46 protein-coding genes, 2 tRNA genes and 1 pseudogene (2 of these 49 running past the window's edge) are annotated in these 57,671 nt (G+C 70.1%); 10 read left to right on the top strand and 39 right to left on the bottom strand.

The genetic code is table 11. The annotated features are described in order from the left end of the window. The 6 genes from UA74_RS08360 to UA74_RS08335 all read right to left on the bottom strand — a co-directional run. A protein-coding gene (locus tag UA74_RS08360; RefSeq protein WP_075739756.1) for a histidine phosphatase family protein crosses the window boundary here: on the bottom strand, nt 1–64 show its 5' end (the start). 551 nt of this gene lie to the left of the window's left edge; only the first 64 of its 615 coding nucleotides appear in the window; the start codon lies at nt 62–64; its stop codon lies beyond the left edge, outside the window. Continuing rightward, nucleotides 61–492 (bottom strand): ribosome silencing factor, encoded by a 432-nt coding sequence (gene rsfS, locus UA74_RS08355; protein WP_075739755.1) that lies wholly within the window; start codon nt 490–492, stop codon nt 61–63. The genes UA74_RS08360 and rsfS overlap by 4 nt, the downstream gene beginning before the upstream one ends. Before the next feature lie 131 nt (nt 493–623). Then, nucleotides 624–1,247: a nicotinate-nucleotide adenylyltransferase gene (gene nadD / locus UA74_RS08350; protein WP_257787503.1), complete on the bottom strand. Its 624-nt coding sequence runs from the start codon at nt 1,245–1,247 to the stop codon at nt 624–626. Nucleotides 1,248–1,296: 49 nt separating this feature from the next. Continuing rightward, a complete protein-coding gene (locus UA74_RS08345) occupies nt 1,297–1,521 on the bottom strand; it encodes a ferredoxin (RefSeq protein ID WP_075739754.1) in 225 nt (74 codons plus the stop codon). A 13-nt stretch (nt 1,522–1,534) separates the two neighbouring features. Then, entirely contained in the window at nt 1,535–2,689 is a 1,155-nt protein-coding gene (locus tag UA74_RS08340; RefSeq protein ID WP_198042966.1) for a cytochrome P450, read from the bottom strand. 162 nt (nt 2,690–2,851) lie between these two features. Next, nucleotides 2,852–4,291 (bottom strand): glutamate-5-semialdehyde dehydrogenase, encoded by a 1,440-nt coding sequence (locus tag UA74_RS08335; RefSeq protein WP_232237675.1) that lies wholly within the window; start codon nt 4,289–4,291, stop codon nt 2,852–2,854. A gap of 81 nt (nt 4,292–4,372) precedes the next feature. On the opposite strand from UA74_RS08335, the gene UA74_RS08330 reads away from it, so the two are divergent. Then, a complete protein-coding gene (locus tag UA74_RS08330; protein WP_449688197.1) occupies nt 4,373–6,496 on the top strand; it encodes a RecQ family ATP-dependent DNA helicase in 2,124 nt (707 codons plus the stop codon). Between the two features lie 165 nt (nt 6,497–6,661). Here the strand turns inward: UA74_RS08330 and UA74_RS08325 are convergent, their stop codons facing one another. The 11 genes from UA74_RS08325 to UA74_RS33400 form a co-directional block, all read right to left on the bottom strand. Then, on the bottom strand, nt 6,662–8,380 hold the full coding sequence (locus UA74_RS08325) for a DUF7937 domain-containing protein (protein WP_075739753.1): 1,719 nt from the start codon (nt 8,378–8,380) through the stop codon (nt 6,662–6,664). A gap of 384 nt (nt 8,381–8,764) precedes the next feature. Next, on the bottom strand, nt 8,765–9,895 hold the full coding sequence (gene proB / locus UA74_RS08320; RefSeq protein WP_198042965.1) for a glutamate 5-kinase: 1,131 nt from the start codon (nt 9,893–9,895) through the stop codon (nt 8,765–8,767). Further along, nucleotides 9,892–11,334, bottom strand: coding sequence for a GTPase ObgE (gene obgE, locus UA74_RS08315; RefSeq protein ID WP_075739752.1), 1,443 nt, complete (start codon nt 11,332–11,334; stop codon nt 9,892–9,894). The genes proB and obgE overlap by 4 nt, the downstream gene beginning before the upstream one ends. A 129-nt stretch (nt 11,335–11,463) precedes the next feature. Continuing rightward, on the bottom strand, nt 11,464–11,721 hold the full coding sequence (gene rpmA / locus UA74_RS08310; protein ID WP_075739751.1) for a 50S ribosomal protein L27: 258 nt from the start codon (nt 11,719–11,721) through the stop codon (nt 11,464–11,466). Nucleotides 11,722–11,735: 14 nt separating this feature from the next. Beyond that, on the bottom strand, nt 11,736–12,047 hold the full coding sequence (gene rplU / locus UA74_RS08305) for a 50S ribosomal protein L21 (RefSeq protein WP_075739750.1): 312 nt from the start codon (nt 12,045–12,047) through the stop codon (nt 11,736–11,738). Nucleotides 12,048–12,190: 143 nt separating this feature from the next. Next, the gene (locus UA74_RS08300; RefSeq protein ID WP_075739749.1) at nt 12,191–13,600 is read right to left on the bottom strand and encodes a hypothetical protein; all 1,410 of its coding nucleotides are present in this window, start codon (nt 13,598–13,600) and stop codon (nt 12,191–12,193) included. Next, nucleotides 13,587–16,031 (bottom strand): ABC transporter permease subunit, encoded by a 2,445-nt coding sequence (locus tag UA74_RS08295; RefSeq protein ID WP_157434061.1) that lies wholly within the window; start codon nt 16,029–16,031, stop codon nt 13,587–13,589. Before UA74_RS08295 ends, UA74_RS08300 begins: the two co-directional genes overlap by 14 nt. Nucleotides 16,032–16,034: 3 nt before the next feature. Then, on the bottom strand, nt 16,035–17,363 hold the full coding sequence (locus UA74_RS08290; protein WP_075739747.1) for an ABC transporter substrate-binding protein: 1,329 nt from the start codon (nt 17,361–17,363) through the stop codon (nt 16,035–16,037). Continuing rightward, the gene (locus UA74_RS08285; protein WP_075739746.1) at nt 17,360–18,028 is read right to left on the bottom strand and encodes a P-loop NTPase family protein; all 669 of its coding nucleotides are present in this window, start codon (nt 18,026–18,028) and stop codon (nt 17,360–17,362) included. Before UA74_RS08285 ends, UA74_RS08290 begins: the two co-directional genes overlap by 4 nt. 748 nt (nt 18,029–18,776) lie before the next feature. Beyond that, complete coding sequence (locus UA74_RS08280; protein ID WP_075739745.1) at nt 18,777–21,632, bottom strand: translation initiation factor IF-2 N-terminal domain-containing protein; 2,856 nt, start codon at nt 21,630–21,632, stop codon at nt 18,777–18,779. Nucleotides 21,633–21,832: 200 nt separating this feature from the next. Further along, nucleotides 21,833–22,969: a TIGR03936 family radical SAM-associated protein gene (locus UA74_RS33400; protein WP_261340763.1), complete on the bottom strand. Its 1,137-nt coding sequence runs from the start codon at nt 22,967–22,969 to the stop codon at nt 21,833–21,835. 262 nt (nt 22,970–23,231) lie between these two features. Here UA74_RS33400 and UA74_RS08265 point away from each other — a divergent pair, with 262 nt between their 5' ends. Continuing rightward, a complete protein-coding gene (locus UA74_RS08265; protein ID WP_075764168.1) occupies nt 23,232–24,671 on the top strand; it encodes a S8 family peptidase in 1,440 nt (479 codons plus the stop codon). Nucleotides 24,672–24,890: 219 nt separating this feature from the next. On the opposite strand, the gene idi is transcribed toward UA74_RS08265, so the two are convergent. The 9 genes from idi to UA74_RS08220 form a co-directional block, all read right to left on the bottom strand. Continuing rightward, nucleotides 24,891–25,460 carry an isopentenyl-diphosphate Delta-isomerase gene (gene idi / locus UA74_RS08260; RefSeq protein WP_075764166.1) on the bottom strand — a complete coding sequence of 190 codons (570 nt, stop codon included), beginning with the start codon at nt 25,458–25,460 and terminating at the stop codon, nt 24,891–24,893. Between the two features lie 189 nt (nt 25,461–25,649). Continuing rightward, a complete protein-coding gene (locus UA74_RS08255; protein WP_075764163.1) occupies nt 25,650–27,617 on the bottom strand; it encodes a TIGR03960 family B12-binding radical SAM protein in 1,968 nt (655 codons plus the stop codon). Between the two features lie 203 nt (nt 27,618–27,820). Next, nucleotides 27,821–28,675 (bottom strand): ABC transporter permease, encoded by an 855-nt coding sequence (locus UA74_RS08250; protein WP_075739741.1) that lies wholly within the window; start codon nt 28,673–28,675, stop codon nt 27,821–27,823. A gap of 2 nt (nt 28,676–28,677) precedes the next feature. Then, on the bottom strand, nt 28,678–29,514 hold the full coding sequence (locus tag UA74_RS08245) for an ABC transporter permease (RefSeq protein ID WP_075764161.1): 837 nt from the start codon (nt 29,512–29,514) through the stop codon (nt 28,678–28,680). 2 nt (nt 29,515–29,516) lie between these two features. After that, nucleotides 29,517–30,443, bottom strand: a complete 927-nt coding sequence (locus tag UA74_RS08240) for an ABC transporter ATP-binding protein (protein ID WP_075743549.1) — start codon at nt 30,441–30,443, stop codon at nt 29,517–29,519. Between the two features lie 218 nt (nt 30,444–30,661). Then, the gene (gene ndk, locus UA74_RS08235; protein ID WP_075739739.1) at nt 30,662–31,072 is read right to left on the bottom strand and encodes a nucleoside-diphosphate kinase; all 411 of its coding nucleotides are present in this window, start codon (nt 31,070–31,072) and stop codon (nt 30,662–30,664) included. A gap of 112 nt (nt 31,073–31,184) precedes the next feature. Beyond that, a complete protein-coding gene (locus UA74_RS08230) occupies nt 31,185–31,673 on the bottom strand; it encodes a DUF4233 domain-containing protein (RefSeq protein WP_083683021.1) in 489 nt (162 codons plus the stop codon). Further along, nucleotides 31,670–33,037 carry a bifunctional tetrahydrofolate synthase/dihydrofolate synthase gene (gene folC, locus UA74_RS08225; RefSeq protein ID WP_075739738.1) on the bottom strand — a complete coding sequence of 456 codons (1,368 nt, stop codon included), beginning with the start codon at nt 33,035–33,037 and terminating at the stop codon, nt 31,670–31,672. Before folC ends, UA74_RS08230 begins: the two co-directional genes overlap by 4 nt. Further along, nucleotides 33,034–35,682: a valine--tRNA ligase gene (locus UA74_RS08220; RefSeq protein WP_075764159.1), complete on the bottom strand. Its 2,649-nt coding sequence runs from the start codon at nt 35,680–35,682 to the stop codon at nt 33,034–33,036. Before UA74_RS08220 ends, folC begins: the two co-directional genes overlap by 4 nt. Nucleotides 35,683–35,881: 199 nt before the next feature. On the opposite strand from UA74_RS08220, the gene UA74_RS08215 reads away from it, so the two are divergent. Beyond that, a complete protein-coding gene (locus UA74_RS08215; protein WP_157442192.1) occupies nt 35,882–36,877 on the top strand; it encodes a hypothetical protein in 996 nt (331 codons plus the stop codon). Nucleotides 36,878–37,060: 183 nt separating this feature from the next. Next, nucleotides 37,061–39,376, top strand: a complete 2,316-nt coding sequence (locus UA74_RS08210; RefSeq protein ID WP_075764155.1) for an FdhF/YdeP family oxidoreductase — start codon at nt 37,061–37,063, stop codon at nt 39,374–39,376. Nucleotides 39,377–39,444: 68 nt separating this feature from the next. Here UA74_RS08210 and UA74_RS32725 read toward each other — a convergent pair whose 3' ends face one another. Continuing rightward, entirely contained in the window at nt 39,445–39,591 is a 147-nt protein-coding gene (locus tag UA74_RS32725; protein ID WP_198043200.1) for an MFS transporter small subunit, read from the bottom strand. Continuing rightward, a complete protein-coding gene (locus tag UA74_RS08205; protein ID WP_075766045.1) occupies nt 39,588–41,009 on the bottom strand; it encodes an OFA family MFS transporter in 1,422 nt (473 codons plus the stop codon). The genes UA74_RS32725 and UA74_RS08205 overlap by 4 nt, the downstream gene beginning before the upstream one ends. 422 nt (nt 41,010–41,431) lie before the next feature. On the opposite strand from UA74_RS08205, the gene fdhD reads away from it, so the two are divergent. Continuing rightward, on the top strand, nt 41,432–42,310 hold the full coding sequence (gene fdhD / locus UA74_RS08200; protein WP_075764153.1) for a formate dehydrogenase accessory sulfurtransferase FdhD: 879 nt from the start codon (nt 41,432–41,434) through the stop codon (nt 42,308–42,310). Between the two features lie 112 nt (nt 42,311–42,422). After that, the gene (locus UA74_RS08195) at nt 42,423–43,331 is read left to right on the top strand and encodes an alpha/beta hydrolase (protein WP_075739732.1); all 909 of its coding nucleotides are present in this window, start codon (nt 42,423–42,425) and stop codon (nt 43,329–43,331) included. Between the two features lie 124 nt (nt 43,332–43,455). Here the strand turns inward: UA74_RS08195 and UA74_RS08190 are convergent, their stop codons facing one another. From UA74_RS08190 to UA74_RS08160, 7 genes are all read right to left on the bottom strand, one after another. Then, on the bottom strand, nt 43,456–44,061 hold the full coding sequence (locus UA74_RS08190) for an RBBP9/YdeN family alpha/beta hydrolase (protein WP_075743547.1): 606 nt from the start codon (nt 44,059–44,061) through the stop codon (nt 43,456–43,458). A 378-nt stretch (nt 44,062–44,439) separates the two neighbouring features. Continuing rightward, complete coding sequence (locus UA74_RS08185; protein ID WP_232237817.1) at nt 44,440–45,726, bottom strand: acyl-CoA thioesterase/bile acid-CoA:amino acid N-acyltransferase family protein; 1,287 nt, start codon at nt 45,724–45,726, stop codon at nt 44,440–44,442. Between the two features lie 369 nt (nt 45,727–46,095). Beyond that, nucleotides 46,096–47,376, bottom strand: a complete 1,281-nt coding sequence (clpX, locus tag UA74_RS08180; protein ID WP_075739730.1) for an ATP-dependent Clp protease ATP-binding subunit ClpX — start codon at nt 47,374–47,376, stop codon at nt 46,096–46,098. A 157-nt stretch (nt 47,377–47,533) separates the two neighbouring features. Next, complete coding sequence (locus UA74_RS08175) at nt 47,534–48,160, bottom strand: ATP-dependent Clp protease proteolytic subunit (RefSeq protein WP_075739729.1); 627 nt, start codon at nt 48,158–48,160, stop codon at nt 47,534–47,536. A 46-nt stretch (nt 48,161–48,206) separates the two neighbouring features. Then, nucleotides 48,207–48,806 carry an ATP-dependent Clp protease proteolytic subunit gene (locus tag UA74_RS08170; RefSeq protein ID WP_075739728.1) on the bottom strand — a complete coding sequence of 200 codons (600 nt, stop codon included), beginning with the start codon at nt 48,804–48,806 and terminating at the stop codon, nt 48,207–48,209. Nucleotides 48,807–48,994: 188 nt separating this feature from the next. Beyond that, entirely contained in the window at nt 48,995–50,428 is a 1,434-nt protein-coding gene (gene tig, locus UA74_RS08165; protein WP_075764149.1) for a trigger factor, read from the bottom strand. A gap of 427 nt (nt 50,429–50,855) precedes the next feature. Next, a tRNA-Pro gene (locus tag UA74_RS08160) sits at nt 50,856–50,932 on the bottom strand. A gap of 135 nt (nt 50,933–51,067) precedes the next feature. On the opposite strand from UA74_RS08160, the gene UA74_RS08155 reads away from it, so the two are divergent. Beyond that, nucleotides 51,068–51,138: transfer RNA gene (locus tag UA74_RS08155), tRNA-Gly, on the top strand. On the opposite strand, the pseudogene UA74_RS08150 reads toward UA74_RS08155, so the two are convergent. From UA74_RS08150 to UA74_RS08140, 3 genes and pseudogenes are all read right to left on the bottom strand, one after another. Beyond that, nucleotides 51,110–51,529 (bottom strand): annotated as a pseudogene (locus tag UA74_RS08150) (tyrosine-type recombinase/integrase); the annotation flags it as partial. The gene UA74_RS08155 and the pseudogene UA74_RS08150 sit on opposite strands and share 29 nt — an antisense overlap. A gap of 870 nt (nt 51,530–52,399) precedes the next feature. Further along, the gene (locus UA74_RS08145; RefSeq protein WP_449688580.1) at nt 52,400–53,179 is read right to left on the bottom strand and encodes a YqeB family protein; all 780 of its coding nucleotides are present in this window, start codon (nt 53,177–53,179) and stop codon (nt 52,400–52,402) included. Nucleotides 53,180–53,205: 26 nt separating this feature from the next. After that, nucleotides 53,206–54,210: a hypothetical protein gene (locus UA74_RS08140; RefSeq protein ID WP_075739725.1), complete on the bottom strand. Its 1,005-nt coding sequence runs from the start codon at nt 54,208–54,210 to the stop codon at nt 53,206–53,208. 47 nt (nt 54,211–54,257) lie between these two features. Here UA74_RS08140 and UA74_RS08135 point away from each other — a divergent pair, with 47 nt between their 5' ends. Further along, the gene (locus UA74_RS08135) at nt 54,258–54,881 is read left to right on the top strand and encodes a TetR/AcrR family transcriptional regulator (RefSeq protein WP_075743546.1); all 624 of its coding nucleotides are present in this window, start codon (nt 54,258–54,260) and stop codon (nt 54,879–54,881) included. Between the two features lie 474 nt (nt 54,882–55,355). Here UA74_RS08135 and UA74_RS08130 read toward each other — a convergent pair whose 3' ends face one another. Beyond that, nucleotides 55,356–56,153 (bottom strand): peptidoglycan recognition protein family protein, encoded by a 798-nt coding sequence (locus UA74_RS08130; protein WP_075739724.1) that lies wholly within the window; start codon nt 56,151–56,153, stop codon nt 55,356–55,358. A 2-nt stretch (nt 56,154–56,155) separates the two neighbouring features. Between UA74_RS08130 and UA74_RS08125 the strand changes: the two genes are divergently transcribed. Beyond that, nucleotides 56,156–56,338, top strand: a complete 183-nt coding sequence (locus tag UA74_RS08125; RefSeq protein ID WP_075739723.1) for a hypothetical protein — start codon at nt 56,156–56,158, stop codon at nt 56,336–56,338. Between the two features lie 460 nt (nt 56,339–56,798). Beyond that, on the top strand, nt 56,799–57,671 hold the beginning of the coding sequence (locus UA74_RS08120) for a phosphoketolase family protein (RefSeq protein WP_075739722.1). The gene runs 1,527 nt beyond the window's last position; the window shows 873 of its 2,400 coding nt (coding positions 1–873); the start codon lies at nt 56,799–56,801; its stop codon lies beyond the right edge, outside the window.

The raw sequence follows: 57,671 nt of genomic DNA, 5'->3' as shown, positions 1-57,671 counted from the left end.
GCCTGCCCGTGGCGTTGTGGTCCGTCTCGCCGTGCCGCCAGAGCACTAGTCGCGACAGGCTCACGCCTGGTCGTCCCCGACGCTGGCCGCCGCATCGGCGTCCTGAGCCCCCGAGCCGGCCGTGTCACCCGGATCACCGCCGTCGAACGGCACCCGAGGACAGTCCTTCCACAACCGCTCCAGCCCGTAGAAGGCACGTTCCTCGGCGTGCTGGACGTGCACGACGACGTCGATGAAGTCCAGCAGCACCCAGCGTCCCTCGCGGGCGCCCTCCCGGCGCACCGGCTTGACGCCTACGGCCCGCAGCTTCTCCTCGATGCCGTCGACGATGGCCGACACCTGGCGCTCGTTGGGGGCCGAGGCGATCACGAAACAATCGGTGATGACAAGCTGATCGGACACGTCCAGCACCACGATCTCGTGGGCCTTCTTGTCCGCCGCCGCACGGGCGGCGACGAGCGCCGTCTCCCGCGCCTCGTCGGTCGCAACCACAGTTCTCCCTCCGTGGCGGGCACACTCGTCGCCCGCTCGAATGCCTGAGCGTACCGGTGCGGCACGGCACGTCGACGCGCCGAGAAACACGGACGACACGGCCCGGCCGTCCACGACGCGCGACGGCGGTCTCAGCCCTGGTACAGGCTCCGTTTGGAGATGTACTGGACGACTCCGTCGGGCACCAGGTACCAGACCGGCATCCCCCCGGCCACCCGTGTGCGGCAGTCGGTGGAGGAGATCGCCATCGCGGGAACCTCGATCAGGGTGACCGAGCCCGCAGGCAGGTGGTGGTCCACCAGCTGGTAGCCGGGTCTGGTGACGCCGACGAAGTGAGCGAGGGCGAACAGCTCCTCGACCCGACGCCACGACAGGATCTGCTCCAGGGCGTCGGCACCGGTGATGAAGAAGAGATCGGCGTCCGGGAGGGCTCGCTGGAGGTCCTTGAGCGTGTCCACGGTGAAGGTCGGGCCGCTGCGATCGATGTCGACGCGGCTGACCGAGAAACGAGGATTCGAGGCGGTCGCGATGACCGTCATCAGATAGCGGTCCTCGGCGGCGCTGATCGTCTGGTCGTCCTTCTGCCACGGCCTGCCGGTGGGAACGAACACCACCTCGTCCAGCTCGAAACGAGCCTGCACCTCGCTGGCGACCACGAGGTGACCGTGGTGGATCGGGTCGAAGGTGCCGCCCATCACACCGACGCGTCGACGCGCAGGACGTGCTGCCGAGCTCACCGCCGTCGTTTCGGCCACGAGCGGGCAGCTTACCCGTCGGTCTGACAGGCGGCGGCCGACCCGAGACTCAGTCCGTCGGTGCGAGGACCTTCCCGCCCACCGCCTCACGCACGAGGATCGCCTCGACGGGGCAGCTCTCCGCCGCGTCGATCACCTCGTCGTGGGCGTCGATCTCCTCGGCGACGGCACTGGCCGCAGCACCGTCGAGCCGGAAGTGGTCCGGCGCGGTGCCCGTGCACATCCCCGAACCGACGCACGCACCCTGATTGACGTCGATCTTCCAGCGACCCATGACGTGATCCTCCCTACCAACCGACCGGCAGGCTGCGAAGCCCCCGGACCAGCATCCCGCTCTTCCATTCGAGAGCATCCTCCTCGACGCCGAGTCGCAGTCCCGGAAGCCTCCGGAGCAACGTCTCCAACGCGACCTGAAGCTCCATTCTCGCCAACTGCGCACCGATGCAGTGATGACTCCCGTGCCCGAATCCCAGATGAGGGTTGTGCTTACGGCCAGGATCGATCTCACTCGCCCCGCAGAAGACCTCCTCGTCCATGTTCGCCGAGGCCAGCGACACCACGACGGGATCGCCCGCGCGGATCACGACATCGCCGAGGCGGACGTCCTCCAGTGCGTAGCGTGCGGCGAGGACGGTGGTCAACGGTACGGATCGCATCAGCTCCTCCACCGTGGATTCGAGGAGATCCGGGGCGGCACGCACTCGATCGATCAGCCTGGGCGTCGTGAGCAGCACGTAGACGAAATTGGGGATCTGAGTGGCGATCGTCTCATGGCCTGCGGTGAGGATGGCGCCAGCCAGCAGCACCATCTCGTCGTCGGTGAGTCGGTCCTCCCCGTCCCTGGCCAGCACCATCGCGCCGAGCAGGTCGTCGGTCGGCTCGCGACGACGACGCGCGACCAGCTCGGTCAGATAGTCGTGCATGGCGAGCCGCTGCCGCCCGACCTCCTCGGGGGACGCCCCTGTCGTGGACAGGATCACCTCGGCCCAGGACCGCAGCCGACCCCGGTCCTCCGGCGGCACGCCCATCAACTCGCAGATCACGGCGATCGGGAACGGCAGGGCGAAGTGCTCGACCAGATCGACCGGCGGATCGTGTCGCACCAGATCCTCGACGAGCCGCTGCGCCGTCTCCCGTGTCTTCAGGCGCAACTCCTCCACCCGCCTGGCGGTGAGCGCCTTGGCCGCCAGACCGCGCAGGCGGGTGTGGTGCGGCGGATCCATCGTCGTGATGCCGACGTTGTGCTGATGCCTGCCGAGCCTCGGCTCGTCACGGTCCACCGACGCGGCGCGGCTGAACCGGGGATCGGCCAGCACCACCCTCGCGTACTCGAACCGGGTCACCAACCAGCCGTCCTCGCCGAAGGGCAGGCTCACTCGGCACACGGACTCGGTCGCGCGCAGCTCCGAGTAGAGCGGGTCGAGCATCAGTCGTTCACTCATCTCGAAGGGGTAAGACCTGACCTCGTGGGGGATCGTCACTCGCTGCTTTCCTCACTCACGGTGTCTGCCAACCACATGACAGCACCGAAAGTAAGCAGGTGACTACCTTGGGTCAATACACCCTTTCGTGAGGCCCCGCGCCCGCCTGCCCGGCGGCGGCCGTCACGACCTGGGTCGGACCTGCCCGTCCCCCCAGACGACCCATTTCGTCGACGTCAGCTCTGGAAGCCCCATCGGGCCCCTGGCGTGCAGCTTCTGCGTGGAGATGCCGATCTCGGCTCCCATGCCCAGCTCCGCGCCGTCGGTGAACCCGGTGGAGGCATTCACCACGACGGCGGCGGCGTCGACCCTGGCGACGAATCGACGGGCCGCGCGAAGGTCACTGGTGACGATGGCCTCGGTATGACCCGACCCGTGCCGCGCGATGTGCTCGACCGCCTCGTCCAGCGAGTCGACCACCTTCACCGCGAGATCCATCGAGAGGTACTCGGTGTCCCAGTCCTCCTCCGTGGCGGGCACCGACTCCGAGAGCAGTGCGGCCGAGGACTCGTCGGCGTGCACCACGACCTCGGCAGCACGCAGTTTCGACCCCATCATCGGCAGGAAGTCCTCGGCGACGGCCCGGTGCACCAGCAGTGTCTCGGCCGCGTTGCAGACGCTGGGACGCCGGGTCTTGGAGTTCAGCACGATGCGAACGGCCTGGTCGAGTTCGGCGGAGGAGTCCACGTAGACGTGGCAGTTGCCGATCCCGGTCTCGACGGTGGGCACGGTGGCCTGCTCGACCACTGCGGCGATGAGGCCCGCTCCGCCCCTCGGGATGACCAGGTCGACCAGGCCCCGCGCGGTGATCAGGTGGCGGACGGAGGCCCGGTCGTGGCACGGCAGGAGCTGGACGGCGTCCGCAGGCAGCCCGGCGGCGACCAGCACGTCACGCAGGATCGCGACGAGCGCGGTGTTGGATCGCTCCGCCGAGGAGGACCCGCGCAGCAGGACCGCGTTGCCCGATTTCAGGGACAGCCCGGCGGCGTCGACCGTCACGTTCGGCCTGCCCTCGTAGACCATGCCCAACACGCCGAGCGGAACCCGCAGCTGACGCAGCTCCAGCCCGTTGGGCAGCACACTGCCGCGCACCACCTCGCCCACCGGGTCGGGCAGCTCGGCGATGTCCCGCAGCCCCTGTGCGACCGCCGCCACGCGCTCTTCGGTCAGGGTCAGCCGGTCCACGAGGTTCGCGGGCATGTCGTTCTCGCGGGCGGCCGTCCGATCGGCCTCGTTCGCGGCGAGGATCTCCGGGGTCCGATCCAGCAAGGCCTGCGCCATCGCCACGAGGGCCGCGTCCTTCTCGGCACTCGTCACAAGCCCCGTGTCGGCGGCGGCCGCCCTGGCCCGGCGGGCCGCGTCGAGGACCTCGGCACGAAGGGCCGCATCGGCGTCGGCAGGCGAGGCGGGCGGGGCCTCCGCAGGACTGGTCCCCGGCTGCCCTGCGGCGGAGGCGGCCTCGGCACCGGCGTTCGCGGTGGTGTCCTCGGCGGCAGCCGCAGCAGCGTCGACAGCGTCCTTCTCGGAGAACCGCTCTGCCTCACCCATCGTCGTGCTGGTCATCTGCCCAGCGTAGAGCCTCGTCGGCACGGGCATCGAGCGACTTCTCGACGCCCGGTGGAGGGCCCGGCCGCGCTCTGCGGTATGCCTGACACCGTGGACGAGCAGGGTTTGCGAGAACTGGCCGAGGAGCGGTTGCGCGCGTTGGCGGGCCCGCAGGCACGTTTGCGAGAAGACCAGTGGGCCGCGATCAGTGCCCTGGTGGTGGACCGCCGACGGGCGCTCGTCGTGCAACGGACCGGCTGGGGCAAGTCGGCCGTCTACTTCGTGGCGACGGCGCTGCTCCGTGAACTGGGCGAAGGCCCCACGATCATCGTCTCGCCACTGCTGGCGCTGATGCGCAACCAGGTGGAGGCGGCGGCCCGTGCGGGCGTGCACGCGGCGACGATCAACTCGGCCAACGTCACCGAGTGGGAGGCGGTGCAGGACTCGGTGGCCGCAGGCGAGGTCGACGTGCTGCTGGTCAGCCCGGAACGGCTGAACAACCCCGACTTCCGAGACACCGTGCTGCCCGCCCTGACCGAGAGCGCCGGGCTGCTGGTGGTCGACGAGGCCCACTGCGTCTCCGACTGGGGACACGACTTCCGACCCGACTACCGCAGGCTGCGAACCCTGCTCACGGAACTCCCGGAGGGGGTTCCGGTGCTGGCCACGACGGCGACGGCCAACGACCGGGTCGTTCACGACGTCACCGAGCAGCTCGGACTCGGGCAGGCCGAGGCGCAGACCCTGGTGCTGCGCGGACCGCTGGACCGCGAGAGCCTGCACCTCGGGGTGCTGCGGCTGCCGACCGCCGAGGCCCGGCTCGCCTGGCTCGCCGAGAACCTGCCGCGGCTCACCGGCTCGGGCATCGTCTACACGCTGACCGTCGCCACCGCGGGCGAAGTGGCCGCCTACCTACGGGAACGCGGGCACGAGGTCGTCGCCTACACCGGTCGCACCGAACCGGCGGAGCGGGAGCAGATCGAGGCGGACCTGCTGGCCAACCGGGTCAAGGCGGTGATCGCCACCTCCGCGCTGGGCATGGGCTTCGACAAGTCCGATCTCGGGTTCGTCCTGCACCTGGGCGCGCCCGCCTCCCCCATCTCCTACTACCAGCAGATCGGTCGGGCCGGGCGTGGCGTGGCCCGCGCGGACGTGCTGTTGCTGCCGGGTCGGGAGGACGCCGAGATCTGGCGGTACTTCGCCTCCCTGGCCTTCCCCCCGGAGGCGGTCGTCACACAGGTGCTCGCCGTGCTGAACGCCTCGGACCGACCGTTGTCGACCTCGGCGCTGGAGCCCAGGGTCGAACTGTCCAGGAATCGGCTGGAGGTCGTGCTCAAGGTCCTCGACGTCGACGGCGCGGTGCGTCGGGTGCGCGGCGGCTGGGAGGGCACCGGGGAGACGTGGACCTACGACGCCACGCGGTATCAGCGGATCGAGCAGGCCAGGCAGTCCGAGCAGCACGCCATGCTCGCCTACCTCGACTCGACCGGCTGCCGGATGGAGTTCCTCCGCACCCAGCTCGACGACCCGGCTGCGGCGTCCTGCGGGCGGTGCGACAACTGCACCGGCCGACGCTGGTCCGACGAGGTGTCCGCCGCCGAGCAGGCCGCGGCCGGTGAGCGACTGCGCAGGCCCGGTGTGGAGATCGGCACGCGCAGACAGTGGCCCACCGGAATGGCGTCATTGGGAATCGAGGCGACCGGCCGGATCGACGCGGGCGAGTCGGCGGCGGAGGGAAGAGCGCTGGGCAGGCTCACCGACATCGGGTGGGGCGGCAGGCTGCGCGAGCTGCTGGCCCCCGACGCCCGTGACGATCAACCGGTGCCTGCGGACGTCGTCACGGCCTGTGTCTCGGTGCTGGCGGCCTGGGACTGGGCACGGCGCCCGGTCGGAATCGTCGCCGTGGGCTCCCGGACGCGGACCCGACTGATCCGCAGCCTCGCCGAGCGCATCGGTGCGCTGGGCAGGCTTCCCGTCCTCGGCGAGATCGCCGTGGTCGGTGAGGCGCCGCGCCGAGCGAACAGTGCGCAGCGGGTCGCCGGGCTGTGGGAGTCCTTCGCCGTGCGGGAGCCGCTGGTGAGCAGACTCGCCGAGATCGACGGACCGGTGCTGCTGATCGACGACCGGGTGGACACCGGCTGGACCATGACGATCACCGCGAGGCTGCTCCGCCAGGCGGGCGTGCCGGCCGTCCTGCCCTTCGCCCTCGCCGTCACCAGCTGACACCGACCGTCTCGCCACGGGTGGCCGTCCGCGTCGACGCACGCGGCGCGGACCGAGACCGCCCGACCCGACTTCGGCTCGGGCGGCGCGGCGCACAGAAGAGCAGCGCTCCCGATCAGCCCGGCGAGGGTCGCGTGACGGCTCGCCCGACCGAGCGAGCCCGCATCAGCCAGGGTCGGCGGACGCCGTCCCAGGGCCGGCGTCCCCGCCCGGCGAGCCGGAGTCGGCAGGCGGCACCTCCGCGGCAGGAATCGGCGACTCGACCCGAGGCGACTCCGGCTGAGCGTGTGCTACCCGGGACAGGACGACCGGAGACGGCTCGTCCTCGGCCTGCTCAGCACGCACCGGCGCGTCCTGCGACGCCTCGGAAGGGCCGGTCGTCGGGCCGAGTGCCTGATCAGCGCCGGACACCGACTGCGGTCCGCCAGTCGGACTCGACACCGCAGAGGCGGGCCGAGACGCCACGTCGACGTGACGGACGAGCTCCGCAGGCACGCCCTGCGGCGACGAGTCGTCGGCACCGATGAGGTACGGGGGTCGGGGAGCCTGCGCACCCGCAGGCCGGCTGCCCGTCAGCGGGCGGCCGAACACCTGGATCGGCCCGGTCTGCGGTGCGGCCGGTCCCTCGGCGGCCGGGGTGACCTGCTCATGGGGCGCCACGGGCGGGCCTGCGGCCGGAAGCGTGCCGAGCCGCCACCGTAGCGACCAGGTGGGAACGAGCGAGGCGATCACGACCGACGGCAGTGCGAAGCTCACCGCGAACGACATCGGGTCGGTGGCAGGCTCGCCGAGGACGGTGGACCACACGACGAGGTCGACCAGCCCGAACAGCAGGAACACCGTCGCGGCGATCAGGGCGGTGCGCCTGCCACGTCGAGGATCGCGTCGCAGGACGGCATGGGCGGTCAGCGACCCGACGACCAGTGCCACCGCCAGGATCAAGGTCATCACCTGTGCGCCGCGCTGCGTCGCGACGTTGAGGAACATGATGAGCCCGTAGATGAAACCGGCCACGCTGGTGACCGCGATCAGCTCCAGCGCTCGCACGACCGCACCCACCCGCTGCACGTTGCGCGGCGACTGGTTCATCGTGCGGACCACCCCTGGTGCAGCGGCCAGCGCGGCGGCGGCAGGCCAGAAGACCAGGCCGCTCAACGGACGGTAGATCGACTCGACGGCCGGGGCGAACACCATCACCGCCGTCACCGCCGCACCGAGCCACAACACGATGCGCCGCCAGCCGAGATCGCCCATCACCAGCCCGACGAACGGAGGCACGGTGAACACGATCATGGTCAGCAGCAGCGACGCGAGGCCGGTCAACGCCGTCGTCGGCACGCCGCTCGCCACGTCGATCAGCCCCAGGACGGTGCTCAACAGCAGGCACAGGACGGTCAGCGTCGCGACGCCGACCGAGGCGATCCGCCAGGCCTCGTCCAGACCACGCGGGACCCTGGGCAGCTCCGCGACGCGAGGGGCGGCGGCGAGCAGCACGCCTGCCAGGCCGATGCCCAGGCCGGAGCCGAAGCCGCCTGCCGTGTCGACGCCGAGGACCAGTCCCTCCACCGAGGCGAGCGTCTCCGGGGTCTCGCCCATCACGATGTCGAGGACCAGCGTCGTGATGACGACGGCCACATACGGCAGGACGAAGGACGCCCGCAGCAGCCAGGCCCGCAACAGGTCGGCCCGCCCGGACAGCGCCCCGGATCGGAGGATGTACGGCACGGTCAGACAGAGCAGCGCGAGGATCGAGGTCAGCACCACGTCGATCCGGTCGGCAGCCAGGCCATGACCGTCCCACGGCAGGGCCAGCGACACGAGGATGAGCACCAGTGCGACGCCGTCCCGGACCCGGTCCGACACCGGAATGCGCGGATAGGGCATGGGTGGCGCGGCAGACCGGACGTGACCACCGGACGCGAAGCCCGGCGGCGCGTCGCCGCGTAGTGGACCTCCCGCTACCGGCGGGATCAGCCCGCCGTGGCGTGCCGCACCGCAGTCGGCACAGCGACTCCCGCTCGAAAGGGTGCGCCCACAACCGTCACACACGTTCACCGGTACCCCTCGTCCGCTCGATCATCGAGCGCCGGTCTGCCCCGCGAACCCCCACGCGAGTCGATCGACGTGTCGTCCGCCGACACGCTCAGTCACCGGACGACACCCATTCTGGCCGTACCGTGCGATCGACTTCCCGCCGGGATCACCCAGTGCACCGCCGCACAGCCCGCGCGGCCCGGTCCGGGCACTGAAGCCTGCGAACGCGCCGGATCAGCTCACGACGACGAGATCGTCGGCATGCACGACCTCGCGGCGGAACTCGGCGGGGAGCTCATGGGAGGACCGGCCGATCAGCTCCGGCAGTTCGGCTGCGTCGTAGGCGACGACCCCTCTGGCCACGACGCGCTCCGTGCCGTCGACCAGCTCCACGACGTCGCCGGCGTGGAAGTCGCTCGTCGTCCCGGTGATCCCCGCAGCCAGCAGCGACCGCCTGCGCTGCGTGACGGCCTGGACCGCGCCGTCGTCCAGTCTGATCCGGCCGGTCGCGCTCGCGGCGTGACCGAGCCAAAACCGGCGGGCGGACAGCCGGGCGCCCGTGACGCCGAAGGCGGTACCCACGTCGGCGGGGCCCAGAGCCCGCACCGCGTCGTCGGCGCCCGCGAGCAGGACCGGGATGCCCGCCGAGGACGCCATGCGCGCTGCGGCGAGTTTAGAGGCCATCCCGCCGGTGCCCAGCCCGTCGGCCCGCCCGTCTCCCGCCCGGACCTCGGCCAGGTCGCCCGCGCCCTCGACCTCGGTGATCCGCCGGGCCCCGCCGTGCCGAGGATCGCCGTCGTACAACGCGTCCACGTCGGAGAGCAGGACCAGTGCGTCGGCGCCGACGAGGTGCGCCGCCAGGGCGGCCAGTCGATCGTTGTCACCGAAGCGGATCTCATCGGTGGCGACGGTGTCGTTCTCGTTGACGACCGGCACCACCCCGAGCGCGAGCAGCCGTTCGAAGGTGCGCTGGGCGTTGCGGTAGTGCGCCCGGCGGACGACGTCGTCGGCGGTCAACAACACCTGGCCGACCACCCGCTGATGACGACCGAAGGACGTGGCGTAGGCGTGTGCCAGCGCGAGCTGACCCACGCCTGCGGCGGCCTGCTGCGTCGCCAGGTCACGAGGACGGCGGGCCAACGCCAGCGGCGCCAGCCCGGCGGCGATCGCGCCGGACGAGACCAGTACGAGCTGACCGCCGCGCGCGCATCGCCCCGCGACGGCGTCCACCAGCGCGTCCAGCCTCGCCGTGTCCAGCCCGCCCGAGGCGGTGGTCAGCGACGAGGAGCCGACCTTGACGACGAGTCTGCGCGCCGCGCCGACCCGCCGTCGCGTCTCCGACAGCACCGCCGCGCCACCGCTCATCCCGTCGTGTCCTCCACGTCGATGCCGCGCCGGATCCGGGAGGCCGCCTTGCGGTCCTTCGCGGGCACCCGGTCGTTGCGTTCCAGTCGCCGGTCGGTTCCCCGGCCGGTCATCGACATCGCCACGCCTGCGGGGGTGGTGGGCTCCCAGTCGAACGTGAGGCCGCCGATGGTCACCGACGCACCGGGCTCGGCGCCCAGGGCCGCGAGCTTGTCCTCGACCCCGAGGCGGGCGAGCCGGTCGGCGAGATAGCCCACCGCCTCGTCGTTGTTGAAGTCGGTCTGCAGCACCCATCGCTCCGGACGGTCGCCACGCACCACGAACGCGCCCGGCTCGGCGGGATTCGGGGTCACGGTGAACCCGCTGTCGTCGACGGCGGTGGGGCGCAGCACGAGGCGCGTCGCCTCCGGGGCAGGCTGTGCGGCCCGGTACTCGGCCACGACCTTGCCGAGGGCGAAGGTCAGCTCGCGGAGGCCCTCCCTGGTCGCGGTGGAGACCGGGAACACCTGGAGTCCACGTTCCTCCAGGTCGGGCCGGACCATGTCGGCCAGTTCGCGCGCCTCCATGATGTCGATCTTGTTGAGCACGACGATCCGGGGGCGGTCGGCCAGGTCCCCGCCGAGTGAGGGCGTGTAGCGGGCCAGCTCCTCCTCCAGCGCCTCCAGGTCGGAGACGGGGTCGCGGCCGGGTTCCTCCGTCGCGCAGTCCAGGACGTGGACCAGCAGCGCACAACGCTCGATGTGCCGCAGGAAGTCGAGTCCGAGGCCCTTGCCCTCGCTGGCGCCCGGAATGAGTCCCGGCACGTCGGCCATGGTGAACACGGTCTCGCCCGCCGTGATCACGCCCAGATTCGGCACCAGGGTCGTGAACGGATAGTCGGCGATCTTGGGGCGGGCGGCGGAGAGCACGGCGATCAGGGAGGACTTGCCCGCCGACGGGAAGCCGAGCAGGCCGACGTCGGCCACGGACTTGAGCTCCAGGACGAGCTCGCGCTCCTCGCCTGGCTCACCGAGCAGCGCGAAGCCGGGAGCCTTACGGGCCTTGGACGCCAGCGAGGCGTTGCCCAGCCCGCCTCGGCCGCCTTGAGCTGCGACGAGCCGGGTTCCGTGGCCGGTGAGGTCGGCCAGGATGTTGCCGTCGGCGTCCGTGATCACCGTGCCGTCGGGGACCTTCAGCTCCAGGTCAACACCGGTCGCTCCGTCGCGGTTGTTGCCCTGGCCCTGCCTGCCGTTGGTGGCGCGGGCGTTCGGTCGGTAGTGGAAGTCCAACAGCGTGTGCACGTTGGAGTCGACGACGAGGACGACGTCTCCGCCGCGCCCGCCGTTTCCGCCGTCCGGGCCGCCCAACGGCTTGAACTTCTCACGGTGCACGGAGGCGCAGCCATTGCCGCCGTTGCCTGCGGCCACATGGATCACCACGCGGTCGACGAAACGGGACACGGCGGTACTCCTTCCCCTGACTGTCCGGGCCGGCGGATCACCGGGCCGGAACGACACAAGGCGAGGGGCGGGCCGGAACTCTCCGGGCCCGCCCCTCGCCGGGGTCGTTGACGTCGTCGGCGGCGGGGCTCAGCCCTGCGCCGGGACGATGTTGACGGTCTTACGACCACGCTTGCTGCCGAACTCGACCGCGCCTGCGGACAGTGCGAACAGCGTGTCGTCGTTGCCTCGGCCGACGTTCACGCCAGGGTGGAACTTGGTGCCGCGCTGACGCACCAGGATCTCACCCGCGCTGACGACCTGACCGCCGAAGCGCTTCACACCGAGCCGCTGGGCATTGGAATCGCGGCCGTTCCGGGAGCTGGATGCGCCCTTCTTGTGTGCCATGGCTGCTCAGGTCCTCACTTGTCGGAGATGCCGGTGACCTCGACGCGGGTCAGCTTCTGCCGGTGACCCTGCCGCTTGTGGTAGCCGGTCTTGTTCTTGAACTTGTGGATGCGAATCTTGGGGCCCTTGGACTGCTCGACGACCTTGCCGGTCACCGAGAACTTCTCCAGGGCGGACGCGTCGTGCGTGATGTCGTTGCCATCGACGACGAGCAGCGCCGGGAAGTTGACCGCGGTGCCCGGCTCGCCCTCAAGCTTCTCGACCTCGACGACGTCGCCGACAGCCACCTTGTACTGTTTGCCGCCGGTCTTGACGATCGCGTACATCAGGACGGAAGTCTCCTGCTACTCGACGATGATGGACGGCGTGCGAACACAGATCGATGAAGCGGATTCTGTGAGACCTCGCACGGCTGGGTCAGCCCGGACGGGCGACCGGCGCTCAGGTTACGTGCCCGGCGGGCAGAGGGTCAAACCGGGGTGGCGTCCGCTGCGGAGGCCCCCGGCCGCCCACTCCCCCTCAGGAGGCGTTCTGCCTGGTCACGATACCGATGAGCGAGCACGAGTCCCGGTGAGTCGGCGGGTTCCCCGCCTCGAAGCTCGATACTGCGGTCGAGGCGGTCCAGCGCGACGGCCGCCGCATGCTCCACCGTCCACGACTCCGTATCGTCGGACAGCGCCTTACCGAGGTCCGGCTGGACGAGCAGTGCGGTGCCACCGTGCAGCAGACAGCGCGCCAGGCCCGCGTCATCGCCGAGATCCCTGAAGACCTCCTCGGCCGCGCGCCACCGCCGACACGCGTGCGCCCGATCGCCGAGCCGCCACTCGGCCACTCCGCACAGCTCCACCGCGTGGGCCTCGGCCGAGTGGTCCTCGACCTGTCTGGCCAGCCATTCCGCCTCATTGAGGTGGTGGAGGGCGTGCTGCGGCTCCCCTCGACGCAGCCGCAGGACGCCCAGGTTGATCCGAACGCCGATCCAGGCGTGCAGATCGGAGGAGGGCAGCCGCTCGGCGGCGTCCCGAAGACAGCTCTCCGCCTCTTGCAGGGCGTCGTCCTCCTGATGGGCGGACAGCGTCCCGGTGAGCCTGCCGTGTTCCGCCTCGAGCAGGCGAAGCACGGCCCACGCGTTGTTCTCCCGACCCGAGAGCGCGCCCGAGTCCGTCATGGTGATCGAGCCGAGTTCCTTCTCGGCCAGCTCGGCCTGTCCCTCGAGTCGGAGCGCGGTGGCGCGGGTGATCCGCGCGAGGTTGCGTACCTCTGCATCCGGTTGCCGCGTCACCCGACCCGGTGATCGCCGCAACCGACGTCGGAGGTCGTCGACCCGTCGCCGGGCGGCCTGCTCGCACGCCGCCTCGATCGCATCGGCGAGTCCCCGCAGGTCGACGTAGCGGCGCTGCCGCGAGAACCAGACCTCCAGGGCACTCGCGATGACCCGAAGTCGACGCAGCTCGTTCAGTCGGACGTCGCCGCTCCACAGGAGCGCGACCATCCGGTCCTCCTCCTCGGCGAACCATTTCTCGGCCCCGGTGCGACGGGTGGGGACGGCCAGGTCGGCCGCATGGAACTCGGCACGGCGGGCATAGAAGCGGATCGTCCCGGCCGCAGCGCGTCGGCGGCCGGGGCGCGCGGGCGCGGGGCGCTCCACGTCGGCGGGCCTGCGCCGACGCCAGGAACGCACGGCCGCGACGCCGATCCACGCCAGCGCAGCCGTGCAGGCACCGGCGGACACGATGATCGCCAGCGAGATCCGGCTGTCCGGCCGCGCGAGGACGGCCTCCGCGAACGCGGCCGAGAGCAGTCCGAGAGGCAGCCAGGCCAGGATCTTGACGACCCGCTCCCGCACCTCGCCGTCGCCTCGACGCTCGTCATCGGCCTGCACGGCGACGCACCCCCGTCAGCCCTCGGACGGCCGTTCGCCATCCCAGTCCGAGCACGATCAACGGCACGATCAGCGAGAAGACCGCCGCCGCCGCGATCGGGCCCGCCGAGGTGTGGAACCAACGAAGCTCGCCCCACAGCAGCAGCGTCAGCGGCGAGGCGGGCGTCCCGCCGAGCAGCAGCCCCATCACCAGGTCGTTCCAGACCAGGACGAACTCGAGCACCGCGACGGCGACGACGGCGTCCCAGTGTCGCCGGATGAGCCCGAGGCCCTCGGCCTGGCGGTCGATCTCGCCCGTCAACGTCTGGTCCAGCGGGGAGGAGGTGGTGAGGAATGCGCCGCGCATCAGCAGGATCGCGAACGGCAGGCCAGCCGCCGTGTGCGCGAGGATCAACGCGAGGTTGAGGGAGGTCCCGGTCAGATTGGTGGCGGCGAACCACTCGGCCATCGGCGCGGCGTAAAGCTGCACAGGCGCCACGGCGAGCAGCGCCAACACGATCACGACGGCGCTGACCAGGCGTGGGCCTGCGACGCTCCAGGCCAGTGCGTGGCCGACCGAGCCTGCGATCACCGCCACCAGCAGCGCCGTGGTGCCCGCCATGAACAGACTCGCCCCGAGCGCGCCGATCAGGCCGTTGTCCAGCGCCGCGCGAAACGAGGCGAGCCCGAGACCGTCGATGCCGCCGTTCCAGAATCCCGTCAGCGCGGCGTCGGCAGGCGACCGCAGGGAGGTCCCGACGAGCACGATGAGGGGCGACAGCCAGATCAGCCCCAGCAGCCCGAGCAGGACCGCGATCGATCGACGCAGGAGAGTCCGTTGTCGCATCGGCGGGCCGATGAGCGGGACTCGCTCGGCGGGTGCGGGCACCGGCAGGATCACGCTGGTCACGCCGCGCGCCTGTCGAACGCCCCACACCGCGCCGAGCGCGACCACCGCGACCATGCCGAACAGCAGCGTGGCCATGGCCGCCCGCTCCCCCGGCGTCGCCTCGGGCGAGCGCCACCAGAGCAGCGCGCCGACCTCGACGTCGGCCTGGAGCGGGCCGGGGACCATGACCAGCATCAGGTCGAACAGCCGAACCGCGGCGACCATCAAGGTCAACAGCACGACGGTGATCACCGGTCTCAGCAGCGGCACGATCACGCGCGTGAGCCGGTGCAGGGGGCGCAGGCCCTCGGCCTTCGCGACCCGCACCAGGTCCGGCGGGATGACGTTGAGCCTCGTCCGGAACAGTGAGACGGCGAAGCCCAGCCAGGCCCAGGTGAAGGCCAGCACCAAGGGAATCCAGATCACCTCGGCTCGATACGGCTGCGGTCCGGGCCAGGGGGGCGTGGTCGACCGCTCCGGGATGATCAGTCGGTGATCGACGGACTCGGTCGCCCCGGCAGGCCCGAGTTCCACGGCGAAACGACCACGGTCGTCGGTCACCGTCTCCACCGGGTCGATGCCGAAGGCGTCGGCTCGCACCGTGACCCCGGGCAGTGCCCCTGACTGGTCATGCAGGGTGCCGGTGATCCGGTTCGGCGGCTGCGAATCGGGGTCGACGCAGGACACGGGATCTCGGTCGGACGTCTCGTCCGACGACTCAGGCGAGCCGGGACGGGGCTCGGGAGCCTCGCGAGGGGTCACCACCCGCAGGTCGACGTGACATCCCGCCCGGTAGTTGAACGTGGTGACCAGGTCGCCCTGGTCGTACAGGCGCGATTCCTCCGGTGCCGTCTCGTCGGGTCGTGCCCCGCCGGCAGGGGCAGGGTCGGCCAGGGCCTCGTAGCCTGCGACGGCGACGGCGCTGATCATCCCTCGGTCGGGGTCGGGGTCGACGAGCAGGCGGAAGGCCGCGCCGGTCACCAGCATCGAGGCGGCCAGCGGGATGAGCAGGGGCAGGGTGAGCAACCGCGAGGCGTCGCCGACGAATCGCCCGAGCGCGGCCACGATCAGTCCGAGCAGGGCCACGCCGACGGCCACCGCCGCCCAGAGTCCGCTGCGCAGCAGCGCAGCGCGCATCGTCTGGTCGGACAGCACCGCGACGTAGTGCGACATGCCGAGGCCGCCGGTCGGTCCGTCCAGCCGGATGCTGCGCCAGATGGTCGCCAGGATCGAGGTGACGAGCAGCGCGGCCAGGAGCACCGCGAAGACGTTCGCCACGACGCGGAGGCTGACGACGGACAGGAAGTGCGCGCGCTGTGGTCGAGCCGCCACGCCGTGCACCGACGGCCCGGTCACATCGCGTCCGACCGTCTCCAGCTCCACGTAGTCGCGAACAGGCTCCGGTTCCGGCGCAGGCTCCGGCCCTGGGGAGGACGCGGGGCTCGGCGCCTCCCCCGGGGCGGACTCGGAACCGTCGGCGGCACGGGATCGAGGGCTGCGCGCCGGGCGGACTGCTGCCGGGCGCTCAGGAGGGTCCCCGCCGTCGCGGGTCGGTTCGTCCACGGGTCAGCCCACCGGGACCCTGGCGCCGCCGTGGACCGGCCGGTCCATCCGCTCGCCGAGCTGGAAGGCGAGCCGGGCGATGCGCTGCTCGTCGGCGCCCTCGACCTCCCGGAGGAATCGCTGCAACTCGGCCCACAGCCTGCCCCCTCGCGCACCGAGCTGGTCAGAGAGGTCGAAGGACAGTCCGCCCGGCGGATCGCGGACCTCCTTGGCCAGCCGGGCGAGCCGGGCATGGCGATACCGGTTGTCGAGGAGGTCGGCCCGCAGCGAGAGGAACCCGCCCTCGCCCGCCCAGATCGTGGCCGCGTCCGCCCCGGCCAACCACTCGACCAGGTCCGTCGCCGTCGACGGCGCCTGGGCCGTCACCACGGCGACGTCGCCGCCGATCACCAGCGGCGCAACGCCGCCGTCCTCGGCACGGGGGAACCGGAAGAGATCCCACTGCCAGCGCCCGTCCTGATCGGCCGGGCTGTGCTCGGCGATCACCGAGTAGACGAAGTCCGAGCCGGTCGTCATCACGGCCCTGTCCCTGGCGAAGACGTCGAGCACCGCTTCGTCGAGTTGGGTGGCCAGCGCCGACACCGCCCCGCCCGCCAGCGCGTACGGGGCGCCCCACATCCCCCCGACCCGGCGCAGCGCCTCCTGCACGCCGTCCCCGCGCCAGCCGATGCCGGTCTCGGCCAGTGTCCGGTAGGCACCGGGGTCGATGCTGAGCAGCACGTTCTCGAAGAAGTCGGTGAGCACCCAGCCGTCGGCGGCCCCCAACGCCAGCGGAGTACGGCCCGCGGCGGCGAGCCTGGCGTTGAGCGACGTCCACTCCTCCCAGGTGGTGGGGACGTCCTCGCCGAGATCGGCCAGTGCCTGCGGTCGGTACCAGACACAGGACTTGTGCACGATCTTGAAGGGCAACCCGTATCGACGACCGTCCACCGACATGACCGACCGCCAGCCTGCCGGGGCCGCGTCGTCGTCGAGTTCCAGCGGAACCAGCCCGCCCGAGGCGACACCGGAACGCAGGAGCCCCGGGCGCGGCAGCATGATCACGTCCGGCGAGCCCACCGGCCGGTCGCCGAGTGCCGCGGCGATGTCATCGCCCATCGGCACGATCTCCGTGCCGACACCGTGCTGAGCGGAGAAGACGTCGAGGACCCGCCGGAAGGACGCCAGCTCCCGCCCGCTCCAGGTCACCGCGACGCGCAGCGACCCGGTGACGGCCGAGCAGCCTGCGATCGGGCCCATGCCGACCACGGCACCGAGCGGAAGGGCCAGCGCCCCGAGAACGGCGCGTCGGGAGACGCCGTTGCGTGCCCTTGACGAACCCCGCGCGGTCATCCCGGATCCGGTGGAACGGTCGACGAGGAGACACCCTCGGGCAGCGTCAGATCGACGACGTCGGCAGCGGGCACGAATCCGTCGAGCCGACGTCGGTCATCGGTGACGACCAGCAGGGCGACGCCGGTCCGGGCGGCAGCCGCGTCGAGTCTGCCCGCCCAGCGCGGGAATCCCGTCCGATCCTCAACGACGACGGCCGGGCGCCGACGGAACAGCACCCTGGCGAAGCCTGCCTGCTGTCGTTGGCCTGGCGTGGCTCGATGCGGATGGCGGTCCAGACTCATCAGCAGGCCTGCCCGTTCGGCGGCCTTGTCGGCCTCGTCTGCCAGTCGCGGGCTCGCCCCGCCACCGGCGCTCAGCCTGCCGAAGACGATGTTCTCGCGGAGGCTCAGGTGTGGGAGCAGCCCGCCGTCAGCCGTGACGAGGCCGATCAACGGCTGCGCCCCGTCGAGGCTTGCGGTGTCCGGTCGGGCTCGTGGTCGTCCGCCGACGGTGACCAGGCCGGTCCAGCCGTCGCCCGTGCCGATCACCGCGTCCGAGAATCGGCATAACGTCGCCGAGTCCGGCAGGACGACACCGGCGATGCCACCGACCGGCACGGCAAGGCTCACCGACCGAGCCATCCCGTCGGCCCGAACGGCGTCGAGAACCAGACCTGCCCCCATCTGAAACCCCCGCACGACGCAGTGCCCTGCATCACACCTAGCATAGCGGCGGGGCGACCCGACAGAATTGCGATCGGAATATCGGCGCGATATCGCTGCGACGGCGGCCCGAGAGACAAGAGAGTGCTCGGCCGGGAATTCGCGGCGGCGGCGACTATTCGCCCGCCGAGCAGGCCGTCGGGTACATCGAATCTCGGCGAATACGGTCGAATCGACGATCCGACCGCCGTGACCCGCCTCGAGAGGCGACGGGGCTGGCGACGATCGGTTCCGGTGGACGCCTGCGGGGCGTTGGGGAGACCGGCGTCTGCTGTCCGGCGGCAACCATTCACCCGGACAGCCGACCGCGACCGCGACCTATCCGCAGATCGACGCACCGGCCTGCGAATCGCCATTCACGAAGCCCGGTTCTGCCGATCGAGGGGTCGGCGACCAGAAGTCGACGGCGATTCGCGACGAAGTGGGCCGGCATTCGATGACGGATTACGCAAACCGCGTCCGAACGTGATTCTCCTGCGGCCGCCCTCGACGGCTGACGATTCGGCGTCGTCCCGGCTGCCTGTGAGAGTTCACCGATGAGCACGTCGGGGGTGGGGAGGAGCCCGGTCGCCGACGCGGCGTGGCCGTGTCGTGCACGTCCCGGCCGGTACTCAGCCGCCGTACGCACCCGGCCCACCGCGCCGGTCCCGTGATATCCCCTCGGGACGAGAACGGCGGGGCCCGATGAATCCAGGCCCCGCCGTCTCGGTCACGCGTTGTCGGTCTGGCTCCCCTTCGGCGGGCCCGCCGGCCGCGCTGCGGCACGCCTGCGCTGCCTGCGAGCAGGCGCCGCCGCAGGGGTCGCGGCGGGCTCCGCCGGAGCGACAGGCTCGACGACCGTCTCCTGCGCCGCCGCTGGAGTCCGCACCGCGTGCCCGTTGCGCCGAGCGGGCTCGGCGGCGGGCTTCTCGACCACCTCGGCGGCGGGCGGCTCGCCTGCAGGCTCGGCCGCACGCGCCTCCTCCGCCGCGCGAGCTGCGTCGGCCTCACGGGCGGCCTTGGCCTCGGCCCGAGCCTCGGCCTTGGTCTGCCGACGCCCCTGACGGGGTGCGTCGCCGTTCTCCCGGCTGTTCTCGACCGGCGCCTGAGCCTCGGCGACCTGCTCCATCGCCTGGGCCGCCGTCTCGGCGACGGTGTCGAGCGCGACGTTGCCCTTGCCCCTGGGCCGCGACCGCCGCGACTGAGCAGGAGCGCTGCCGTTCTGCTTGTCCGAACCGCCCGCGCCGTTGGCCTGGGCTCCGGCCTGCGCCGCATGCTGATGCTGGTGGCTCGCCGTGCCGTTGCCTGCGGCCGCCCCGGCCGTCCCCGACGCGCCGTTGCCCGTCACCGCGCCGACCGGCTCGGTCGAGACGATCACCCCGCGACCCCGGCAGTGTTCACAGGTGGTGCTGTAGGCCTCGAGCAACCCGGTGCCGACGCGCTTACGCGTCATCTGCACCAGCCCCAGGGAGGTCACCTCGGCGACCTGGTGCCGAGTGCGATCCCGGCCGAGGCACTCGGTCAGCCTGCGCAGCACGAGGTCACGGTTGGACTCCAGGACCATGTCGATGAAGTCGATGACGATGATGCCGCCGATGTCCCGCAGCCGGAGCTGCCGGACGATCTCCTCCACCGACTCCAGGTTGTTCCTGGTGACCGTCTCCTCCAGGTTTCCGCCGGAGCCGGTGAACTTGCCGGTGTTGACGTCGACGACCGTCATCGCCTCGGTGCGGTCGATCACCAGGTAACCGCCGGAGGGCAGCCAAACCTTCCGATCCAGTGCCTTGGCCAGCTGCTCGTCCACCCGGTGCTCGGTGAAGGCGTCCTTCAGGCCGACGTGCCTGCGGAGCCTGCCCACCAGATCCGGCGCCACGTGGTTCACGTACGACTCGATGGTGTCCCACGCGGTGTCGCCCTGGACGACCAGGCCGGAGAAGTCCTCGGTGAAGAGGTCACGGACGACCTTGATGAGCAGGTCCGGCTCCTCGTACAGCAGTTGCGGCGCCTGGGCGCGCGGAATGGCGGCCCGCTCCTTGATGATCTCCCACTGGGCACGCAGCCTGCGGACGTCCCGATCCAGGGACTCCTCGCTGGTGCCCTCCGACGCGGTGCGGATGATCACACCTGCCTCGTCGGGGACGATCCGCTTGAGGATCTCCTTCAACCGCTTGCGCTCGACGTCGGGGAGCTTCCGGCTGATGCCGGTGGCACCGCCGCCGGGCACGTAGACCAGGAATCGCCCGGGGAGGCTGATCTGGGTGGTCAGGCGGGCGCCCTTGTGCCCGACCGGCTCCTTGGTGACCTGGACCAGCACGCTGTCCCCGGTGGACAGCGCCTGCTCGATCTTGCGGGCCTTGCCCTCCAGGCCTGCGGCGTCCCAGTCGACCTCGCCCGCGTAGAGCACGGCGTTACGGCCGCGGCCGATGTCGACGAACGCGGCCTCCATGCTCGGCAGCACGTTCTGGACTCGGCCGAGGTAGACGTTGCCCACGATCGATCCGGTGCCCGACGACGTCACGAAGTGCTCGACGAGGACGCCGTCCTCCAGCACCGCGATCTGCGTGCGGTCGCCGCGCTCACGCACGACCATCCGACGTTCCACCGACTCACGACGAGCCAGGAACTCGGCCTCCGACAGCACCGGCACGCGCCTGCGGCCCGCCTCCCGGCCGTCGCGCCGTCGCTGGCGCTTGGCCTCCAGACGGGTGGAGCCGCGTACCGAACGGACCTCGTCCTCGACGACTGGCTCGGCCTTGACCTGCGCGGGCTTGCTCTCCCTGACGTGCACCACCGTGTTCGGCGGGTCGTCGGACCGCGAGGCCGCGTCGTCCTCGGCAGTGCCCTTCCGCCGCCTGCGACGTCGACGGCGCCTGCTGCCCTCCGACTGCTCGCCCTCGGTGTCCTCTCCGTCCTGCTCGGCGGCCGCCTGCTCCTCCGCAGGGGCCTCGGGCACGACGTCAGCGGCGGTCTCGGCGGGCGTGCCGTCCTCGTCGTCGCCGGGCTCCTCGCCGCCCTCCGCGTCCTGGCCGCCTCGTCCTCGGCCCCGTCCCCGGCGTCCGCGTCGGCGGCGACGCCTGCTGCCTGCGTCTTCGTCCTCGTCGACGTCCTCGGGCGCCGAGGGGGAGACTACGGCCTGTTCGACCGGCTCGGCAGCCTGCGGCTGCTTCGCTGCGGCCTGCTTGGCGGGTGCCTGGCGAGCGGCGGGCGCCGCCGCGGGCTGCGGCGGGAGGAAGACCGGCTGCGGCGGCGCGAAGACCGGTGCGGCGGCAGCCCTCGGACCGGAGTCCTCGGCGGGCTGCTCGGCAGCGGCGGCAGACTCCTCGGCGGCCGCGCTCGGGGTCCCGGCGGCCTCCTCGGCGGGCGCCAGCTTCTCGATCACCTGAAGTGCCAGGTCGCGGGACACGCTCGACTGGGCGCTGCGAACCTCGGCCCCCAACGCCTCCAGCGCAGTCAACACGTCCTTGCTTCGTACCTCCAGCAGCTTCGCCAAGGCGTGCACTCGCAGCTTGGCGGGCAGTTCCGTCCCGCCTGCCCGTGCATCGGCAACCCCGCTGCGCTCGTCAGCGGGCGCGTTCTTCATCGACATACAGCTCCTCCGCCCCCGGGCGCGTCCTTGGCCGGACGCGGCCGCGCAGGGGCCTTCCTGTTCGTCTCCGTCGCGTCGAGCGACGGGAATCCTGTTTGAAGCCTGCCGTTTCCGAGCCGGAGCTCGAAAAGCAGCGCAGGCGGATGCCTACGACGCCGTGTGGGCCTGCCCCTCATCCCCTGTGACAGGGATTACCCGACCTAGTCTCGGGCAACCGCTCGATCAGCGGTCAACGGATCGACTAGACGCCCATCATCGTCGAGCCGCCCCTGCGCCATCCGGGTCGCCTTCGCGGGTACCGGCGGCTCCACAGCAGCGACGACGCGAAGCGCACTCAGCACGTCGTCCGGTCGCACGGTCGGAGTCACCTGCCGCACTACCACCACGAGTATCCCATACGGTCTTTCCACACTGCGCCGATCAGCCGTCCCGGCGCGCCGAGCCACCACGGCGTCACGATGCGTGGCGGTCTCCGCAGGTCCGTCCGTCGGGAGGGGACGGCTCGGGTCTGCGACGATGCCGTTCCACGACCGAGTGGCCGTCGCGTGCCCGCCGTCGACGATGGGCAGGTCCCCGCCCTGCACGGGCGCCGCGTCGGCGGCGACGGACGTCGACGAGAACGCGGCGACGGTCAGGCCGGTCGACGAGGCCGCGTCCGACGAGACCGTGTCCAACGACACTGTGGCCGCCGCAACAGCCGCCGACCCTCCGTCGGCGGCGACAGCCGACGTCGCGGTATCCGACCACGCGGCGCACGCGGTGTCCGACCACATCGCGGCCGACGAGTAGACCTCCGCGCGGACGATCGCGGCGCGCGCATCGATGGTGCGGAGGCCGTTCTTGGTCAGCCGCTCGACCTCCACCACCTCCTCGGCCAGCATCCGGCGGGTGGCGTCGCGCAGCACCTCCGGATCGACGCCCGGCACCTCGATCCGCCAACTGCTCGCCGTCAACCGCTCGGCCAGCGAACCCGGACCGGCCTCCACCACGTCGACGATGTCGAGTCCCGGCGGCAGGGCCGCGTTCAGCTCACGCCCGAGTATCGGAGGATCGACGCGCTCGGCCAGCGCGAACTCGACGTACTCGGCCTCACTCGCAGCGCCCGTCGGGGCGGCACCGGCCCAGGAGACCTTCGGATGCGGGTTGAAGCCCTGCGAATAGGCCATCGGCACGCCCGCTCGACGCAGGGCCCGTTCCACGGACCGCGCCACATCACGATGTGAGGTGAATCGGAGCCGGTCGCGCTTGGCGAACCTCAGTCGGAGTCGCTGTACCGAGGGTGGGGACGGGTTCGGTTCGGATCTGCCGCTCAGCTCACACCATCCTGGGCGCCGCATGTGGGGGTCGCGCAAGACCGTACCGCGCCGTTGTGATCGTCCGTTGCTTGTCTCGGCGACGCAGGACTCGTTACCGTCCGCACATCGTGGGGACACGATGCTCGACCGGTCTGTCCCCCCGCAACGAGCTCCTGCCTGCCCGGCCGCGAGCAGGGCAGGGATTCCGGGCGATGCTGCCGGGAACGGGGGCTGCGACGCACGGCGACGATCCGCCGCGAGCGACAGACACCGAGAATGTGATCGACGCGACAGGAGCGAGTTCGTGCCTCTGCTCAGCCCGGCGGCAGCAGCCGTGGCAGGCGTCGCGCTGTTAGCCGCAGGCCAGCTCGCGGCCCCGCTCAAGATGACGCCGCCTGCGGATCTTCGGCAGCCGTCGTGTCACGACGACGGCGAGGCGTATCGGTATCTGGTGCTCTTCGAACCCGGCACGCCCGACGACGCGGCCGAGGCCGAGATCGAGGCGGCCTGCGGAACGACGACGGTGAACTATCCGGAGATCGGCGTCGCGGTCGCTGTCTCGGCAGACGACCGATTCGACACCTGGTTCGGGCCGGATCGGGCCTTCTCGGCGCAGCGGGCGACAGCGACGCGTGCGACGTCCACGCCGAGTACGCGGCTCGGTTCGCAGGCGGCCGAGCAGCTTGGACCGGATGCACGCCCCCTGGACCCTGAGGTCCGCGCTGAGGGCTGGTCGCTACGCCAGGTGCGGGGCGATCTCGCCCATCGACTCGACCTCGGCAGTGCGGACGTCCTGATCGGCGTCCTCGACTCCGGGATCGACGGCGGACATCCCGCGCTGGCCGACGCCGTCGACCCTGGAGCCTCGGCAGGCTGTCTCAGCGGTGCCCCCGACGTGTCCACGGCCGCATGGACGCCGACGAACTCCGCGCACGGCACCCATGTCGCAGGCATCATCTCCTCGAACGGAGCGGGGATGACCGGCGTCGCGCCCGGTGTCCGACTCGCCGCCGTCCGCGTCGTCGACGAGGCGGGCCTGATCTACCCGGAGTACGCGGTCTGCGGTTACCTGTGGGCGGCCGAGCAGGGCGTCGACGTCACGAACAACAGCTACATCATCGATCCGTGGCACCTCGACTGCGAACAGGAACCCGGCGCCCAGGTCGCGACGGAGGCAGTGCGGCGGGCGATGGGCCACGCCACCGATGCAGGCGTGCTCGCCGTGGCGGCGGCAGGAAACGACGCGGTCGACCTCCTGGCCCTGACCGACCGCCCGTCGGCCGGATCGAGCGGGCGCGACTGCCTCCCGTTACCCGCGGGCCTCTCCGACGTGGTCACCGTCTCGGCGGTGGCCGCCGACGGGACCAAGGCCCGCTACAGCTCGTACGGCCTCGGCGTGGTGGATCTCGCGGCGCCGGGCGGTGACCGGCGGCACCCGGCAGGCATCGGGCCGGGACGGTGTGTGCGCTCGACGGTCCCCGGCGGCTACGAGGACCGGTGCGGCACGTCGATGGCGGCGCCACACGTCGCGGGCGTGGCCGCGCTGCTGGTCTCCCAGCGCCCCGACGCCTCGCCCGCCGAGCTTCGCTCGGTCCTGCGCCACCAGGCCAACCCGCTGTCCTGTCCCGAAGAGTACGACCTCAATCTGGACGGGACGCCGGATGCCGACTGTGTCGGCGCCAAGTCGTACAACAGCTTCTACGGCGCGGGCCTGGTCGACGCACTTCGTGCGGTGCGGAACTGACGGCAGCCGCCGCGATCCACGGCTCGAGCCGTCGCCGTGATCACCCGTCCCCGGCGTCCGCTCCGCAGGCGCCGTTCCCTGCTTCAACGACCGCAGACGAGCCGTCGACCGTCCTGCCGGAGGCGCACTTCCCCAGCCGCGACCCTGCGCCCGCCGACCGGCCCGGCCCAGGATCAGGTTCCTGTCGAAAAGGACCGGCCGACGTGCCCTAGGACGGGCTCAGCGCGCCGCGAGGAAGTCACGGGTCGCCCCTGCCACCTGGGGAAACCACGGGGTGAAGTCCGCATGCCCGCCGCCGTCCAGCGTCGCGAGCACCTCCGCCAACGGGGTCCAGCGCAGGGCGCGGACCTCACTCGGATCGACCGCGCCGGGCTCGCCCTCGAAGCGCCCGATCAGGACGTGGTCGTACTCGTGTTCGACGTAACCCTGTTCCGTGTCGGGAGCCCGGTAGACGAAGGCGCCTGCCTCGCTCAGGTCGGCGACCTCCACGCCCAACTCCTCGCGCAGCCGCACCCGTGCGGCGGCCACGACCGACTCGCCGGGCCACGGATGTCCGCAGCAACTGTTGGTCCATCTGGTCGGGAATCTCAGCTTGGCCGAGGAGCGCTGCTGTAGCAGCACGCGATCCCGCCCGTCTACCAGCATCACCGAGAAGGCACGGTGCAGCAGCCCGCCGTCGGAGTGCGCCTCATGAACCGAGGAGCGTCCCAGCGTCCGGCCCTGCTGATCGACCAGCTCGACCAGTCGCTCCTCACGGATGCGCTGCTGCTCCTGCGTCGTGACGGTCATCCGAGGTCCTCCTGGGGGTCGGGGCCTGATCGTCGGTCCGCACCTCGAGCGAGCGACTCGCCGTGGGCGATTCGGCCGCCACGGCTCGCCCGCTCCATCCTCCGCACCCGAGGGGAGGCGGACCACAGACCGCGCTGAAGGACTCGACGTGATGGCGCCGAGGCCGTCCGTGTCCTCCAGGATCAGACCTCAGCCGCCTGCGGACAAGGAGGGATTTCGTACCGGGCTGCCCTGGCCGACGGGACTGATCGGCAGCATCGTGCGACCGGTCGGCCCGATCTCGATGTCGGTGCCCATCGCCGGGCACACCCCGCAGTCGAAGCAGGGCGTCCAGCGGCAGTCCTCCTGCTCCTGCTCGTCGAGCGCGTCACGCCAGTCCGCCCACAGCCACTCCTTCTCCAGCCCAGAGTCGAGGTGGTCCCAGGGCAGCGTCTCGTGTTCGGTCCGCTCGCGGGTGGTGAACCAGTCGATATCGACACCCAGCAGGGGCAACTCGGCGGCGCAGGCGTCCAGCCAGCGTTGATAGGAGAAGTGCTCGGTCCAGCCGTCGAAACGCCCGCCCTGGCGCCACACCCGCTCGATGACCCGGCCGATCCGCCGGTCGCCCCTGGAAAGCAGGCCTTCGATCAAGGAAGGCTTGCCGTCGTGGTAGCGCATCCCGATGCTGCGGCCCAGGCTGCGGTCCTCGTTGACCGCGGCACGGAGGCGGCGGAGTCGCGCGTCGATCGTGTCGGGGTCGAACTGCGCGGCCCACTGGAACGGCGTGTGCGGCTTGGGCACGAACCCGCCGATGGACACCGTGCACCGGATGTCCTTGTTGCCCGAGGCGGCCCGGCCCGCCCGGATGACCTCCTTGGCCATCCGCGCGATCTGCAGCACGTCCTCGTCGGTCTCGGTGGGCAGCCCGCACATGAAGTACAGCTTCACCTGCCGCCAGCCGTTGGCGTAGGCCGTGGTGACGGTGCGGATCAGGTCCTCCTCCGACACCATCTTGTTGATCACGCGCCGGATGCGTTCGCTGCCGCCCTCCGGCGCGAAGGTCAGGCCCGAGCGTCTACCGTTGCGGGCCAGCTCGTTGGCAAGGTCGACGTTGAAGGCGTCCACCCTGGTCGACGGGAGCGACAGGCCGGTGTTAGTGCCCTCGTACCGGTCGGCCAGCCCCTTGGTCACCTCGGCGATCTCGGAATGGTCGGCGCTCGACAACGACAACAGGCCGACCTCCTCGAAGCCGGTGGCCTCGAGTCCCCGCTGCACCATCGCCCCGATGCCCTCGGCCGAGCGTTCCCGCACCGGACGGGTGATCATGCCTGCCTGACAGAACCGGCAGCCTCGGGTGCAGCCGCGGAAGATCTCGACGCTCATCCGCTCATGCACGCTCTCCGCGAGAGGGACCAGCGGCTGTTTGGGGTACGGCCAGGCGTCGAGATCCATGGTCGTGCGCTTGGCGATCCGCGCCGGAACCCGGTCGCCGACGGGGCGCACCTCGTCGATGGCACCGTCGGCGAGGTAGTCGACCTCGTAGAACTGCGGCACGTAGACCTGGCCGGTCTCGGCCAGCCTGGTCAGCAGTTCAGGCCGGCCGCCGGGTCTGCCGTCGGCCTTCCATCGACGGATCAGGTCGGTGACCTCCAGCACGGCCTCTTCGCCGTCACCGAGGATCGCCGCGTCCAGGAAGTCGGCGATCGGCTCCGGATTGAAGGCCGCGTGGCCGCCGCCCACGACGATCGGGTGGTCCTCGGTGCGGTCGACCGCGTGCAGCGGGACGCCTGCGAGGTCCAGCGCGGTCAGGAGGTTCGTGTAGCCCAGTTCCGTGGCAAAGCTGACCCCGAGCACGTCGAAGGCGCCGACCGGTCGGTGTCCGTCGACGGTGAACTGCGGGACGTCGTGCTCACGCATCAACGCCTCGAGATCCGGCCACACCGCGTAGGTCCGTTCGGCGAGCACGTCCGGCTGCTCGTTGAGGATCTCGTAGAGGATCATGACGCCCTGGTTGGGGAGTCCGACCTCATAGGCGTCGGGGTACATCAGCGCCCAGCGGACGGTGGTGGTGTCCCAGTCCTTGACGGTCGCGTTCAGTTCACCGCCGACGTACTGGACGGGCTTGGACACCCTGGGCAGCAGCGGTTCCAACCGGGGGAAGACGGACTCGACGCTCACGGCGAACAGGGTAACGGCCGTGCTCCCGCAGGCCGGGAGGCGCAGTCGGCGGGCCTGCCTGCGCGGAGCCGCCCGGCGCAGGCGAGCGGACGCAGGCCGAGGGGATTCGGCGGGAACGGACACCGGCGGACGGACATCGGCGTCAGGACGAAGGCCGTCGCGAGCGCGGCCGCCGGGGGCGCCCCCGCCACGCGACGACCGCGCTACTTCAGCAGCAGGCGCTCCAGCCGCCGCGTGGCGATGACGACGCCGATCCCGGCCATGACCACGAAGTACCCGACATGCCCGAGCAGGCCCCAGCTCACCGCACCCGTGGACAGGCCCCGCATGAGCTCCACACCATGGAACAGGGGCAGACACTGCACCAGCAGCTGCGCGGCCCTCGGGTAGACCTCCAGCGGAAAGAAAGTGGTGGAGAACAATGCCATCGGCAGGATGGCGAGCTGGACGAAGTCGAAGTCCTGCGTCGAGCGGATGAAGGTGGTCGCCGCCATCCCCACCGCGGCGAAGGCGAAGGAGACCAGCACGGCGGCGGGCAGTGCGAGGAGCGCCCACGGCGAGGTGATCAGGCCCATGCCCAGCATCACGCACAGGAAGCCCGCCGAGTAGACGCCGCCACGCAGCACCGCCCAGGTGATCTCGGCGATCGCGACGTCGAGCGGCCCCATCGGGGTGGCCAGCACCGCGTCGTAGAGCTTCGCATGCTTGAGCTTGAAGAAGATGTTGAAGGTGGCGTCGTACACCGCGCCGTTCATCGCCGAGACGGCCAGCAGGCCGGGCGCGATGAAGGCGGCGTAGTCGATCGGGGCGCCGCCGGGAGCGCTGAGCTGCCCGACCATCCCGCCGAAGGCGACGCCGAGCGAGAGCAGGTAGAACAGCGGCTCGAAGAAGCCGGACAGGATGGCCAGCCAGGCGCCCCGCCCGGCGAGCATGGACCGCTCGACCAGCCTGCTCGCCCGACCCGCGTACAGGCCGGGCGGGAAGATCCGCAGCAGCGGCCCCGCGACGTGCCGGGGCGGCGGTGCGCTCTGCTCGATCGTCGTCGGCTCGACGCTCATCCTCACACCACCAGCCGCTTGCGGAACATCCGGCAGGACAACACCGTGCCGACGAGGAACAGTCCGATCAGGTAGGTCAGGTGGCCCAGTGTGGGCAGCGGGGCCAGCGTGCCGAACGCCGCACCCCGGGCCAACTCCGTGCCATGCCAGAGCGGAGCGACCCAGGCGATCGGCTGCAGCGGCTCCGGCAGCCTGCTGATTGGGTAGAAGGTGCCCGCGAACAGCATCATCGGCAGCACGATGAATCGGAAGAGTGCGTTGAAGCCGTCGCCCTCGCCCTGCATCCTCGCGGCGACCGCCACGACCGGGGCGGCCAGCGCCATCCCGGTGAGCACCGCGAACACCAGGGAGAGCAGCACGCCTACGCCGGCCACGGCACCGAGCAGGGCCGCGACGGCGAGGAAGGCCACGCCGGAGAAGGTGAGGCGCAGCATGATCCACAGCAGCTTCCCGCAGGCGATCTGCTCCGGGCTGATCGGCGTCGCGGTCACCGCCCAGAAGTTCTTCTGCCACTTGAAGCCGGACAGGACGGGATAGGTGGCCTCGCCCGCCGCGGTCTGCACGGCACCCACCACGAGCATCGCTGGCGCCAGGTACACCAGGTAGTCCAGGCCTCGGGTGGCCTCGCTCGGCTCGACGAGCGCTCCCATGCCCATGCCCATCGCCACCAGGAACAGCACCGGCAGCAGCACGCTGGAGATCAGCGTGGCGCGCCAGTTCAGCCGGTACCAGATCCACTGGCCCTCCAGAACCAGCAGGACCGAGGGGACGAAGCCCGATGCCCGGCCGGTGGAGGCTCTGGCCGTCGGCGGTGCGGCGTCCGAGGTTCGCGTCGTCATCGTCAGTCCACCAGCGTTCGTCCGGTCAGCCGGAGGAAGACGTCCTCCAGCGTGCTTCTGCGGACCAGACTCGACAGCGGCTCCACGTCGCGCCGGTGCACGGCGGCCAGCGACGCCTCGCCGTCGGCGGTGTAGAGCAGCACCCGGTCGGGCAGCACCTCGATGCGATCGGCGGTGTCGGCCACCAGGGGGGCGTACTGCTGCACCTCGCCGGGCGGGAACCGCAGTTCCAGGACCTCCCGGGTGCAGTAGTCCCTGATCAGCTCACGTGGTGAGCCCTCGGCGGCGATCCGGCCGCCGTCCATCACCACCAGCCGGTCGCAGAGCTGTTCGGCCTCGTCCATGTAGTGCGTGGTGATGATGAGCGTGACCCCGGCCTGCTTCAGCCGGAACAGTCGATCCCACAGCACGTGTCTGGCCTGCGGATCAAGCCCGGTCGTCGGCTCGTCCAACAACAGGACCTCGGGATCGTTGACCAGCGACCGTGCGATCGTGAGCCTGCGCTTCATCCCGCCGGACAGCGGTTCGACCTTGTCGGCGGCGCGGTCGGCAAGCTGGGCGAAGTCGAGCAGCTCCACGGCCTTCTCCCGCACGGCCGCGCGGGAGAGCCCGAAGTACCGGCCGTAGACCTGGAGGTTCTCCCGGACCGACAGTTCGAGGTCGAGGTTGTCCTGTTGGGGAACGACGCCGAGCCTGGCCCGGATCTTCGGGCCGTCGACGGCGGGGTCCATGCCGAGCACCCGCAGCTCGCCACCGGTGCGCGGGGAGACACAGGCGATCATCCGCATCGTCGAGGACTTGCCCGCGCCGTTGGGACCGAGGAAGCCGAAGGCCTCCCCGGCTCGCACGGCCACGTCGATCCCCCTGACGGCCTCGAAATCGCCGAACCGCTTGGTCAGGCCCTCCGCATGCACCAGGAAGCCGTTCATCGTCACGAGAGTGAAGGGTATGCCTCGACTCCGACAGAAGAAACCGAATTCGACGGTTCTCGGCCTGTGCGAAGGAGACGCGACGGCCGAACGACCGGTCGAACGGAGATCGACGGCGGAAGAGGGTCTGCCGGCCGACGGGCCTCGACCCGCCTGTGGAGCGGCATCGATGACGAACGGTCGATCGGCCCCGAGGTCAGGGCCGATCGACCCGGAGATCAGATGTTCGGGAACCAGAGCTTGATCTCGCGCTCGGCCGACTCCGGCGAGTCGGAGCCGTGGACCAGATTCGACTCCGTCTCCAGCGCGAGGTCGCCGCGCAGCGTGCCGGGGGTGGCCTTCTCGACCGGGTCGGTGCCGCCCGCAAGCTGCCGGAACGCCGGGATCGCCCTCGGGCCCTCGACGACCAGGGCCACCACGGGGCCGGAGGTGATGAAGTCGAGCAGCGATCCGAAGAACGGCTTGCCGTCGTGCTCGGCGTAGTGCTGCTCGGCGAGGTCACGGGTGACCACTCGCAGTTCGAGTGCGGCAAGGCGCAGGCCCTTGCGCTCGATGCGGGACACGACCTCGCCGACGAGGCCCCGTGCCACGCCGTCGGGCTTGACCAGGACCAGGGTGCGCTCGCTCACGGCCGCTCTCTCTCCTTGACGTCGGCCGACCCGGACGGTCGGCGTCGAGTGACGGCGGGTCTGCCGTCCGTTTCGTCTGAAAGCCTAGTCACGTACCGACGGGTGATCATCATCAGTCCGGCGGCGGCTGCTGGCTGGGCAGCCTGCCCTCGTCCATCCGGCGGGCGACGTCGAGCTTGAACCACACCAGCGCCGCCCACACCAGGGCGAACAGCACCCCGGGGATCAGTAGGAACGGCTCGACCAGCCCGGCGGCCAGCAGCAGGCCCTGGAGGCTGAGCGCCGCCGTCAGTCCCCAGCTGCGGCCCTGGACGCCCGAGGCGAGGAGCAGGAGCACGACGAGCACCAGGACGAAGGTCCAGCCGAGGCTGCCCGCCCCGTCGCCGAGGCGGCCGACGACCAGCAACGCGAGGGCGACGACGATCGCCTCCAGCACCAGCGCCCCCGCCAGCACACCGCGCAGCCCCTTCCAGGGGTCCACGGCGGGCGGCGGCACTGCCCCGGGCTGCTCGGCGGCGCCTTCGGTGGTCCCGGCCGCGCCTGCGGCCCGCTGCGCTGTGCCTGCCTGCACCGCATCGGGACCGGTCACGTCATCGCTCATTCCGGCTTCCTCCCGAAGAAGGCACGGGCCTCTCCTGCGGTCACGACGGATCCGGTGGCGACCACGCCCCGGCCCGCGGCTGGTTCGTCGGGGTCGTCGGTCTCGGCGGACATCCGCAGGGCCGTCTCCAGGGCCTCCCCCAGCGCCGGGGTCACCGTCACCCGCGACTCACCGAAGAGGCTGACCGCCAGCTCACCCAGTGCCTCGGCGGACAGCGCCCTCGGGGACGAGTTCTGGGTGACGACGAAGTGATCGACGACCGGCCCCAGCTCGGTGAGGATTCCGGCGGCGTCCTTGTCGCCGAGCACGCTCACCACGCCCACCAGCCGGTCGAAGGCGAACTCGGCGGCGATGGCCTCGCGCAGCGCCGTGGCGCCGTGTGGATTGTGCGCCGCGTCGACGAGGACGGTCGGCGCGGACCGGACCGGTTCGAGCCTGCCGGGGCTGTGCACTTCGGCGAACCCCTCCCGGATGACCTCGACGTCGAGCATCCGATCCTGACCCGCACCGAAGAACGCCTCCACCGAGGCGAGGGCTATCGCCGCGTTACGCGCCTGGTGGGCGCCGTGCAGCGGGAGGAAGACGTCCTCATACACCCCGCCGAGGCCTTGCAGCCGCAGCAGCTGGCCGCCGACGGCGACGGACCGCTCCAGGACGCCGAACTCCGCGTCCTCCCTCGCGACGGTCGCGCCCACCTCGATGCAGTGCTCCAACAGCACTCGGGTGACCTCGGGGGCCTGCGCGGCCAGCACCGCCGTCGAGTCGGGCTTGATGATGCCCGCCTTCTCCTTGGCGATGCCCAGGATGTCGCTGCCGAGGTACTCGACGTGGTCCAGCGCGATCGGGGTCACCACGCTCACCCTGCCGTTGACGACGTTGGTGGCGTCCCAGCCGCCGCCGAGGCCGACCTCGATCACGGCCGCCTCGACGGGCGCGTCGGCGAAGGCCGCGAACGCCATGCCCGCGAGCACCTCGAACTTCGTCATCCTGATGTCGCCTCGGCCGTCGACCATCGACACGTAGGGCTCGATGTCGCGGTAGACCTCGACATAGCGTTCCGGGGAGATCGGCGTGCCGTCCACGGCGATCCGCTCGGTCACCGACTGAAGGTGCGGGCTGGTGAAGCGACCGGTGCGCAGCCCGATCCGCCCCAGCAGCGCGTCGATCATCCGCACCGTGGAGGTCTTGCCGTTGGTGCCGCCGACGTGCACGACGGGGTAGGCGTGCTGGGGAGAGCCGAGCAGGTCGGTGAGGACGGCGATCCGATCCAGCGACGGCGCGACCGTCGACTCCTGCCAGCGGGTGTCGAGTTCCTCCTCGACCTCCCGCAACGGCTGCAAGGCGTCCGACTCCGCGCTGCTCATGCTCGCTCCCCCACCGCTGCGGGCAGGGCCGCGAGCCGCTCGGTGAGCCGATCGCGTTCCTCGACCGCCGCGTCCCGCCGCGCGGTGATCTTGGCGACCACCTCGGCGGGCGCCTTGCCGATGAACGCGGGATTGCCCAGCTTGCCCTCGCAGCCCGCCAGTTCCTTCTCCGCCACCGCCAGGTCCTTGGCCAGCCGCCTGCGTTCGGCGGCCACGTCGACGGTGCCGGAGGTGTCCAGCTCGATCTTCACCTCACCGGTCGGCAGCCCGACCTCGAAGGACACCGTGACCGAGTAGTCGTCACCGGGCTCGGCCAGCCGGGACAGGGCGCGGATCGCCGGGACGTGATCGGAGAGGTCCGCGCAGCAGGCGCCGCGCACGGCGCCGACCACCGGCTGATTGGGCTTCACCCCCTGATCGGCCCGGAAGCGACGGATCTCGGTGACCAGCCGCTTCAGCGAGTCGACGCGGCGGGCGGCCCGGTCGTCGGGCTCGTGGCCCGCGCGCACCGGCCAGGCGGCGACCACCAGCGACTCGCCGCCGGTGAGTTCCCGCCACAGGACCTCGGTCACGAACGGCATCACCGGGTGCAGCAGCCGCAGCAGGACGTCGAGCACGTGGCCGAGGACCGCTCTGGTCGCCTCGGCACGCTCGCCGCCCTCGGCGATCTGCACCTTGGCCAGCTCGACGTACCAGTCGCAGAACTCGTCCCAGGTGAAGTGGTAGAGCGCCTCGGTGGACTTGGCGAACTGGAAGTCCTCCAACCGCTGGTCCACCTCGCCGACGAGTCGGTCCGCCGAGTCGAGGATCCAGCGGTCGACGTCGGTGAGCTCCTCGCGCGGCGGCACCGGCCGCTCGACCGTGGCCCCGTTGATCAGCGCGTACCGGGTCGCGTTCCACAGCTTCGTGCCGAAGTTGCGGGACGCGCCCACCCACTCCTCGCTGACGGGGACGTCGACGCCGGGATTCGCGCCCCTGGCGAGGGTGAAGCGCAGGGCGTCCGCGCCGAACCGCTCGAGCCAGTCCAGCGGGTCCACCGTGTTGCCCGCCGACTTCGACATCTTCTTGCCGTGCTGGTCACGCACCATGCCGTGCAGCACGATGGTGCGAAACGGGGGCGTCCCGTCCATCGCGTAGAGGCCGAGCATCATCATCCGGACGACCCAGAAGAAGAGGATGTCGTAGCCGGTGACCAGGACCGACGTCGGGTAGAAACGGTCCAGCTCCGGGGTCTTCTCCGGCCAGCCCATCGTGGAGAACGGCCACAGGCCGGAGGAGAACCAGGTGTCCAGGACGTCCTCGTCCTGATGCCAGCCCGGTCCGCTCGGCGGCTCCTCGTCCGGGCCGACGCACACGGTCTCGCCGTCGGGGCCGTACCAGACGGGGATGCGGTGTCCCCACCAGAGCTGCCGGGAGATGCACCAGTCGTGCATGTCGTCGACCCAGTCGAAGTAGCGCTTGGCCATCTCCGGCGGGTGCACGGCGACCTCGCCGGAGCGGACGGCCTCGCCTGCCGCCTCGGCCAGCGGCGCCACCTTCACGAACCACTGGAGCGAGAGCCTCGGCTCGATCGGCTCCTTGGACCGCGAGCTGTGTCCGACGCTGTGCCGGTAGGGCCGCTGCTCGGCCACGATGCGGCCCTGCTCGCGCAGCGCCTCGCGGACGGCCTTGCGGGCCGCGAAGCGGTCCAGACCGTCGAACTCGGTGTCCGTCCCGGTGATGCGGCCCTGCTCGTCCATCACGGAGAGCATCGGCAGGTCGTGACGCCTGCCGATCTCGAAGTCGTTCGGGTCGTGCGCCGGGGTGACCTTCACTGCGCCGGTGCCGAACTCGGGGTCGACGTGCGCATCGGCGATGACCGGGATGCGCCTGCCGGTGATCGGCAGCGTGATGAGGGTGCCGACGAGGTGGCGGTACCGCTCGTCGTCGGGGTGCACGGCCACGGCGGTGTCGCCCAGCATGGTCTCGACCCTGGTCGTGGCGACCACGATGGCGGCGTCGCCGTCGCCGTAGCGCATGGAGACGAGTTCTCCGTCGACCTCCTTGTGCTCCACCTCGACGTCGGAGAGCACCGACCGCAGCTCGGGAGACCAGTTGACCAGGCGTTCCGCCCGGTAGACGAGCCCCTCGTCGTGGAGGCGCTTGAAGATCGTCTGGACGGCGCGGCTGAGCCCCTCGTCCATGGTGAAGCGCTCGCGACTCCAGTCGACCCCGTCGCCGAGCCTGCGCATCTGTCCCAGGATGGCGCCGCCGTGTCGTTCCTTCCACTGCCAGACCCGCTCGACGAAGGCCTCTCGACCCAGCTCGCGCCGGCTGGTGCCCTCGGCGAGGAGCTGCTTCTCGACCAAGGCGTGGACGGCGATGCTGGCATGATCCATGCCGGGCAGCCAGAGTGCCTCGTGACCCTGCATCCGGCGCCTGCGCGTCAGGACGTCCATCAGGGTGTGCTCGAAGGCGTGGCCGAGATGGAGACTGCCGGTCACGTTGGGCGGCGGGATCACGATCGAGAAGGGCGGCCGGTCGCTGTGCGGGTCCGCCGTGAAGTAACCGCGCTCTACCCACTGCTCGTACAGTCGAGGCTCCACCTCGGCGGGGTTCCACTTCGCGGGCAGGGTCGACTCCGGGCGGGCATGGGTCTGTGTCACCCGAAAAAGTCTACGGAGCGCAGTCGAGCCTGTTGAGGCGGTCCTCCACGCCAGGCGCCGACGCCGTGCCGTCCGGGCCGCTGCGCGTCGGGACGAACCCCCGGTCGCCACCATTCCGGCACCGCCATTGAAGATCAAGAGCGTCGGTCTCGACTGTTATCTTGCGGACATTCGCTTGATCTTTTCAGAGGGGGACGTCGTGACAGAACAGCCGAGCAGGCCTGCGCCAGACGAGCCGTCGGGGGGTGAGACGCCGATGGCGGCGGGCGGGCACCACGGCCCGCCGAAACACGGCGTGAAGATCGTCGTCACACTGCTGGCCGTCACGACCGCCGTGGTGGGGGCCGTGCTCTACGGCCCGACGGCGCTGGACGCCATGCTGGACGCCGACGAGCTCGATGACGCCCCCGCCGCCACCGCGCAGCAGACCGAGGAGGCGGACGTCTCCTCGACGGTCCCGACGCCCGCGACCCCGCCGGTCCAGCAGGTCGATCTGAGCAGGCCCTATGAGCGCACGGCCGCGGCCGGCTGGGCGGAGGGCGAGGCGGGCATCGTGGGGGCGGAGGCCGTGCCCGTCGGCGATCACGACGCCGACGAGGTGGCGACCGCCGTCGAGGCGGTCCGCGAAGCACTGATCGCTGCCAGGCTGGACCCCCGATCGCTGACCGAGCACGATCCGGAGGGCTATCTCTCCCTGCTCGCGCCTGATCTCCAGACCGGCCTGCGCGAGACCTTCGCCGAGGACGACGTCGAGGCGGGGCTGTGGATCACCCGGATCGGTGAGGACCCGTTGCTGCCGGTGCCGCCCAGGGTGGACGGGGAGATGACCGTCGAGCTGGACGAGGACGGCGAGATCCTGGTGCGCACCAACTATCTGTTCGCCTATGCCTTCGAACCGCCTGCCGACCTCGCGGAGACCTCGGGCCTCACCAACACCGACCTGGTGGTCTTCAACCGCATAGAACAGGACTACTCCTATGTGACCGGGCAGGAATGGGCGGACACCTCACACGGGCTGTGGGCCGAGGAACTGGTGAGCTTCAGCTACGGGATGGCCTGCGACGTCGCCGATCGCGGCTTCCTGGCCCCCGGCTTCGCCGAGGAGAGCCCGGAGCTCGTCGCGATGCCCGACGAGACCGAGATCCAGGGCATGTTCGACGCCACGCAGCCCATGCCCACCGAAGGCAACTGCTGAGCGACGGCACGCCCGCGCCGCCCATGCCGTAGCCGGCCGCATCGCCTACGCGCCGACCACGGCAGGCCTGACCGACCGGATCCCGCCGACTCCCCCTCCCGGCGGGTTCGGTGTCGAGGCCGTGGCGAGACAGGACGTCAAGACCCCTTTGTCCTCCCGCCCTCCTTGTCGCAGGATGTGAGAATGACTCGCGAGGCGCCTCGGCAGGACATCGACGAATCGGAGCTGGCCGTCTCCAAGCCGAAGGAGTGGGCGGCGGGCATTCCCGGCGTGCTGGTCTCCCTCGGCCGAGGCTTGGAGCAGATGGGCGCGGGACGCACCGTCAGCACACTGCGGCTGCTCAATCAACGCAAGGGCTTCGACTGCCCCGGCTGTGCCTGGCCGGAGGGCCAGGGCCATCGCAGTCTCGCCGAGTTCTGTGAGAACGGAGCGAAGGCGGTCGCCGAGGAGGCGACCCGCAGGCGCGTCGACGAGGCGTTCTTCGCCACCCACTCCGTCGCCGAGCTGGCCGAGCGCACCGACTACTGGCTGGGCAGCCAGGGCAGGCTGACGCACCCGATGGTCCTGAGACCCGGCGGGACGCACTACGAGCCGATCTCCTGGGCGGAGTCGTTCGAGCTGATCGCGGCCGAGCTGGGCGAGCTGGACTCCCCGGACCAGGCCGTCTTCTACACCTCCGGTCGCACCAGCAACGAGGCCGCCTTCCTGTACCAGCTGTTCGTCCGGTCCTTCGGCACGAACAACCTCCCGGACTGCTCGAACATGTGCCACGAGTCCTCCGGTTCCGCGTTGAACCAGACGCTCGGCATCGGCAAGGGATCGGTCAGCCTCGACGACGTCCACCACGCCGACCTGCTGCTGATCGTCGGGCAGAACCCCGGCACCAACCACCCTCGGATGCTCTCGGCGCTGGAGAAGGCCAAGCGCAACGGCGCGAAGATCGTGGCGGTGAACCCGTTGCCGGAGGCGGGGCTGCTCCGGTTCAAGAACCCGCAGAACATCCGGGGCGTGCTCGGCAAGGGCACCGACCTCGCCGACGAGTTCTGTCAGATCCGGCTCGGCGGAGACCTCGCCCTGTTCCAGGCCCTCGGTCACCTGCTGCTGGCTGCGGAGGAGGAGTCGCCCGGCACCGTCCTGGACGGCGACTTCATCCGGGAGCACAGTCACGGCTTCGCCGAGTACGCCGCCCACGTGCACGCCCTGGACTGGGCGCAGGTGGAGGAGGCGACCGGCCTCGCCAGAAGTCAGATCGAGACGGTGGCCAGGATGCTGATCGCCTCCGAGCGGACGATCGTCTGCTGGGCGATGGGCATCACCCAGCACCGGCATTCGGTCGCGACGATCCGCGAGATGGTCAACGTGCTGCTGCTGCGAGGCATGATCGGCCGCCCCGGCGCAGGCGTCTGCCCCGTCCGAGGTCATTCCAACGTGCAGGGCGACCGAACCATGGGGATCTGGGAGAAGCCGCCCGAGTCCTTCCTCGACGCGCTGGAACGCGAGTTCGCGCTGCCGATGCCGCGCGAGCACGGCTTCGACACGGTCGCGGCGCTGCAGGCGATGCGGGGCAGGGCGGCGGACGATCGCGGGCTGGTGTTCTTCGCGCTCGGCGGGAACTTCGTCTCCGCCAGCCCGGACACCGAGGTCACCGAGGCCGCGCTGCGGTCGTGCTCGCTGACGGTGCAGGTGTCCACCAAGCTCAATCGCTCGCACGTGGTGCACGGGCGGACGGCGCTGATCCTGCCGACGCTGGGCCGGACCGAGGTCGACGTCCAGCACACCGGGGAACAGTTCGTCACCGTCGAGGACTCGATGTCTGCGGTGCACGCCTCCCGAGGCAGGCTGGAGCCGGCGAGCGAGACCCTGCACTCCGAGGTGTCCATCGTGGCCAGGCTGGCCCGAGCGGTCCTCGGCGCGGAGCACTCGATCCCCTGGGAGGACTTCGAGCGGGACTACGACGCGATCCGCGATCGAATCGCGCGGGTGGTTCCCGGCTGCGAGGACTACAACGAGAAGGTCCGCAGGCCCGACGGTTTCGTCCTGCCGAATCCGCCTCGGGACTCGCGATCGTTCCCGACGGCGACGGGGCGGGCGAACTTCACCGCGAACCGGCTGGAGGTGCTGCGGGTACCGGCGGGCAGGCTGCTCCTTCAGACGCTGCGCAGCCACGATCAGTACAACACGACGATCTACGGTCTCGACGATCGTTATCGCGGAATCAAGAACGCCCGGCGGGTCGTCTTCGTCAATCCGGCCGACTGCGAGCAGCTCGGGGTGCACGACGGCCAACTGGTCGACGTGATCAGCGAGTGGCGGGTGGGTGATCGGGTCGAGGAGCGCCGCGCGACTGGCTTCCGGGTGGTGGCGTATCCGACCGCGCGCGGCTGCGCGGCGGCCTATTACCCGGAGGCCAATCCGCTGGTTCCGCTGGACTCGGTGGCGGAGGAGTCCAACACTCCGACGTCGAAGTCGATCGTCGTCCGGCTGGAGCAGGCGGGCTGACGCCCGATTCGGACCTGCTCGGACGTCGGACCGGCCTCGGCGGCACGCCGAGTGCCGGTCCGGGTGCGTCAGCCGACGAAGAGCCTGGTCACGGTGCGGACGAGCTCCGCAAGCCCGTAGGCGAAGGGCAGCCCGACCCACAGCCAGGCGAAGGTCATCAGCCCGATCCGGCGGCGGGCCGGGGTTCCCTCTGGCAGCGCGTCCTCGGCGCTCATCGGGTGGCTCCCTTCTCGGACTTCGCCGTCTGCTCAGGCTTCGCCGTCTGCTCGGCCTTCTCTGACTTCTCGGCGGGGGCCTGACCGCCCTCGGCAGGCTCGTGGTGTCGAGAGTCCACCGGGCGGATCAGTTCGTTGGCGACGAAGCCGACCAGGAGCAGCCCGATCATGACGAACAGGGACAGGGTGTAGAGGTCGGAGCCCGTACGGCCCGCCGCCTCCTGCGAGTCGGCGACGGCGTTGACGATCAACGGTCCCAGCACGCCCGCCACCGACCAGGCCGTCAGCAGCCTGCCGTGGATCGCCCCGACCTGGTAGGTCCCGAACAGGTCCTTGAGGTAGGCCGGGACGGTGGCGAACCCGCCGCCGTAGAAGGACAGGATGCCCATCGCGGCAAGCACGAAGACCGGCGTGGACAGGCTGCCTGCCAGGGCGATCACCAGGTAGAGCAGGGCGCCCGCCCCGAGGTAGACGCGATAGACGTTCTTACGACCGATCACGTCGGAGGTCGAGGACCAGATGAAGCGGCCCGCCATGTTGGTCAGTGACAGCAGCGCGACGAAGCCTGCCGCCGCGCCCGCCGCCACCGGCGTCGCGGTGTCGGCGAAGAAGTCGATGATCATCGGCGCGGCCTTCTCCAGAATGCCGATGCCCGCCGTCACGTTGAGACACAACACCACCCAGAGGCACCAGAACTGCGGGGTGCGCACGGCGTTGCGGGCGGACACGTTCGCGGTCGTGATCATCCGTCGCGCCGTGGCCGCCGTGCGGGGCGGGCCAGGTGGCCGCCAGTCGGCTGCGGGAACCCGGATCAACAGCACGCCGAGAGACATGAACGCGGCATAGGCGAGACCGTGGACGACGAGCGTCGTGGCGATGCCCGACGAGTCCGCGCCGAAGCTGTCGAGCATCCAGGACGACCAGGGCGCGGCGATCAACGCACCGCCGCCGAAGCCCATGATGGCGATGCCGGTGGCCATGCCAGGCCGGTCTGGGAACCATTTGATCAACGTCGAGACCGGCGAGATGTAGCCGATGCCGAGACCGACGCCGCCGATGCCGCCGTAGCCGAGCACCACCAGCCAGAACTGCCCGGTGGCCACGCCCAGCGCGGCGACGAGGAAGCCGGTGGAGAAGCAGACCAGTGAGACGAACATCGCCCACCGTGGTCCGTTGCGCTCGACGAAGGTGCCGCCGAATGCGGCCGAGAGCCCGAGCATGACGATGCCGAGTTGGAAGGGCAGCGCGCTCTGAGTTCCCGATAGGTCCATCGCGGACTCCAGCGGGGGTTTGAACACGCTCCACGCGTAGGCCTGTCCGATGGCCAGGTGCACGGACAACGCCGCAGGCGGGACGAGCCATCGACTCCACCCCGGCGCGGCGACGATCCTCGACCGATCGAGCAGACCCTGAGACATCGCCACTCCAAGCACGCGACTAACACCGGAACGGGTGAAGGGACGCTACCTCGGGTGACCCCGATCTTTCGAGCATCCGGCCGATCGAATTCTCGGCCCCACCACGGACACCGGTCGGACCCGCCGAGATGCTTCCGGTGCATCAGATCCGCTACCAGTACTTTTGACCACGGCGTGGTTGCGCCTACCCCGACGCACGGCGGCAGACCTCCCAGAAATCCGACACGCGGACGATCCGCGGCCGAGGAAAGTCCCCGCCCGCCGACCGTTCTCTCATCCCTTCGAGTGACCACTCGAACAAGCGACACAACCGCAGCTTGGCCACGTAGCGCAACGACGATGGCGGTTGGTCGTGCCAGGTACCGTCGGGTGATCAGGGCCCCGACTCGGGACCCCGTCCCGAACCCGACGGAGGCACGCAGATGGGACGAGTGACCGTGCGCAGGCAGGTGCTGCGTGTCACGGCGACGGGAGCCAGGACCCGTCCGGACTCGCTGGCGGTCGAGGAACCGCTCGAGACTCGGGTGAACGGCCGCCCTCTCGCGGTGACGATGCGCACACCCGGCAGCGACGTCGAACTCGCCCATGGCTTCCTGCTCACCGAGGGCGTCATCGCACATCGTGAGGACGTCTCGATCGCCCGGTACTGCGACGGTGTCGACGACGAGGGACGCAACACCTACAACGTCCTGGACATCGCGCTCGCCGAGGGAGTCCCGCCGCCGGAGACCGGCGTCGAGCGGAATTTCTACACCACGTCCTCCTGCGGGGTCTGCGGTAAGGCCGCCCTCGACGCGGTCCGGCTGAGCACCCGGTTCTCCCCCGCCGCCGACGAGGCGCGGGTGAGCGTCGACACTCTGACGCGGCTGCCGGTCGCCCTGCGCGAGGCACAGCGGGTCTTCGACGCGACCGGCGGCCTGCACGCCGCAGGCCTGTTCACCGGGGACGGCAGGCTGCTCGCCGCCCGCGAGGACGTCGGCAGACACAACGCCGTGGACAAGGTGCTCGGCTGGGCGCTGTTGGACGGCCGCGTCCCGCTGACGGGCTGCGTGCTCATGGTGTCGGGGCGGGCGTCGTTCGAACTCGTGCAGAAGGCGGCGATGGCGGGGGTTCCCGTGCTGGCCGCCGTGTCCGCACCGTCGTCACTGGCGGTCGACCTCGCCGAGGAACAGGGCATGACCCTGATCGGCTTCCTCCGAGGGGACTCGATGAACGTCTACGTCGGTCGGGAACGGGTGACCACCGCCCACGACACGGACGCGGACCGCGCGGAATCACCCGCCACGCCCTCCTCCAGGTGAATTCACTCCGACGTCACTCGCCTAAACGTGAGCAGCGGTGGCCGACCCGGCACGGCTCGACGACGGTGGGTCTGAACCTGCTCCCAGACCCTGACGTCGAGGAGGCCCTTCCATGGCACCAGACCCCACTGTCGACTCGGCGCGCGATCCAGGCAGGCGCCGTTTCCTGACCATGATCGCGGGACTGTCCGGGCTCGGCGCGGTCGCGGTGGCCACCGGCGGGGCGCTGACACAGGGCACGGCGCACCCGGCCACCGGCATGGCGGGCGGCATGTCCCTCGGGGAGTTGCTCAGCGGCGGCATGTCGCGTGCGGTGGTCCGCCGCGAACAGGTGTGGTCGGAGGCACGCGGCCGGAACGTCGGTCTGGTCACCCTCATCCCCGCCGGGTCGTACGCCCGTCGACTCCCGGTCTGTGTGGTGCTGCACGGCAGGACCGGCAACTCCGAGGAGGTCACCGCCGCACCGATGCCCGACACGCTCGACGCCACGATCTCGGCAGGCGGCACCCCGTTCGCCGTGATGGCCGTGGACGGCGGCGACGACTACTGGCATGAGCACACCAAGGGCGACGACTCGATGGGGATGCTGCTGCGTGAGGTGCCGGTCTGGGCGGCGGCACGGGGACTCGGCATGCCGGAGGCGGCGGTAGGCGTCTCGATGGGTGGTTTCGGCGCCCTGTTGTACGCGCGCAGGCGGCGGGAACAGGGCAGGCCGCTGCGGGCGGTCGGGGCGATCGCCCCGGCGTTGATCCTCAGCTGGGACGAGATGAGCCAGCGCAACGCCTTCCACGACGAGGCGGACTGGGCGAGCATGGACCCGCTGCGCAACATCCCTGCCCTCGGCAACGTCCCGGTGGGCATCTGGTGCGGTACCGAGGACGGCTTCATCGAGGGAGCCCGGCAGTTCATCGAGAAGGCCCGCCCCGAGGTCGCGGAGCTGAGCCCCGGCGGCCACACTCGCGCCTTCTTCGACTCCTCCGTCCCACCCGCGCTGGCCTTCGTCGGGCGCCGACTCCGCTGACCTCCATCACCGCACCCGCAGACGCCCCAGGCCGCCACACCGCCGGGGCAGGCATCGGACCGACCGACGTCAGGGGCAGTACTCGCCGCCCGCCGGATCTCGTCGTCGAGTCGCCGTCGGAGGCTCAGCGCGGCGGGTCTCGGCGGGCGGTGTTCAGGTCCGCCGCCCCCGGGTCCATCAGCCAGTCCAACACCTGCGGCCACGGCCCGAAGCCGGACTCAGGGTCCAGATGCCGCCCGCCGGGCACCACGTCGACCTCCACCCCCAGCGTCCGGCCCAGGATGGTGGTCTCCGCGACGCCGCCCCACGGGTCGTCGACGCCCGCGACCAGGCGCGTGACTCCCGCCGCCCGGCGCAGGCTCCACCCGTCGACCGGCGGATACGGCATCCCGCTCAGATCGGGGTGACGCCAGCGACGACCGGGCGGGGCCACCAGCAGCACGCGATCCGCCCGCCTGCCTCGCCCGCCGAGCACGGCAGCATGATGCATCCAGGTCAAGGCCCCGCAACAGTGCGCGACCACCACGAGCTCGGTGGCACGGGGGACGCGGGCGACTCGCGCCTGCACCACGGGCAGCCAGTCGGCCAGCATCGGCGTGTCCGCTGCGGGCAGGCGCGGGAAGTCGACGTCCCAGCCGTGCTTGTAGGCGCGGGGCGCCAGCCACAGCTGCCAGTGATCCGGCGTGGGCGTACGCCAGCCGTGCAGCAGGAGCACCTGTCGATCCGACATCTCCGCCTCCGTCTCAACAGCTCTCCGGACTGCCCACACGACCGACCGTGCCGCCGTCGGCCTGCCGCCGGGCGCACCGCTCGCAGGCAGGCAGGACACCGATCCTCCGTGTCGCGGCACCAGGAGGTCCCGACTGGACTCTTCCCGGCCGGCCACGCCGCCGCTCGACGGAGCAACCGCGAACCGGCACGCTCCGGCCAGACCGGCCAGACCACCAAGGCCGCCTGTGCACGGCCGAGATCGTGCCCCCACCCGCCGCAGTGATCAGCGGCGACGCGGCGACGCCGCCGACCGCAGGCAGACGCCGAGCCGACGTCGGAGCACGCGCTCTCCCCCCGGATGTGCCCGAGGAGATCTCGCTCCCCCACCTGGCCGCGATCAGGCCAGCCGCCGGGCGAGGAAGGAAAGGGTCGCGTCCCATGACTCCTGCTGGGCGAGCGCGATCCCCTCGGCGGAGCCGCCCGCCATCAGGGTCTCGCTCCATGCTGCGGTGGTCGGCACCAGAGGCGGACGCAGGAAGTGCCCCGCGTCGGGGAAGGTCCGGGTCTCGTCCTGATGAGCGATGCCGTGCACGCCGCGTCGAGCCACCATCGCGCGAGCCATCTGATCGGCGGGCCAGAGCTGGTCGTCCTCTCCGCAGAGCAGGAGCAGCGGGGCGTCGATCCGCTCCACCGGGATGGTCGCGCGGTCCACCTCCGCGAGATTGCGCAGCCCTGCGGCGTAGGACGAGCGCAGGTGCAGCGCAGTCGGGCGGGGATGGCGGGCGACCCGATGTCGGACGGCCTGCCCGAGCAGTTCGGGAAGCAGCCTGCCTGCCCGGACCCGCACCCACGGCAGCGGCCTGCCTCGATGAGTCCACGAGGACGTGCGGGCAGGCGGCCCGCCCGCGGCAGCGGCCTGCCACACGACGGAACTCGGGGACACCAGCGCGATGGCGCGAATCGGATGGTGATCGAGATAGGCCAGCGCGGCGAGGGCACCCACACAGCCCGCCGAGGAGGCGAACACGCCGATCCGATCGGCGTCGACCCTGGGATGGGCCGCCAACCAGCCGAGAGCGTCGGTGATCGTCTCGATCGGCACCTCGGTGAACCCCGGCTGCGTTCGCTCGTCACTCAGGTAGTCCACGACGACCGCCACATAGCCGCGCGACGCGAGCAGGGCCGCTCTGGGCAGCATCGCCGCGCCGCCGGTGAACCCCGGCACGATGAGCACCCCTGGGCCGCGCCCGGAACCCGCCGGAGTGAAGACGCTGATGGTGCTGCCCGGCACGTCATGGTCCTGCCGTTCCACCCCAGCGGCGGCCCACCGCCGCACCACCGTCGCGACCGCGGTCTCCGCGCCTGCCTGCGCGGTCACGCGGCAGGTGAGCGAGTCGGGTGCGGCGCTGAAGTCGACGGGCGCCCGCCCCGGCGCGGCGAAGCGCATCGACCACCACGGACCTGCGGGGTCGATGCCCTGATACGTGCCGGTCAGCGGCTCGTGCGTACCGAGGTCGACCAGTCCGGAGACATCGGCGCCATAAGTGTTGAGCGAGGTCCAGGCATGGCCTGCCGCATCGGTGATCCGCAGCTCCAGCTTGACCCCGACGTGTGAGGCAGCGCGCACCCGGACGACAGGCGGCCGGTCCGCCATGCCGTCGAGCGGATCGATCTCCAACTCCATCGACTGCACCGACCTCCCTCGCCCCGCAGGATCGATCTCGTCGTCCCGGCGGCCTGCGGCGCGACGGACGGCACCCGGCGAGCAGCGCCGAAGATCACGCGGCGGCTGGACCTGCACGGCGAACCGCACCGAGAGTCACTTCGTCGGCTGGAGCCACGCAGGCGACCCTGCTCCCTCAGTCGAGCTCCGAGGCAGCGCCTCGCCTCACCCGAGAGCCTCGCAGGCTTCGGCCGCCTCGGCACACCGGCACGACGCGGATCCGACTCCCGGCCCGCCGTGGCAGGTTCACCACGACGGGCCGGGATTGAGCGAATCGACGTCGTCCTCGAGGCAGCGATCGACGTGCGTTGGCGGCGAGGCCCGCCGACGTCAGGCCGACTTCTCGCGGCGCTCCCGCCGAGAGGCCTGGCGGGCCACGATGGTGGGGTTCACGTTCTCTCGCACCGTCTGCTCGGTGATGACGACCTTGGCGACGTCGCTGCGGCTGGGGATGTCGTACATCACCGACTGCAGCACCTCCTCCATGATCGCCCGCAGACCACGTGCGCCGGTGCCTCGGAGGATCGCCTGGTCCGCGATCGCCTCCATCGCCTTCTTGGTGAACTCCAACTCGACGCCGTCGATGTCGAAGAGCTTCTGATACTGCTTGACCAGCGCGTTACGCGGCTCGGTCAGGATCTGTACCAGTGATTCCTTGTCCAGGTTGGTGACGCCTGCGACCACCGGCAGTCGACCGATGAACTCGGGGATGAGGCCGAACTTGATCAGGTCTTCCGGCATGACGTCGGTGAAGAAGTCCATCGCGTCGATCTCGGCCTTCGACCGGATCTCCGCGCCGAAGCCCAGCCCGCGCTTGCCGACGCGGTCCTGGATGATCTTCTCCAGGCCTGCGAACGCGCCCGCCACGATGAACAGCACGTTCGTCGTGTCGATCTGGATGAACTCCTGGTGCGGATGCTTGCGTCCGCCCTGCGGCGGGACGCTCGCAGTGGTGCCCTCGAGGATCTTCAACAGGGCCTGCTGCACACCCTCGCCGGAGACGTCCCTGGTGATCGACGGGTTCTCGCTCTTACGAGCGATCTTGTCGACCTCGTCGATGTAGATGATGCCCGTCTCGGCACGCTTGACGTCGTAGTCCGCCGCCTGGATCAGCTTCAGCAGGATGTTCTCGACGTCCTCGCCGACGTACCCCGCCTCGGTCAACGCCGTGGCGTCCGCGATCGCGAAGGGGACGTTGAGGAGCTTGGCGAGGGTCTGCGCGAGATAGGTCTTGCCGCAGCCGGTGGGCCCGAGCATCAAGATGTTGGACTTGGCGAGTTCGACGTTCTCCTCGCGGCTGTCCTTGGCTCGATCGCCCGCCTGGATGCGCTTGTAGTGGTTGTAGACGGCCACCGCGAGCGACCGCTTGGCGCCGCCCTGACCGATCACGTACTGATCGAGGAAATCGTGGATCTCGGCGGGCTTGGGCAGCTCGTCGAGCTTGACGTCGCCCGCCTCGGCGAGCTCCTCCTCGATGATCTCGTTGCAGAGGTCGATGCACTCATCGCAGATGTACACACCGGGGCCCGCGATGAGCTTCTTCACCTGCTTCTGACTCTTCCCACAGAACGAGCACTTGAGCAGGTCGCCGCCGTCACCGATACGTGCCATGACCGCTGACCTCTGTCCCCTCTGGCTCACCCGGACTCGGTGTGCCTGGCCGTGTACGTCATCGACGGTACCTTGCCTGCCCCCGGTCTTCGGGTGGGCAAGCCTCTCCCGTCGCCGCCGAGTGTGTCGGGACGTCCGACACACTCGGCGTGTCGGGTCAGTTCTGCGAGAGCTTCCGGTACGGAATCACCTCGTCGACAAGACCATATTCCAACGCCTCTTGAGCCGTCAGGATCTTGTCGCGCTCGACGTCTTCCCGGACCTGCTCTGCCGAGCGGTTCGTGTGCCGGGCGAGCGTGGCCTCCATCTGGGTCCGCACCCGCTGGATCTCGTTCGCTTGGATCTCCAGGTCCGACACCTGACCATAGACGCCTTCGATCGCGGGCTGATGGATCAGCACCCGCGCGTTGGGCAGGATCAGACGCTTGCCCGCGGTGCCCGCCGCCAGGATCACGGCGGCGGCCGAGGCCGCCTGGCCGAGGCAGGCCGTCTTGATGTCGGGCCGAACGAACTGCATCGTGTCATAGATCGCCATCAGCGAGGTGAAGGAGCCGCCGGGCGAGTTGATGTACATCGTGATCTCGCGGTCCGGGTCGTCCGACTCCAGGCACAGCAGCTGTGCCATCACGTCGTTCGCCGAGACGTCGTCGACCTGCGAGCCGACGAAGATGATCCGCTCCTCGAACAGCTTGCTGTAGGGGTTGGACTCCTTGACCCCGTAGCTGGTGCGCTCGATGAAGGACGGCAGTACGTAACGAGACTGTGGACGGTGAAGCTCGTTCATCGTGGTGACTCCTAGAGATCGGCCTGGATCAACACGGCGGCCGGGATCAGCGCCGACTCGTGCCCTTGGGGTTGGGCAGCTGGTTGGTACGGCTGACCACATGATCGACGAAGCCGTACTCCTTGGCCTCCTCGGCCGTGAACCAGCGGTCGCGGTCGGAGTCGGCGGTGATCCGCTCGACCGTCTGACCGGTGTGCTCGGCGATGAGCTCGGCCATCTCCTTCTTGTCCTTGATCCACACCTCGGCCTGGATGGCGATGTCGGAGGCGGTGCCGCCGATGCCGGACGACGGCTGGTGCATCATCACCCTGGCGTGCGGGAGGGCGTATCGCTTGCCGGGTGCGCCCGCCGACAACAGGAACTGCCCCATCGATGCGGCGAAGCCCATCGCCACGGTCGACACGTCGGGCTCGATGAGCTGCATGGTGTCGAAGATGGCCATACCCGCGAAGACCGAGCCACCCGGTGAGTTGATGTACAGCCTGATGTCGGCCTCGGGGTCCTCGGCCTCGAGCAGGAGGAGCTGGGCGCAGATCTGGTTCGCGATGTTCTCCTCGACCTGAGAGCCCAGGACGATGATCCGTTCACGAAGCAGGCGCTCGTAGACCGAGTCGTTCAAGTTGAGACCGCTGCTGCTCGAACGCATCTCGGGGGTGGGGATGGGTGGGTGCTGCGTCACGTCTGCCTGCCTTCTCCAACCAGTGATGGGCGGTTCTCGTCCACATCGGCAGCGCTACCGATGTTCCGCCGTCGGTCATCCGGATTACTCAATCGACAGTAACGAACACGGGCGGCGCTGCCTTCCCAGCACCGCCCGTGTTCGCCCAGAGCGTTCTACTTCTCCGCAGCGGCACCCGCTGCATCGGACTTGCCCGTCGTCTCGGCTTCGTCGTTCTCCACCACCGCGTCGCCCTCGATGACCGCACCGGGCGCGGCCTCCGGCTCCTCGGCGGTGCCGAACAGCTCGTCGAGGTCCAGGGTGTTGCCGGAGGCGTCGGTGACCGTGGCCTGCCGGACGACGCCCGCCAGGGCCTTGCCCCGTCGCACGTCGGCGTAGATGGCACCGAGCTGGTTGGACTGCTGGGCCCGCTGCACGTACTCGTCGGGGCTGATGCCGAAGCGCTGCGCCTGGTAGACGATGCGCTGCGTCAGCTCGTTGTCGGAGACGGCGACCTGCTCGGCGTCGGCGATGGTGTCGAGCACGAGCTGCGTGCGCACCGCCTTCTCCGCCTCGGCCTTCGTCTCGGCGTCGAAGCCCTCCAGGGTCTTGTCCTGCTGCTCCAGCCACTCGGCGAACCGCGCCTCGTCGTGGTCGAACGGGTGGATCGCGTCGTGCTTGCGCACCTCGATCTCCGCCTCGACGACCTTCTCCGGCAGCGGGACCTCGGTGGTCTCCAGCAGCACCTCGAGGACCTTGTCGCGGGCCTCCATGCCCTGCTGCATCCGCTTGACGCGGCCGATGCGCTCGCGCAGGTCGCCCTTCAGCTCCTCGAGGGTGTCGAACTCGCTGACCATCTGGGCGAACTCGTCGTCGGCCTCCGGCAGCTCGCGCACCTTCACGGAGGTGGGCTTGACCTGGACCTCGGCCTCGCGGCCCGCGTGTTCCCCGGCGACGAGCGTGGTGGTGAACGTCTTGGTCTCGTCCTGCGAGGCGCCGATCAGGGCGTCGTCGATGCCCTCCACCAGCTGGCCGGAGCCGATCTCGTAGGAGAGGCCCTCGGTGCGGGCGTCCTCGACCTCGACGCCGTCGACCGTGGCCGACAGGTCGACGACCACGAAGTCGCCCGCCTCGATCGGCCGGTCGACGCCGGTGAGGGTGCCGAAGCGCGCACGCAGCTCGTCGAGCTGGGTGTCGATGTCGGAGTCCTCCACGGCCACGTCGTCGACGGAGACGGCGAGCTCGCCGAAGGCCGGGATGGTGATGTCCGGCCGGACGTCGACCTCGGCGCTGAAGGCGAGCACGTCACCATCGTCGATCTTGGTGACCTCGATCTCCGGCCTGCCGAGGGTGCGCACCTCGCCGCTGTTGACGGCTTCCATGTACTTCGCGGGGATGGCCTCGTTGACGACCTCGTCGAGCACGACGCCTCGTCCGAGCCTGCTCTCCAGCACTCGGGAGGGGGCCTTGCCCGGCCGGAAGCCCGGAATACGGACCTGCGAGGCGAGCTTGCGGTAGGCACGGTCGAAGTCGGGCTTGAGCTCGTCGAACGGCACCTCGACGTCGATCCGTACCCGCGTCGGGCTGAGCTGCTCGACGGTGCTCTTCACGTGATCTCCTTGGGACGTTGCGATCTTGGCTGGCCTGACGTCGCCCGCCACCGGCTTCCTGGGGACAAGAACCGCGGGAGCGCCCTGGCCTGCACATAGTGCTGGTCAACGCCGGGAAGCCAGCCGTGGACTGTTGAGTGCCCCGGTGAACACGGGGTCGGACTGGCTCACAGGGCGCCGCCTGTCGGCGCGATTCTAGGCGAAGTCGCCGAGGGCCCGACCGATGGGGATGCTCGCGAGCGCCACACCTCGCGTTCGGGCGCCACGCCGAGACCGTTCATGACCCGCGCCGCCCGTCCGGTGTCACGGAGGCGTGCGACGACTGCGGCCGGGCCGTCGACTCCTCCGGCCACACCGAGAATGTGGGACATCACGAGGCCCCGCCTCGGCCGGTTCCCGTGACCTCCGGGTCCCACCTGCTCACACATGGTCGGGCTGACAGGATTTGAACCTGCGACCCTCCGCTCCCAAAGCGGATGCGCTACCAAGCTGCGCTACAGCCCGTCGCGCAGATCCTAGCGCACAGCCGAGGCGACCGAGACCGCGTGATCCACCCGGCCGCTGATCGAGATCCGACCCCGTCATCGAAGGCCCTCGGCGGCACGCTAGACTTCGATCGCAGCGCCGTCAGGCGCACTTGCGGGCGTAGCTCAATGGTAGAGCCCCAGTCTTCCAAACTGGCTACGCGGGTTCGATTCCCGTCGCCCGCTCAAGTGGTTCTACCGGTGGAAACGGCGCCTGCTCCCGGTCTCGGGAGGGGCGCCGTCGTCGTTCCGTGCAACTAACGTGCAATTGGCCGTCGTCGTCGCGCCGGACCAGGTCGTTGAGGCGTTGGGCGATGGCGCGGCCCCGCTCGGTCGTGGCGTGCTGGTAGATCAGCACGGCCCACATGGAGCCGTGGCCCTTCCGGTGCATCAGCTCGCGGGTGCGGGCTCCGGCCGTGGCGGCGAGGTGTTTGCCGGTGTGGCGCAGGTCGTGGAAATGGAAGCCGCTCGGCAGGCCTGCGGCGACCACGGTGCGGGTCCAGGCGGTGGCGCGGTGGAAGTTGCCCCGGCGTAGCGGGCCGTCCCGGTCGCCGGTGAAGACCAGGCCCTCCGTGCCGTCTTCGGCGTACTCGGCGCTGTGCTCGCGGGGTCAACGGGCCGTTCCTGGGTCGCCTCCGGGCCGCCGTGGGGCCGTGGGAGACCGCCAACAACGAGAAACGACGCTGACCGACGGGAGAAATCTCCCGCTGGTCAGCGCTGTTCCAGAGCCTGTGCTCAGGCAGCCTGCTTGGTCTCCCAGGAGATCTTGTCGATCTGGTGGTGGGATTACCAAGTCGCGAGCCAAGCAAGATGCCTGGGAACTACAGCGATAGAATTTGGTCGAACCCACACTTGCGTAATTCGTCGAGTCGCCGGAGTGGCGAGTTGCGCCGAACGGTCGATCCCAGGCGGCACGCGCGCAAAGTAGATTCAATGCCTGACTCCCCGTTAGACGTGCCGATGTAGAGGTCGGAGCAATAGAATGGGGGCAGACCGCAGTGACTTCGAAGCGCAAGAGTTCCGGAATGCTGCATCATCTCCTTGTGCTTCTGATGGTCGGGCATCTCGGCTTCGCGTCACGGATCAGACTCCTCACACGACGAAACCGCGGCGCGAGGTAGTGTGCGAACCGTCTGAACGCGCAGGCGGGCACGTCTGGATACTGGTCGGGGACCAGGCAGACGCCTGACAGTGGAGGCGTCGGCCCGGCTGTGTCGAGTCGTGTGGGGCGGTTGCCCTGTACGCGACGTGATCGGGCTGTTCCAGGTCGACGAGATGGCGCCAGAAGCGGGAAGCAGGGCCGTGCCCTGCCTGACCAACTGCCTGACAAGGGCCCATCACGACGGCGGCCCGGCAGACGTCCACGGATTGAACGAGCGCGCTGGCCTGGGCATCGTCGCTCGTCGAACCGGTGTCCCGGTTGCTTGGGGACGAAGAGGTCTTGAGCTCAGGTGTCACCAGCCTGCGGGCTGCAGGCAGAACGAGGCGTCGTCGTGCTGGGATGCTTTCCCGCCTTCGGATCGGTAGAGCGTTTGGGTAGTTTACTGAAACGGGTTGTGTCGTGATCAGTCAGGAAGCGCCACTGTTGACCGTTGCGTGCGGTGCGGTCGCGGACGATGACGCCGAGGTCCTGTAGTCGCTCCCGAAGGTCGGCGGCCTTGTCGCCGTTCTTGTCACGCAGCTCCCGGCCGCGTTGCCGCAGTATTTCGTGGATGTCTGCGGGCAAGTCGGGGGTTCCGTCGATCCAGGGTCGGAACCGGTGCTCCTGCGGGTCGCGGTCCCCGGCCCACGGGTATCCCGCAGCCTGGAATGCGGCAGCGAGACGGCGGGACCCGATATCAGCGTCCCGGCGCAACAGTTCACGTTCATCTGAGCCGACCAACACTAGGTCGTGCGGGTCGACGAACACGGCGGCGATCCGCACGCGCTCGACATAAGTGGACGTCTCGTCGCGGTGCACGGTGACGGCGTCGGCGCCGACGTCGACAACCGTGGTCTCCCGCAGTATCTGCCGCACGAGCAGCATCACCACGAGGAGTCCGGCGACGGCACCACCGCCGACCAGCCACGGTGTCGGTATCAGCGCGAGAAGACGAAGGGGGCCGGGGGCTCCGTCAATCACGTCGAGCAGCCAATGGGTGACCGGCGCGACGAGAAATCCCAGCGCGGCACCCACCGGCGGTCCGATCGCCAGGATCACGCCGAGAAGTACCGACGAGATGCGCACTCGGAAGTGCACAGGTTCGGTTGTTTTCACCCGTTCATCCGTTCCTCGGAAGTCGCCTCTGACGTGGTGCGGTACACCGCCGCGGTCACCGCGATCGCCAGCACGAGAAAGACGGCTCCCTGTCCGAGCTTGGCCGCGAACGACACTCCCTCGGGTAGCGGAGCGACGAACCCGATCAGCACGCTGCCAATGATCATCGATGTGCCGAGAAGCCCGATCTCGCGGGAGCTCCAGCGTCGACGCGCCGCGAACCATCGGAGCAGGACCACGGCGGCACCGAGGAGTCCGACACCGATCGCGAACCCGGTCCAGGACGAGGGCAACACATCGAACGCGACCTTGCCCACGACACCCGCGCCGAGAACCCACGCTGCGGAGACCGCACGCCCGTCAGGAGCCGCACGGATCGGCTGGCCGACACGGGACATGGCCAGCGCCACGAGAACGGCCACGACCAGGAGGACGCCGACCACCTGACCGGCCGAGGGAACGTAGTCGTAGGTGGAACGGCCGTCGCCGTGGACGAGTGCCGCCGCACCCAGCCACAGGAGCAGCGTCACGGCGATGCCCCACCGGCCGAGCAGTGGCCGTCCACGCACGGACGGAACCAGCGCCTGGTGGACGGCCAACGGTGCACCGATGCTCATCACGACGTGGCCGATCACCCAGCCCAGGGTCGCCGATGCGCTCAGCTGCAGCGGCTCGATCAACGTTGGTTCGCGCAGCTCGGCCCAGTAGGGGATGTCCGGCCGTTCCGCCCCGAACATCGCCAGGTCGACCACGCCCGGCATCGCCACACCGAACCCGGCGGCCAGCAGCAGGATCCCGGTCCATCCCCGACCAGTACGCACCGCGATCTCCCGGATCAGCAATGCAGCACCGCCGTAGAGCGGGGTGAAGATCAACAGTCCGATCAGCATGGCCGCCAGGTCACCGGTGGAGGACAGGTAAGCCTGCAGGTACTCGGCCGTGATGGGTGCGCCGACGGCGATCCCGGCCACCGAGGCGAGCGTGACCCAGCGAAGCGACATGCCGCCACGTTAACCGAGTGGCCACTCCATTAACTAGGGTGGGGGTCGTGCCCCGTCCTGTCGATCCAGCGCTCCGGCGAGCCCGTCGGCTCCAGATCATCGACGCGGGCCTGACGGCGTTCGCCGAACACGGGGTCGGAGCCACCACCGCCCAGATCTGCCGGATCGCGGGGATCGGGTCGGGCACCTTCTTTCACCATTTCCCCACCAAGGACTCACTTCTGCTGGCGATCCTGGAACTCGGCGCTGAGGAGACCCGCGCGTTCTTCGCCACGCGGGCGTCCGACGTCGCCCCGCGTCGGACGCTGCTCGACTACGTCACACACGCCGTCGCCGACCTGACCGACCCACGGGCCGCGGCCTTCATTCCCGTCGTCGGTGCCGCGGCGATGCGCCCGGAGATCGCGGCAGCGCTGCAGGTCGAGGAGGACACCATCCGGACCTCGCTCAGGGGTGTCGTGGCTGAGGCCCAGCGGCAGGCTGACGTCCGGACCGACCTCACGGCGGACCGGCTCGCTGTCTGGATCATGCTGTTGATCGACGGCTTCGCCGCACGGGTGGCGGGCGGCGGCTTCGACGCGGTCGCGGAGACGCCCTTGCTCATCAAGCAGGTCGAGATGCTGCTCGACGGTGCCGCATTCGCACCTGACATGCGGCCTCGTTCCCGTTGACCGGGCGGCACCCGGGCAATCTGACTCGCCTCAGCCGTCGCTGACAGCGGTGTACCGAGACGCAGCATGCATGGAGGTCGAAAGACGAACTGCGTGGCGACCGCACCCACATCACCGCCACTGCTGGTCGTCCACGGACGCGACAACGACGCTGAACGGCATGTTCCCACGCCCCGTCCACGCGCACTCGTTGTCTCACGCCGAAAAAACCGGCCGGCTGGCTCGGCAACTCCGGCCGTGGAACTAGCGTGGAATCACGAGCGGTCAATCACGGTCGGTCGTGGTGCCGCGTGTCTGATGTTCACCCTGGTCAGCGACGACGTGCGCCAGTCTGGCGAGGCCTTCCCAACTGGCTACGCGGGTTCGATTCCCGTCGCCGCTCCAGCAGGCAGTACAGATCTGCGCACTCGACGGTCGCCCTGTTCGAATCCGAGCAGGGCGACCGTCGACGTCGTGCCTCGACCGCGCGATGCCCTAGCTGCTCGCGGCGAGCGTCTGCCGAGTGAGAGCCTCGACACGGGTGAGCGGTGCGGTCCAGGCGGCCGCCCAGGTCGCGGGACCCACCACGCCGTCGGCGCCGAGGCCCTTCTCCCGCTGGAAGGCGAGACAGACCTCCCGCGAACCGGCCCCGTATGCGCCGTCCACGGCTAGCGACCAGCCCCGATTGAGCATCTGCTGCTGCCAGGTACGCACGCTGCTGTGCGTCGTCACCGGCGGATAGCGGAAGTAGACGCCGGGCCAGGCGGGCGCGGGCGACGGGCCGCCGCCACCACCCGGATTCAGCGAGCCGTCCTGGACCAGCGCGTACAGCCTGCTGCCCGGACAGGAGGTGGCCAGGTGGTCACGGTGGCCGTTGATGCCGTTCGCGGCGTTGCCCACACTGCGGAGGTTGGCGATGGCCGATCTGATGCCCGCGGTCAGCCCGGCGGGAACGGTGTCCGCATCTCCGATGAGAGCGCACACCCCATACCAGTTCTGATTTCCGGGATTGGTTCCATTGGCCGCCGTCCGGACGTTCGGACCTCGGCCGTGGAAGACGTAATCGTGGACACAGACGAGATGCGTGTAGGCGATGTCGGCCCAGCCGTTGCCGTCCATGTGGCCGTTCTGAATTCCCCGGACCTGCGCCGCGCACTGCGAATGATCGGGACGGGCGACGTTGCCACTGCCCACGTAATGCACGGTCACCCCGCCGTTCTGCGGCGTGATGTTGTTCGAGACGTTCCTGGGCGCTCTGGCTCCCCAGCTCGCTCGGCTCACGAAGGTCGTCATCGGTGGCCTCCCTGCTGACAAGCGACCCCGGCGTCCAGGGGCTCACCGGTGAACTCGTCCACGGCGCCACGTACGAGATCCGCGGAGCCGGGCCCGGCTGCCGCGCCCTGACCGACGGCGGCGGCCGCTGCGGCAGGCGCGAGCACCGTCATCGCCACACCGGCGGCAAGGACGCCGCCGGTTAATCCCAGGAAACCACGTCTTGATCGATCTGGTTCGAACACTCGACATCCTCCGAGGGGTGCCTTCGAATGGACTGAACGGAATCGTCGACGATTCGGTCCGTCTGGAGAATCGTTTTCACTAAGCCCGTGATGTCAATACGAGCTTGGCGGAACCGAATGTCAGCCCACTCCGAGACCGGCGAGAGAGGCGACTCTCAGTTCCCCCCAGAACCATGATGAGTAGCTTTTCAACGCATCGAGCAGACGGAGCGTAACGCGAGGCGCTGTACCGATCAACGGTTCACCGACCCAGCGGCGAAGTTTGTGAATAACCTACAAACTCGTGTCGGTCGTACGACGCACGCGACCTCCCCAGACCGCGGAGCCGCCCCGGCCGGCTTGTCCGCGTTTCGACTGGCTGCCCACCGGGCACGCTGAGCAGGGCAGACGCCGAGGAGCCGTGCGGGTAGAGGAGGCGAGGATGACGGTCGGGACCGATCCGCGGAGCGGAACTCTCACCGACGCCGAACTGCAGAACCTCCACCGGTGGTGGCAGGCGGCTAACTACCTCTCGGTCGGGCAGATCTATCTCATGGACAACCCGCTGCTGCGGGAGCCACTGCGCCCAGAGCACATCAAGCCCAGGCTGCTCGGGCACTGGGGGACCACACCGGGCCTGACCTTCGTCTACGCCCATCTGAACCGCGCGATCATGCGGCGTGACCTGGAGATGATGTACGTGACCGGTCCCGGCCACGGCGGTCCCGGCATGGTCGCGGCCTCCTGGCTGGAGGGCAGCTACGGCGAGATATACCCGGACGTCGGTCAGGATCTCCCCGGGCTGCGCCGACTGTTCACCCAGTTCTCGTTTCCCGGCGGCATCCCCAGTCACGCGGCGCCGGAGACGCCGGGCTCGATCAACGAAGGCGGCGAACTCGGTTACTCCCTGGCCCATGCCTACGGCGCGGCGTTCGACAACCCCGGGCTCACGGTGGCGTGTGTGATCGGCGACGGCGAGGCCGAGACCGGACCACTGGCGACCGCATGGCACTCGACCAAGTTCGTCGACCCCGCTCGGGACGGCGCCGTGCTGCCGATCCTGCACCTCAACGGATTCAAGATCGCCGGTCCCACGGTGCTGGCCCGCATCCCAGAAGAGGAGCTGCGCTCGCTGCTGCGCGGCTACGGACACGAGCCGTGGTTCGTCAGCGGTCGCGACCCGGTGGCGATGCACCATGCCTTCGCGGGCGCCCTCGACGCCTGTCTGGACGACATCGCCGCGATCCAGGACCGGGCCCGCGGTCGAGGCACGATGGAACGGCCGCGCTGGCCGATGATCGTGCTGCGCACCCCG

The organism is Actinoalloteichus fjordicus (genome assembly GCF_001941625.1).
Classification (GTDB): domain Bacteria; phylum Actinomycetota; class Actinomycetes; order Mycobacteriales; family Pseudonocardiaceae; genus Actinoalloteichus_A; species Actinoalloteichus_A fjordicus.
The sequence above is the reverse complement of the archived record's forward strand: the minus strand, read 5'-3'. Positions and strand labels throughout refer to the sequence as shown.

Bases quoted from the DNA above. Each gene is read 5' to 3' on its own strand.
- UA74_RS08240 (WP_075743549.1), bottom strand. From the start codon at position 30,443: ATGAACGGCTTCCTGGTGCATGCGGAGGGCCTGACCAAGCGGTTCGGC.
- clpX (WP_075739730.1), bottom strand. From the start codon at position 47,376: ATGGCACGTATCGGTGACGGCGGCGACCTGCTCAAGTGCTCGTTCTGT.
- UA74_RS32725 (WP_198043200.1), bottom strand. From the start codon at position 39,591: ATGAGCGCCGAGGACGCGCTGCCAGAGGGAACCCCGGCCCGCCGCCGG.
- proB (WP_198042965.1), bottom strand. From the start codon at position 9,895: ATGAGCGGTGGCGCGGCGGTGCTGTCGGAGACGCGACGGCGGGTCGGC.
- UA74_RS08325 (WP_075739753.1), bottom strand. From the start codon at position 8,380: ATGCCCTATCCGCGCATTCCGGTGTCGGACCGGGTCCGGGACGGCGTC.
- UA74_RS08290 (WP_075739747.1), bottom strand. From the start codon at position 17,363: ATGACCGCGCGGGGTTCGTCAAGGGCACGCAACGGCGTCTCCCGACGC.
- UA74_RS08195 (WP_075739732.1), top strand. From the start codon at position 42,423: ATGGCACCAGACCCCACTGTCGACTCGGCGCGCGATCCAGGCAGGCGC.
- UA74_RS08330 (WP_449688197.1), top strand. From the start codon at position 4,373: ATGCCTGACACCGTGGACGAGCAGGGTTTGCGAGAACTGGCCGAGGAG.
- UA74_RS08250 (WP_075739741.1), bottom strand. From the start codon at position 28,675: ATGAGCGTCGAGCCGACGACGATCGAGCAGAGCGCACCGCCGCCCCGG.
- UA74_RS08245 (WP_075764161.1), bottom strand. From the start codon at position 29,514: ATGACGACGCGAACCTCGGACGCCGCACCGCCGACGGCCAGAGCCTCC.
- UA74_RS08140 (WP_075739725.1), bottom strand. From the start codon at position 54,210: ATGTCGCTTCGCTGGGTCACGCTCGCCTCGGTGGCCGGGATCGCCGTC.
- UA74_RS08345 (WP_075739754.1), bottom strand. From the start codon at position 1,521: ATGGGTCGCTGGAAGATCGACGTCAATCAGGGTGCGTGCGTCGGTTCG.
- UA74_RS08175 (WP_075739729.1), bottom strand. From the start codon at position 48,160: ATGAACGAGCTTCACCGTCCACAGTCTCGTTACGTACTGCCGTCCTTC.
- UA74_RS08185 (WP_232237817.1), bottom strand. From the start codon at position 45,726: ATGGAGTTGGAGATCGATCCGCTCGACGGCATGGCGGACCGGCCGCCT.
- UA74_RS08170 (WP_075739728.1), bottom strand. From the start codon at position 48,806: ATGCGTTCGAGCAGCAGCGGTCTCAACTTGAACGACTCGGTCTACGAG.
- UA74_RS08340 (WP_198042966.1), bottom strand. From the start codon at position 2,689: ATGAGTGAACGACTGATGCTCGACCCGCTCTACTCGGAGCTGCGCGCG.
- rpmA (WP_075739751.1), bottom strand. From the start codon at position 11,721: ATGGCACACAAGAAGGGCGCATCCAGCTCCCGGAACGGCCGCGATTCC.
- fdhD (WP_075764153.1), top strand. From the start codon at position 41,432: ATGGGACGAGTGACCGTGCGCAGGCAGGTGCTGCGTGTCACGGCGACG.
- UA74_RS08130 (WP_075739724.1), bottom strand. From the start codon at position 56,153: ATGACGACCTTCGTGAGCCGAGCGAGCTGGGGAGCCAGAGCGCCCAGG.
- folC (WP_075739738.1), bottom strand. From the start codon at position 33,037: ATGAGCAGCGCGGAGTCGGACGCCTTGCAGCCGTTGCGGGAGGTCGAG.
- UA74_RS08285 (WP_075739746.1), bottom strand. From the start codon at position 18,028: ATGGGGGCAGGTCTGGTTCTCGACGCCGTTCGGGCCGACGGGATGGCT.
- rplU (WP_075739750.1), bottom strand. From the start codon at position 12,047: ATGTACGCGATCGTCAAGACCGGCGGCAAACAGTACAAGGTGGCTGTC.
- UA74_RS08335 (WP_232237675.1), bottom strand. From the start codon at position 4,291: ATGACCAGCACGACGATGGGTGAGGCAGAGCGGTTCTCCGAGAAGGAC.
- idi (WP_075764166.1), bottom strand. From the start codon at position 25,460: ATGACCGTCACGACGCAGGAGCAGCAGCGCATCCGTGAGGAGCGACTG.
- UA74_RS08190 (WP_075743547.1), bottom strand. From the start codon at position 44,061: ATGTCGGATCGACAGGTGCTCCTGCTGCACGGCTGGCGTACGCCCACG.
- UA74_RS08210 (WP_075764155.1), top strand. From the start codon at position 37,061: ATGACTCGCGAGGCGCCTCGGCAGGACATCGACGAATCGGAGCTGGCC.
- UA74_RS08280 (WP_075739745.1), bottom strand. From the start codon at position 21,632: ATGTCGATGAAGAACGCGCCCGCTGACGAGCGCAGCGGGGTTGCCGAT.
- UA74_RS33400 (WP_261340763.1), bottom strand. From the start codon at position 22,969: ATGCGGCGCCCAGGATGGTGTGAGCTGAGCGGCAGATCCGAACCGAAC.
- UA74_RS08205 (WP_075766045.1), bottom strand. From the start codon at position 41,009: ATGTCTCAGGGTCTGCTCGATCGGTCGAGGATCGTCGCCGCGCCGGGG.
- UA74_RS08230 (WP_083683021.1), bottom strand. From the start codon at position 31,673: ATGAGCGATGACGTGACCGGTCCCGATGCGGTGCAGGCAGGCACAGCG.